64 protein-coding genes, 1 tRNA gene and 1 pseudogene are annotated in these 54,459 nt (G+C 51.0%); 28 read left to right on the forward strand and 38 right to left on the reverse strand.

All coding sequences use genetic code 11. The features are described from left to right. Nucleotides 1-127: 127 nt before the first annotated feature. The 13 genes from queG to trmD all read right to left on the reverse strand — a co-directional run bounded on the left by queG (nt 128) and on the right by trmD (nt 14,387). Nucleotides 128-1,159, reverse strand: a complete 1,032-nt coding sequence (gene queG, locus IPL17_RS20030; RefSeq protein WP_345308856.1) for a tRNA epoxyqueuosine(34) reductase QueG — start codon at nt 1,157-1,159, stop codon at nt 128-130. 3 nt (nt 1,160-1,162) lie between these two features. Continuing rightward, nucleotides 1,163-1,783, reverse strand: a complete 621-nt coding sequence (locus IPL17_RS20035) for an NBR1-Ig-like domain-containing protein (RefSeq protein ID WP_345308857.1) — start codon at nt 1,781-1,783, stop codon at nt 1,163-1,165. Nucleotides 1,784-1,799: 16 nt separating this feature from the next. Further along, nucleotides 1,800-2,522: an NBR1-Ig-like domain-containing protein gene (locus IPL17_RS20040; RefSeq protein WP_345308858.1), complete on the reverse strand. Its 723-nt coding sequence runs from the start codon at nt 2,520-2,522 to the stop codon at nt 1,800-1,802. A 39-nt stretch (nt 2,523-2,561) separates the two neighbouring features. Further along, complete coding sequence (locus tag IPL17_RS20045; protein WP_345308859.1) at nt 2,562-3,815, reverse strand: NBR1-Ig-like domain-containing protein; 1,254 nt, start codon at nt 3,813-3,815, stop codon at nt 2,562-2,564. A gap of 122 nt (nt 3,816-3,937) precedes the next feature. Next, entirely contained in the window at nt 3,938-4,885 is a 948-nt protein-coding gene (locus IPL17_RS20050; RefSeq protein ID WP_345308860.1) for an NBR1-Ig-like domain-containing protein, read from the reverse strand. A 95-nt stretch (nt 4,886-4,980) separates the two neighbouring features. Beyond that, a complete protein-coding gene (locus IPL17_RS20055) occupies nt 4,981-5,937 on the reverse strand; it encodes an NBR1-Ig-like domain-containing protein (RefSeq protein WP_345308861.1) in 957 nt (318 codons plus the stop codon). 145 nt (nt 5,938-6,082) lie between these two features. Further along, entirely contained in the window at nt 6,083-7,615 is a 1,533-nt protein-coding gene (locus IPL17_RS20060; RefSeq protein WP_345308862.1) for an ABC transporter ATP-binding protein, read from the reverse strand. 9 nt (nt 7,616-7,624) lie between these two features. Beyond that, nucleotides 7,625-8,737 (reverse strand): ABC transporter permease, encoded by a 1,113-nt coding sequence (locus IPL17_RS20065; protein WP_345308863.1) that lies wholly within the window; start codon nt 8,735-8,737, stop codon nt 7,625-7,627. Between the two features lie 9 nt (nt 8,738-8,746). Next, entirely contained in the window at nt 8,747-9,874 is a 1,128-nt protein-coding gene (locus tag IPL17_RS20070; RefSeq protein WP_345308864.1) for an ABC transporter permease, read from the reverse strand. A gap of 162 nt (nt 9,875-10,036) precedes the next feature. Beyond that, nucleotides 10,037-11,107, reverse strand: coding sequence for a BMP family ABC transporter substrate-binding protein (locus tag IPL17_RS20075; RefSeq protein ID WP_345308865.1), 1,071 nt, complete (start codon nt 11,105-11,107; stop codon nt 10,037-10,039). Between the two features lie 110 nt (nt 11,108-11,217). After that, the gene (locus IPL17_RS20080) at nt 11,218-12,231 is read right to left on the reverse strand and encodes a BMP family ABC transporter substrate-binding protein (RefSeq protein ID WP_345308866.1); all 1,014 of its coding nucleotides are present in this window, start codon (nt 12,229-12,231) and stop codon (nt 11,218-11,220) included. A 47-nt stretch (nt 12,232-12,278) separates the two neighbouring features. Then, entirely contained in the window at nt 12,279-13,553 is a 1,275-nt protein-coding gene (locus IPL17_RS20085; protein WP_345308867.1) for an MFS transporter, read from the reverse strand. Nucleotides 13,554-13,619: 66 nt separating this feature from the next. After that, the gene (trmD, locus tag IPL17_RS20090) at nt 13,620-14,387 is read right to left on the reverse strand and encodes a tRNA (guanosine(37)-N1)-methyltransferase TrmD (protein WP_345308868.1); all 768 of its coding nucleotides are present in this window, start codon (nt 14,385-14,387) and stop codon (nt 13,620-13,622) included. 133 nt (nt 14,388-14,520) lie between these two features. Here trmD and IPL17_RS20095 point away from each other — a divergent pair, with 133 nt between their 5' ends. From IPL17_RS20095 to IPL17_RS20120, 6 genes are all read left to right on the forward strand, one after another. Next, nucleotides 14,521-15,786: a tetratricopeptide repeat protein gene (locus IPL17_RS20095; protein WP_345308869.1), complete on the forward strand. Its 1,266-nt coding sequence runs from the start codon at nt 14,521-14,523 to the stop codon at nt 15,784-15,786. After that, nucleotides 15,783-17,234 (forward strand): tetratricopeptide repeat protein, encoded by a 1,452-nt coding sequence (locus IPL17_RS20100; RefSeq protein WP_345308870.1) that lies wholly within the window; start codon nt 15,783-15,785, stop codon nt 17,232-17,234. Before IPL17_RS20095 ends, IPL17_RS20100 begins: the two co-directional genes overlap by 4 nt. Nucleotides 17,235-17,439: 205 nt before the next feature. Next, nucleotides 17,440-17,736, forward strand: coding sequence for a co-chaperone GroES (groES, locus tag IPL17_RS20105; RefSeq protein WP_345308871.1), 297 nt, complete (start codon nt 17,440-17,442; stop codon nt 17,734-17,736). Between the two features lie 32 nt (nt 17,737-17,768). Then, on the forward strand, nt 17,769-19,433 hold the full coding sequence (groL, locus tag IPL17_RS20110; protein WP_345308872.1) for a chaperonin GroEL: 1,665 nt from the start codon (nt 17,769-17,771) through the stop codon (nt 19,431-19,433). A 140-nt stretch (nt 19,434-19,573) separates the two neighbouring features. Continuing rightward, nucleotides 19,574-20,431 (forward strand): SurA N-terminal domain-containing protein, encoded by an 858-nt coding sequence (locus tag IPL17_RS20115; protein WP_345308873.1) that lies wholly within the window; start codon nt 19,574-19,576, stop codon nt 20,429-20,431. Between the two features lie 38 nt (nt 20,432-20,469). Further along, nucleotides 20,470-21,207: a hypothetical protein gene (locus IPL17_RS20120; RefSeq protein ID WP_345308874.1), complete on the forward strand. Its 738-nt coding sequence runs from the start codon at nt 20,470-20,472 to the stop codon at nt 21,205-21,207. A gap of 69 nt (nt 21,208-21,276) precedes the next feature. Here IPL17_RS20120 and IPL17_RS20125 read toward each other — a convergent pair whose 3' ends face one another. Continuing rightward, nucleotides 21,277-22,194 carry a branched-chain amino acid transaminase gene (locus IPL17_RS20125; protein ID WP_345308875.1) on the reverse strand — a complete coding sequence of 306 codons (918 nt, stop codon included), beginning with the start codon at nt 22,192-22,194 and terminating at the stop codon, nt 21,277-21,279. A gap of 175 nt (nt 22,195-22,369) precedes the next feature. Between IPL17_RS20125 and IPL17_RS20130 the strand changes: the two genes are divergently transcribed. Together IPL17_RS20130 and IPL17_RS20135 are read left to right on the forward strand one after the other, a co-directional pair. Further along, nucleotides 22,370-22,927 (forward strand): DUF2087 domain-containing protein, encoded by a 558-nt coding sequence (locus IPL17_RS20130; RefSeq protein WP_345308876.1) that lies wholly within the window; start codon nt 22,370-22,372, stop codon nt 22,925-22,927. Next, nucleotides 22,924-23,478: a metalloregulator ArsR/SmtB family transcription factor gene (locus IPL17_RS20135; protein WP_345308877.1), complete on the forward strand. Its 555-nt coding sequence runs from the start codon at nt 22,924-22,926 to the stop codon at nt 23,476-23,478. The genes IPL17_RS20130 and IPL17_RS20135 overlap by 4 nt, the downstream gene beginning before the upstream one ends. Nucleotides 23,479-23,494: 16 nt before the next feature. Here the strand turns inward: IPL17_RS20135 and IPL17_RS20140 are convergent, their stop codons facing one another. The 7 genes from IPL17_RS20140 to trxA all read right to left on the reverse strand — a co-directional run bounded on the left by IPL17_RS20140 (nt 23,495) and on the right by trxA (nt 28,052). Next, complete coding sequence (locus tag IPL17_RS20140; RefSeq protein ID WP_345308878.1) at nt 23,495-24,712, reverse strand: DUF711 family protein; 1,218 nt, start codon at nt 24,710-24,712, stop codon at nt 23,495-23,497. Nucleotides 24,713-24,736: 24 nt separating this feature from the next. Continuing rightward, nucleotides 24,737-25,513 carry an RNA methyltransferase gene (locus IPL17_RS20145; RefSeq protein ID WP_345308879.1) on the reverse strand — a complete coding sequence of 259 codons (777 nt, stop codon included), beginning with the start codon at nt 25,511-25,513 and terminating at the stop codon, nt 24,737-24,739. 43 nt (nt 25,514-25,556) lie between these two features. Further along, on the reverse strand, nt 25,557-26,111 hold the full coding sequence (locus IPL17_RS20150; protein WP_345308880.1) for a macro domain-containing protein: 555 nt from the start codon (nt 26,109-26,111) through the stop codon (nt 25,557-25,559). A 57-nt stretch (nt 26,112-26,168) separates the two neighbouring features. Next, nucleotides 26,169-26,510, reverse strand: a complete 342-nt coding sequence (gene rplT / locus IPL17_RS20155; RefSeq protein ID WP_345308881.1) for a 50S ribosomal protein L20 — start codon at nt 26,508-26,510, stop codon at nt 26,169-26,171. Between the two features lie 95 nt (nt 26,511-26,605). Beyond that, a complete protein-coding gene (locus tag IPL17_RS20160) occupies nt 26,606-26,836 on the reverse strand; it encodes a bL35 family ribosomal protein (RefSeq protein WP_345308882.1) in 231 nt (76 codons plus the stop codon). A gap of 81 nt (nt 26,837-26,917) precedes the next feature. Beyond that, nucleotides 26,918-27,559: a translation initiation factor IF-3 gene (infC, locus tag IPL17_RS20165; protein WP_345308918.1), complete on the reverse strand. Its 642-nt coding sequence runs from the start codon at nt 27,557-27,559 to the stop codon at nt 26,918-26,920. Beyond that, nucleotides 27,543-28,052 carry a thioredoxin gene (gene trxA, locus IPL17_RS20170; protein WP_345308919.1) on the reverse strand — a complete coding sequence of 170 codons (510 nt, stop codon included), beginning with the start codon at nt 28,050-28,052 and terminating at the stop codon, nt 27,543-27,545. The genes infC and trxA overlap by 17 nt, the downstream gene beginning before the upstream one ends. Here trxA and IPL17_RS20175 point away from each other — a divergent pair. Then, nucleotides 28,037-28,108, forward strand: a tRNA-Lys gene (locus tag IPL17_RS20175). The genes trxA and IPL17_RS20175 overlap by 16 nt on opposite strands. Nucleotides 28,109-28,190: 82 nt before the next feature. On the opposite strand, the gene IPL17_RS20180 is transcribed toward IPL17_RS20175, so the two are convergent. The 9 genes from IPL17_RS20180 to IPL17_RS20220 all read right to left on the reverse strand — a co-directional run bounded on the left by IPL17_RS20180 (nt 28,191) and on the right by IPL17_RS20220 (nt 37,126). Then, complete coding sequence (locus IPL17_RS20180) at nt 28,191-29,213, reverse strand: HEAT repeat domain-containing protein (RefSeq protein WP_345308883.1); 1,023 nt, start codon at nt 29,211-29,213, stop codon at nt 28,191-28,193. Nucleotides 29,214-29,216: 3 nt separating this feature from the next. Next, on the reverse strand, nt 29,217-30,335 hold the full coding sequence (locus IPL17_RS20185; RefSeq protein WP_345308884.1) for a M50 family metallopeptidase: 1,119 nt from the start codon (nt 30,333-30,335) through the stop codon (nt 29,217-29,219). A 77-nt stretch (nt 30,336-30,412) separates the two neighbouring features. Beyond that, entirely contained in the window at nt 30,413-31,447 is a 1,035-nt protein-coding gene (gene mvaD, locus IPL17_RS20190; RefSeq protein WP_345308885.1) for a diphosphomevalonate decarboxylase, read from the reverse strand. Further along, nucleotides 31,336-31,878 (reverse strand): hypothetical protein, encoded by a 543-nt coding sequence (locus IPL17_RS20195; protein WP_345308886.1) that lies wholly within the window; start codon nt 31,876-31,878, stop codon nt 31,336-31,338. Before IPL17_RS20195 ends, mvaD begins: the two co-directional genes overlap by 112 nt. 70 nt (nt 31,879-31,948) lie before the next feature. Further along, nucleotides 31,949-33,004, reverse strand: a complete 1,056-nt coding sequence (locus IPL17_RS20200) for a recombinase family protein (RefSeq protein WP_345308887.1) — start codon at nt 33,002-33,004, stop codon at nt 31,949-31,951. 274 nt (nt 33,005-33,278) lie between these two features. Next, the gene (locus tag IPL17_RS20205) at nt 33,279-34,031 is read right to left on the reverse strand and encodes a hypothetical protein (RefSeq protein ID WP_345308888.1); all 753 of its coding nucleotides are present in this window, start codon (nt 34,029-34,031) and stop codon (nt 33,279-33,281) included. After that, the gene (locus tag IPL17_RS20210; RefSeq protein WP_345308889.1) at nt 34,028-34,381 is read right to left on the reverse strand and encodes a hypothetical protein; all 354 of its coding nucleotides are present in this window, start codon (nt 34,379-34,381) and stop codon (nt 34,028-34,030) included. The genes IPL17_RS20205 and IPL17_RS20210 overlap by 4 nt, the downstream gene beginning before the upstream one ends. A 509-nt stretch (nt 34,382-34,890) precedes the next feature. Further along, entirely contained in the window at nt 34,891-35,796 is a 906-nt protein-coding gene (locus IPL17_RS20215; protein ID WP_345308890.1) for an AAA family ATPase, read from the reverse strand. A 211-nt stretch (nt 35,797-36,007) separates the two neighbouring features. Beyond that, complete coding sequence (locus tag IPL17_RS20220) at nt 36,008-37,126, reverse strand: ATP-binding protein (protein ID WP_345308891.1); 1,119 nt, start codon at nt 37,124-37,126, stop codon at nt 36,008-36,010. A gap of 417 nt (nt 37,127-37,543) precedes the next feature. On the opposite strand from IPL17_RS20220, the gene IPL17_RS20225 reads away from it, so the two are divergent. Next, the gene (locus tag IPL17_RS20225; protein ID WP_345308892.1) at nt 37,544-38,617 is read left to right on the forward strand and encodes an acyl-CoA thioester hydrolase/BAAT C-terminal domain-containing protein; all 1,074 of its coding nucleotides are present in this window, start codon (nt 37,544-37,546) and stop codon (nt 38,615-38,617) included. Between the two features lie 43 nt (nt 38,618-38,660). Here the strand turns inward: IPL17_RS20225 and IPL17_RS20230 are convergent, their stop codons facing one another. Further along, the gene (locus IPL17_RS20230) at nt 38,661-39,362 is read right to left on the reverse strand and encodes a nucleotidyltransferase family protein (protein WP_345308893.1); all 702 of its coding nucleotides are present in this window, start codon (nt 39,360-39,362) and stop codon (nt 38,661-38,663) included. Next, the gene (locus IPL17_RS20235; RefSeq protein ID WP_345308894.1) at nt 39,359-40,429 is read right to left on the reverse strand and encodes a galactokinase family protein; all 1,071 of its coding nucleotides are present in this window, start codon (nt 40,427-40,429) and stop codon (nt 39,359-39,361) included. Before IPL17_RS20235 ends, IPL17_RS20230 begins: the two co-directional genes overlap by 4 nt. A 402-nt stretch (nt 40,430-40,831) precedes the next feature. Here IPL17_RS20235 and IPL17_RS20240 point away from each other — a divergent pair, with 402 nt between their 5' ends. Then, on the forward strand, nt 40,832-41,014 hold the full coding sequence (locus IPL17_RS20240; protein WP_345308895.1) for a hypothetical protein: 183 nt from the start codon (nt 40,832-40,834) through the stop codon (nt 41,012-41,014). A 298-nt stretch (nt 41,015-41,312) separates the two neighbouring features. Here IPL17_RS20240 and IPL17_RS20245 read toward each other — a convergent pair whose 3' ends face one another. From IPL17_RS20245 to IPL17_RS20255, 3 genes are all read right to left on the reverse strand, one after another. Then, nucleotides 41,313-43,658, reverse strand: a complete 2,346-nt coding sequence (locus IPL17_RS20245; protein WP_345308896.1) for a diguanylate cyclase — start codon at nt 43,656-43,658, stop codon at nt 41,313-41,315. 91 nt (nt 43,659-43,749) lie between these two features. Then, entirely contained in the window at nt 43,750-44,448 is a 699-nt protein-coding gene (locus tag IPL17_RS20250; protein ID WP_345308897.1) for a response regulator transcription factor, read from the reverse strand. 304 nt (nt 44,449-44,752) lie between these two features. Next, nucleotides 44,753-45,304 (reverse strand): polyprenyl synthetase family protein, encoded by a 552-nt coding sequence (locus IPL17_RS20255; protein WP_345308898.1) that lies wholly within the window; start codon nt 45,302-45,304, stop codon nt 44,753-44,755. 263 nt (nt 45,305-45,567) lie between these two features. On the opposite strand from IPL17_RS20255, the gene IPL17_RS20260 reads away from it, so the two are divergent. From IPL17_RS20260 to IPL17_RS20270, 3 genes are all read left to right on the forward strand, one after another. Next, nucleotides 45,568-45,816, forward strand: a complete 249-nt coding sequence (locus tag IPL17_RS20260; protein ID WP_345308899.1) for a hypothetical protein — start codon at nt 45,568-45,570, stop codon at nt 45,814-45,816. A 494-nt stretch (nt 45,817-46,310) separates the two neighbouring features. Continuing rightward, on the forward strand, nt 46,311-46,661 hold the full coding sequence (locus IPL17_RS20265; protein ID WP_345308900.1) for a hypothetical protein: 351 nt from the start codon (nt 46,311-46,313) through the stop codon (nt 46,659-46,661). 91 nt (nt 46,662-46,752) lie between these two features. Next, a complete protein-coding gene (locus IPL17_RS20270; RefSeq protein ID WP_345308901.1) occupies nt 46,753-47,025 on the forward strand; it encodes a hypothetical protein in 273 nt (90 codons plus the stop codon). A gap of 111 nt (nt 47,026-47,136) precedes the next feature. Here the strand turns inward: IPL17_RS20270 and IPL17_RS20275 are convergent, their stop codons facing one another. Further along, the gene (locus IPL17_RS20275; RefSeq protein WP_345308902.1) at nt 47,137-47,424 is read right to left on the reverse strand and encodes a hypothetical protein; all 288 of its coding nucleotides are present in this window, start codon (nt 47,422-47,424) and stop codon (nt 47,137-47,139) included. A gap of 48 nt (nt 47,425-47,472) precedes the next feature. Here IPL17_RS20275 and IPL17_RS20280 point away from each other — a divergent pair, with 48 nt between their 5' ends. From IPL17_RS20280 to hisG (IPL17_RS20315), 8 genes and pseudogenes are all read left to right on the forward strand, one after another. Then, nucleotides 47,473-47,844, forward strand: a complete 372-nt coding sequence (locus tag IPL17_RS20280; RefSeq protein WP_345308903.1) for a hypothetical protein — start codon at nt 47,473-47,475, stop codon at nt 47,842-47,844. Further along, the gene (locus tag IPL17_RS20285; RefSeq protein WP_345308904.1) at nt 47,783-48,238 is read left to right on the forward strand and encodes a hypothetical protein; all 456 of its coding nucleotides are present in this window, start codon (nt 47,783-47,785) and stop codon (nt 48,236-48,238) included. The genes IPL17_RS20280 and IPL17_RS20285 overlap by 62 nt, the downstream gene beginning before the upstream one ends. Continuing rightward, nucleotides 48,193-48,556, forward strand: a pseudogene (locus IPL17_RS20290) (SNF2-related protein). Before IPL17_RS20285 ends, IPL17_RS20290 begins: the two are co-directional and overlap by 46 nt. After that, nucleotides 48,466-48,894 (forward strand): SNF2-related protein, encoded by a 429-nt coding sequence (locus IPL17_RS20295; protein ID WP_345308905.1) that lies wholly within the window; start codon nt 48,466-48,468, stop codon nt 48,892-48,894. Before IPL17_RS20290 ends, IPL17_RS20295 begins: the two are co-directional and overlap by 91 nt. Before the next feature lie 125 nt (nt 48,895-49,019). Continuing rightward, on the forward strand, nt 49,020-49,265 hold the full coding sequence (locus tag IPL17_RS20300; RefSeq protein WP_345308906.1) for a C-terminal helicase domain-containing protein: 246 nt from the start codon (nt 49,020-49,022) through the stop codon (nt 49,263-49,265). Nucleotides 49,266-49,933: 668 nt separating this feature from the next. Next, nucleotides 49,934-50,161: a hypothetical protein gene (locus IPL17_RS20305; protein WP_345308907.1), complete on the forward strand. Its 228-nt coding sequence runs from the start codon at nt 49,934-49,936 to the stop codon at nt 50,159-50,161. Then, entirely contained in the window at nt 50,107-50,580 is a 474-nt protein-coding gene (hisG, locus tag IPL17_RS20310; RefSeq protein WP_345308908.1) for an ATP phosphoribosyltransferase, read from the forward strand. The genes IPL17_RS20305 and hisG (IPL17_RS20310) overlap by 55 nt, the downstream gene beginning before the upstream one ends. Nucleotides 50,581-50,607: 27 nt before the next feature. Then, complete coding sequence (hisG, locus tag IPL17_RS20315) at nt 50,608-50,928, forward strand: ATP phosphoribosyltransferase (RefSeq protein WP_345308909.1); 321 nt, start codon at nt 50,608-50,610, stop codon at nt 50,926-50,928. Nucleotides 50,929-51,070: 142 nt separating this feature from the next. On the opposite strand, the gene IPL17_RS20320 is transcribed toward hisG (IPL17_RS20315), so the two are convergent. Further along, nucleotides 51,071-51,265, reverse strand: a complete 195-nt coding sequence (locus tag IPL17_RS20320) for a hypothetical protein (protein ID WP_345308910.1) — start codon at nt 51,263-51,265, stop codon at nt 51,071-51,073. An 18-nt stretch (nt 51,266-51,283) separates the two neighbouring features. Further along, nucleotides 51,284-51,574 (reverse strand): hypothetical protein, encoded by a 291-nt coding sequence (locus IPL17_RS20325; protein ID WP_345308911.1) that lies wholly within the window; start codon nt 51,572-51,574, stop codon nt 51,284-51,286. Nucleotides 51,575-52,052: 478 nt separating this feature from the next. Here IPL17_RS20325 and IPL17_RS20330 point away from each other — a divergent pair, with 478 nt between their 5' ends. The 6 genes from IPL17_RS20330 (at nt 52,053) to IPL17_RS20355 (ending at nt 54,375) form a co-directional block, all read left to right on the forward strand. Then, nucleotides 52,053-52,247: a histidinol dehydrogenase gene (locus tag IPL17_RS20330; RefSeq protein ID WP_345308912.1), complete on the forward strand. Its 195-nt coding sequence runs from the start codon at nt 52,053-52,055 to the stop codon at nt 52,245-52,247. An 87-nt stretch (nt 52,248-52,334) separates the two neighbouring features. Then, the gene (locus tag IPL17_RS20335; protein WP_345308913.1) at nt 52,335-52,484 is read left to right on the forward strand and encodes a hypothetical protein; all 150 of its coding nucleotides are present in this window, start codon (nt 52,335-52,337) and stop codon (nt 52,482-52,484) included. A 76-nt stretch (nt 52,485-52,560) separates the two neighbouring features. Continuing rightward, nucleotides 52,561-52,827: a hypothetical protein gene (locus tag IPL17_RS20340; protein WP_345308914.1), complete on the forward strand. Its 267-nt coding sequence runs from the start codon at nt 52,561-52,563 to the stop codon at nt 52,825-52,827. A gap of 667 nt (nt 52,828-53,494) precedes the next feature. Then, complete coding sequence (locus tag IPL17_RS20345) at nt 53,495-53,584, forward strand: hypothetical protein (RefSeq protein WP_345308915.1); 90 nt, start codon at nt 53,495-53,497, stop codon at nt 53,582-53,584. A gap of 82 nt (nt 53,585-53,666) precedes the next feature. Beyond that, a complete protein-coding gene (locus IPL17_RS20350; protein WP_345308916.1) occupies nt 53,667-53,903 on the forward strand; it encodes a hypothetical protein in 237 nt (78 codons plus the stop codon). A 220-nt stretch (nt 53,904-54,123) separates the two neighbouring features. Continuing rightward, on the forward strand, nt 54,124-54,375 hold the full coding sequence (locus tag IPL17_RS20355) for a hypothetical protein (RefSeq protein WP_345308917.1): 252 nt from the start codon (nt 54,124-54,126) through the stop codon (nt 54,373-54,375). Nucleotides 54,376-54,459: the final 84 nt, after the last annotated feature.

A 54,459-nucleotide genomic window follows, 5' to 3' on the forward strand; every position in this document is an offset into this window, starting at 1 on the left:
AGCCCTGTATCTTTTAGCAGTTCCTGTAAATTCTTTAACTTTGCCTTTGTTGTTGGTTGCAATCAGTAGTTTTTTCATTTTTAATTTTCCCGGAGCGCAGACTTCGGTCTGCGTTTGTTGAGGCGGATTAAAATCCGCGGTCCAATTTTTCTTTTGCCCATTTTGCATGCGCGCTGACCAATGGCTCATCATCTTTTACTGCCTGCTCCAAAATGGGAATATCATCTTTGTTTCCCATGTTCCCAACAGCCACTGCCAGATTGCGTAAGTATCCGCGCCGCTTGGCGCGTTTGAGCGGACTCTTCTTGAAGCGCTGATTAAACTCAACGGATGTCAGAGTCAGGTCCGAGGTTAAGACCGGAAGCGGGATTTTCGGCTCGAAGGCAGGAGTCGCCCTTTTGGGAGAATCGATCCACGGGCAGACCTGCTGACAGACGTCGCATCCGAAAATCCAATCCTGTGTAAGCGCTCTTAATTCATCCGGGATTTCTTCTTTGAGTTCGATGGTGAGGTAGGAGATGCAGCGGCGCGCGTCGAGGGTACGGTTGGGCAGGATGCATTGCGTGGGACAGGCCTGGATACAGCGCGTGCATGTGCCGCAATGGTCAGTGATGAGCGTTTCATCGGGTTCGAGCTCGATGCCGAGCAGGATCTCAGCCAGAAAAAAAGTCGAGCCTGCCCTGGGGTTGATCAGCATGGAGTTTTTTCCGATCCAGCCAAGACCTGCGCGTTGGGCAAGTTCGCGTTCGAGGATGGGACCAGTGTCTGTGTAATAGCGGTTGGGGATGGGGTGACCGAGCTGTTCTTCGATGAACTCAACAATCAATTTCAGGCGCGTGGGAATAACATCATGATAATCTTCGCCCAGTGCATAAGATGCAATTTGAAATTCTGCCTTCTGCCTTCTGCCTTCTGCCTTTGTATAGGGCATTGCCAGCACCAGAATGGATTTACATTCGGGGAGGATTTGTTTGGGGTCGGCGCGGCGGATGCGGCTGCGTTCTTCGGCAAGATAATTCATCGTGCCGTGTTTGTTTTGATCGAGCCATTCTTCAAAAATATTGTAGTGCGCGGGCGGCTCGAAAGAAGTAACGCCAGCTAGGATGAATCCCAGCTGGCGCGCTTTTTGCTTGATTGCCTGTTTTAGTGCGGCAGTCACTCTTTACTTGACGATGATCTTTACAAAAATGGCTTTGCCGAATGGGATGCCTTTGGCGTTCGCCATTTGCCATGCGCTGGTGTATTCGCCGACTTTGATCGGCGCTTTGAAGTTAACCGAGACTTCGACTTCCTGTCCGACTTCGACCAACGTGCCCAGCGGAACCGGCTGTCCATCCATTTTTTCCGCGTAGCCGGCATAGATCAATCCGTAGCCATCACCCCATGAGCAGATCCCTGTATTCTTGATCTTCCAGGTCTTTACGAACTCCTGGCCCGGGGTCATTTGTGTGCCGTCAAGAATGGTGACATCCACAGTGGCGTTGTCAAAGGAAGTGTCGTCGCATAACTGGCCCGGTGTGCCGAGCGCAATCTGGGTCGGATCCGTTGTAAAGGCGGCCGTTGGGGTTTCTGTTGCCAGCGGTTCAGGTATTGGCGTTTCTGTCGGCGGAAGCGGGGTGGGAGTAAATGCCGCAGCTGTAAGTGTCAACTCTGCCACTACCGTGGACGCCGCGGATGTGCGTATCGCGGAAACATCCGGAGTCGGCTCGATTGGTGTGGCTGGAGCACAGGCTGAGAGAATTAATAGACAAGCTGCTGTGAGGATAGCTAGTTTGGTTTTCATTATTACCTCTCTTTTGTTATTGGACAACGAACCAGACGTATACGAGCGGGCCAAAGAAGGCTCCTGCTTCATCCGTCATCTTCCAATACCCCTTGTATTCTCCCGGGGTCTTTGGCGCAGTTAATTTTACAATGAATGTCTGGCTGTGTTGAGGCGCAGTATAGTCTTCAGGAGCATTGGCTTTGAGGACAATGTTATAGCCCTTCACCTCCGGGCTGGAAAGAGCAGGCATAAAGGTAAAGGAGTAGCCCTCATCCCATGTGCATGTACCTGTATTGAAGAGCGTCCAGCCTTTGGAGAAGTTCTTTTCGGCTGCCACCACCGCCTTGTCCAGCGGAGCTGTTTCTCCCATGTATGTCGCGTCATTACAGCCATTTTTTGTGGTGACCGTTGAAACGATACCCAGTGTGGGAATCGGGGAGGCCAGTGGAGTGAAACCAGGGGGCTGCGTGTTGAAAGGAGCCGGTGTGCCAAAACCGCCTACAGGCGCAAATGTAGGGAGTACTCCCAATGTCGGGGAAGGCAGGGGCGCAAGGGTATTTGTTGGCAGGGGAGAGGGAACTGCCAGCGCTGTTTGGGTCTGTTGCATGGCGACCTGGGTTAGTACGATACTGTATGCCTGGGTTTGGATCGCCCCAACATCTTCTGTCGGTGCAGGGGTTGCGCCCAGTGTGCATGAGCTTAAAATAACTGCCAGCATTAGCGTGCTTACCAGCCAACGTGACTTACTGAATTTCATGGTAGTACCTCCGAAAATAGTTACTTTATTATAACGCACCTACGGAACTGACGTATTGGTTGGTGTGGCGGTCTGCGTCGGGGTGGCCGTGACCGTATTCGTAGGTGTGGCTGAGAAAGTTGGGGTAACGGTGGGTGTAAAGGTGGGGGTAAACGTAGGCGGCGGGGTCCCCTGACGTAGAATTAGCGGGTTTAGCCAGATGGCGTTGTCATTATTATTTCCGCCGTTCGCTTCCATAGCCAGGATGAACTTCACGGTCTGTCCTGCCAGTGCATTCAAGTCAAGGTCAATGGCGTAGAAATTGCCCTCGTACACTTCGTGCCAGCTTCCAAGTGTTTTCGTCTGCCCATCCACCTTGTAATCGAGGCGGAAGACCACGTCGCATTTCTTTGAATTGTACTGACAACCTGCCAGCGCTCGGAATCGATCGCCCGCCTGAACTGTGAAGGCGGGGTACTGCCCGCTGATGACGCCATTTCTCTTGTCTTGTGGAGACATCAGCAGACCGGGGTCACTCTGCTTTACGCCATTTTCCATGACAGGCTGGTTGAGTTTGAGGACAAAGCCGTTGATATCACCGTCTGTTCCAGGGCATCCCAGCGCGTCGCTGCCATTTGCCCAACCGGCGCTGCAATAATTCGCGGCAAAGTCATAAGCAATGTGGGCGGATCCGCTGGCTACCTTTACATCCACCCAAAACGCTGTGTCAGCCTGACTGCCGATGCCGAACAATACGCCCGCAGCGTTACGCAACTTCCAGTAGCCGCGATACTTCCCATCCTTATTGGGCGCCGTCAGAGTTACCTGAATTTCCACAGTGTCTCCGGGGTTTACATTACCGGGCAGCGTTGCCACGGCCGGTCCGCTCATCTGATCGCCGCTGGTAAAGACTAGCGCGTAGGAAGGAGTCCATGAGCAGGTGCCGATATTTTGAATACGCCATACTTTGGTGAATGTATTGTTCCGTGTGACCAGACTGCCGTCCGGGAATGTTACGTCGCTGACGAATTTCGCCGCATCACACCTGGACAAGGGGACTGCTGTCTGCGAAACAGGTATTTTCGTTGCTGAGGCAGATCCGCTCATTGAGGCGGTTGGCTGAGGCAATCCGGGAGTGGCTGTGACAACCGGTTGGGTGCCGGCGGCTTCAAGTGTTTGGGCAGATGCGGTATAAAGTCCGTTTAATGTGGCAAATGTATCCGGCGTTGCTGAGTTTGATGGAACATTGCAAGCCATTTGAGCCAGAAAGATAATAAAAAGTGAAAGATTTATGGTTAATTTTCGAGATAACATGGTTCCTCCGTTCGTGTGTTCCAGTAATTAAAGACGAGCGGAGGGCGGGAATGGTTCCATTGAATCAAAAGAGAGGCGGGCCTTAGCCAACCTCTCTTTATGCTGGATTCTGGGGGAATACGCTACTTACACTCGAAAACAAAATCCTGACGTTGTTCCATTTGTGTGGGACTTGTGACTATAAAGGAGATCCACTTCGGACCCTGGGTGTTTGTGCGCCCAAATTTCCATTCACGGGCGAAGGTCTGCGTCGTTGCAGACGCGATGGAAACTTTTTTCTGATTCGAACCGTTGCCATCGCTTTGCTCCCAATAGTACGTAAACTCCACCGGACCGTTGGTTTTCACGGTGGCGTACACGGTTACCAGGATGTTGGCAGGCTGACAACCGCTTAATGGATCACGGGTAACGCTGGAGACGATCGATGTGACTGAGTATGCGGGCTTTTCCGCGGACGAGACGACGATCTTTGTATAGAACGGTGAATTATAGGGTCCGACACCGAACATATAATCATCGGGTGTTTGCAGCTTCCATTCGGAAGTATATTCTCCGTCGGTTGCGGGGGCGGTTAATACCAGTTCAATGGGCACTGTTTGTCCGGGTCCTGTAACGCGCGGGAGATTGTAAACATATCCGCCGCCCAACAGGTCACCGGAAAAGAATACGATCTTATAGTTTGTATCCCAAACGCAGGTGCTTGTATTGGTGATCTGCCAGGTCTTTGTGAATTGCACGCCCGGCTTGAAAATGGTTCCATCCACGACAGTCTCGCTTGTCAAGCTCGCTTTTCCGCATTCGAAGCTTGCGGCATTATTCAGCGGCTGTGTCGCGGTCGCAACCCCGGCCAGCGGCGTCGGGGAGGACTGTGCGGGCGTTGGGACAGCAGGCTCTGTCGGCGCGGGGGGTGTTTCTGTGTTCTGGATCTGTCCTGCGTTTTGTGCCGCGACTGTTTGCGCAACCGCAGTCTGAATGGTTGCTTCCTGGGTGCTTTCCGCTCCACAGGCTGTCAGGAGCAGTGCTGAGATTACGATCGAGGTGAAGAATATGTATTTTATATTTTTGAACATTTTTTTCCTTTCATATTATGTAAATGATTATACTGTTAAAGGGAAGCGCCCGGAAAACCCGGGCGCTCTCTATTAATGGATACTAATTTAATAAATTATGGGACTGTACAGGCTATTGTAAAGTCTAATTTTCCAAAATCTTGATTGTTGGGGGTGTTAACATAGATCCCTACAAAACTAGCCGTTCCATTCCAGACTGATCCCAGCGCCCAATCGTAATTAATGGACTGGGTGCCTGCTGCTGCAAAGGATAAGTTCGCGGGAGAATTGGTACCGCTTGAAGTTTTCCATGTATAGTTGACAGTGCCGGCCGCGTTAGTCGTGATGTTGGCTGTAACCCGGGGACAGTTGGTGTGGCCTGCATCGTTCCATGTGCTGAGTACGTAGGTGACACTGGTAACCGTGAACGCAGGCGCGGAGGTATTTGTCGCGGTCGCCGGACTCTGTACTTTTATATCCACATAGAAAGTTTTACCCCCGCTGCCGTTGACGATCGGGACGAGGACGCTCCCATTGGTTACGATGCGCCAATATCCGCGATAGTTGCCGGCTGTCGCGGGCGCGGTAAGGGCAACTTCAAGGTCCACTTCCTGACCCGGGTTTAAGGCGCTGATCGGTTTTGTGGCGGGGCCGCTCATCGCGTCGCCGCTGTCAAATACCAGCGAGAAACCATTCCAGACACAGGATCCAATATTCTTGATGCGCCATTTTTTGGTGAAAGCCTGGCTGGGCGTCATGACGGTCCCGTCAGGGATGGTAACATCTGTAATGAACTGAGCCACGTTGCAGTTGGTTGTAGGGGTCGCGGCTGGGGTGTTTGTATTGATAACCACCGGGATCGGGGTAAGTGTCGGAATTGAGGGGAGCGGTGTGACGCTCGGGATCGGGGCAGCTCCGCCCGCAGGTGTGGCGCTTAACAGCGCCTCGACGGTTTGCGCAACAGCGGTCTGACTCATTTGTTCTTCTTGATCTATTTTTGCTGGCAAATTACACGCACTCAGAAATAAAGCAATAATGATCAACAGGTTAAAAAGGCGTAATTTTGATTTCATGATTTTCTTCTCCTTCGTAGTGAAAGTATTTTACCGCAGGTCAGGGTTCAAGCGATCCCCCGCTTTTCTTAGGAAATAAAAACAGGAACTGCGAGAGTTCCTGTTTGAGTCGGGTTGGTTTTGAGTTGAGAGCGAGGGGTATCTGTTATTGCGCCGTTTCCACGTGCGCGCCAGCCATCCATAAGCCGAGTTGTTCGCGGGTGGTTTTCTTCGCTTCGACAACCGCCACGATCTGACCGCGGTACATGACTGCGATGCGGTCTGAGAGCGCCATGATCTCGTCCAGTTCAGCGGAGATGAGCAGGACTGCCACGCCGCGGTCGCGCATTTTGATGATCTCGCTGTGGATGTATTCGATCGAGCCGACGTCCAGACCGCGGGTGGGCTGGTTCGCGATGACAAGTTTTACATTTCCGCGGCTGAGTTCGCGCGCCACGATCACCTTTTGCTGGTTGCCGCCGGAGAGTTTGCCGGCATTTACGAACGGAGAGGGTGTGCGCACATCGAAGGCGCTGATCAATTTACGCGCATTTTCATCGAGGGCTTTGGGTTGAATGACTCCGCGTGAACTGAATGGTGCGCGGTAATAATCACACAATGCCATATTATCCGCGACGCTGTAGGAGAGCACCAGTCCGTGCCGCTGGCGGTCTTCTGGGATGTGCCCGAGACCGGCTTCGGTAATGACCCGCGGCGGTTTACCGGTCAGGTCTTTCCCGTCAATGGTTACTTTTCCAGCGGTGGGGGAACGCAGGCCGGTTAATGCCTCTGAAAGTTCGGTCTGTCCGTTGCCCTGCACGCCCGCGATCCCAAGCACTTCGCCGCCGCGCACTGTGAACGAGACATTGTGTACTGTTTCCAGGTCGCGTTGGTCTCGGACGGATAGACCTTCTACTTTCAGGATCTCAGTCGCCGCTTCGTGATCTTCCTTGTCCACGGTCAGAATGACCTGACGACCTACCATCATGTTGGCTAATTGAGCTGAATCGGTCTCAGCGGGGTTGACTGTGTTGATCACACGTCCCGCGCGCATGACCGTGATGCGGTCTGCCACAGCAAGAACTTCTTTTAATTTGTGTGTGATGAAGATGATCGAAACGCCGCGCGCGGTCAAGTCACGCATAATGCGGAAGAGGTCTTCAGCTTCCTGCGGAGTCAGCACTGCGGTCGGCTCATCCAGGATGACGATCTCTGCATTGCGATACAGGGTTTTTACGATCTCAACGCGTTGTTGAATGCCGACTGGCAGGGGACCCACCAGGGCGTTCGGGTCGACATCGAGTCCGTATTGCTTGGATATTTCATTTATTTTCGCCGCGACAGTCGCGCGGTCAAGAGAACCGTTTTTGACAGTTTCATCGCCGAGCATGACATTTTCCGCAACGGTAAAGACCGGGATGAGCATGAAGTGCTGATGCACCATGCCGATGCCAAGTGCGATCGAGTCGTTTGGCGAAAGGATCGTGGCAGTCTTTCCGTTGACTTTGATCTCGCCTTTATCGGGATTGTGCAGTCCGTACAACAGATTCATCAATGTGCTTTTGCCGGCTCCGTTCTCTCCGAGCAAGGCATGGATCTCGCCTTTGCGAAGATCGAAGTTAACGTTGTCGTTGGCGAGCACGCCGGGAAATTGTTTGGTGATGCCTTTGGCTTCAAGGACGATATTGGGTTCAGTCATGGCGGTCTCCTATTTCTCGTATGGAACGCCATCTGCGGCGGGCGGGGTGGTCTTGCCGATAATGCCCGTTAGGATGAACATGGTAAGGATATAGGGAGTGAGCCCGACGATATAGGATTCCTGCAGGAATGCCCAGTTTGGCGGAATGACATCGCGATATATCTGCATATTGATCAGCAGGGCTTGTGATGCGCCAAATACAAGCGCGGCCGCCCATGCGCCAATGGGAGTCCAGTTACCGAAGATCATCGCGGCGAGTGAAATAAAACCGCGTCCGTTCGTCAGCAAAGGCTCAAAGGATGGGACAGACTCGATCGTGAAGTATGCGCCTGCCAGCCCGGCGAACATGCCGCCGATGACTACGTTGGCGTAACGCATTTTCGAAACATTGATACCGACTGTGTCTGCGGCTTTGGGGTGTTCACCGACCGCCCGAGTGCGCAGACCCCAGCGTGTGTTGAATAAAATGTAGTGGGAGAGGAATACCAGCAGGATGGCGCCCATCGCGATCGGCTTTTGATCAAAGACACGATTGATCGCCTGCACATTTTGTAAACACACTTCAGAAGATCCGCAGATCGAGGTGAATAATTCTGTAATGGGAATGTGAATGGTCGGTAAAACGCCCGGGGAACTGGGAACGCTCCCGCCAAAGACGCTGCCTTTTCCAAAGAATAATTGTCGATTTAAAAAGCCTGTTAAGCCGATGGCAAGAATATTAATGACTGTACCGCCGATGATCTGGTCCACTTTAAAAGTAATGGAGAGCATCGCGTGCAGCAGTGCCATCAATCCGCCGGTGATGATCGCAAAAAACACGCCGAGCGCGATACTGATGCCTGCCGCAAAACCGAAGATATGGAACATATAGATCGCGCCCAGCCAGCCAAAGAAGGCTGCGGTCAGCATCATGCCTTCAATGCCAATGTTGACGACGCCGGCGCGTTCACAATATACGCCGGAAAGTGCGCCAAGGGTCAATGGTGTTGCCACGGCAATGGTTGTAGCCAGCATGCTGGTGATGATCAACAAGGGCGGTTGTTTTACCTGTCCGACCATGACAACCACACCAAAGAGAACGGTAATAATCAGTGCAATAAAACCAAATCGTTTCCAGTCCATGTCTGTCTCCTAGCCTCCCCAGCCGCGGGTGAGTACGACGCGTTCGCCCTTGGATTTGATGCGGTAGATGTACCGCACAATGGCATCTGCCGCTACAAAGAGCAGGATCAGCGCCTGGATCATGGAGATCAAGTCCACTGGCATTTGGGTCAGGAATTGCATGCGGGTCGCGCCGTTGCGCATGGCTGCAAAAAGGAAGGAAGCCAGCACAATTCCCAGCGGATGCGATTTGCCGAGCAGGGCAATTGCAATGGCGTCAAAACCATATCCGACTGAAAAACCGAGTTCGTGACGATAATTCAAACCTGTTACTTCGATCGATCCCGCCAAACCCGCCAGCATGCCTGAAAGCAGCATGGTAATGATGATCGTACGCTTGACGTTAATGCCTGCGTATTGCGCCGCGTCCGGGTTCAATCCCACGGTGCGGATCTCAAAGCCGAGTGTCGTTTTGTTAAGCAGCCACCAGATGAGGAACGCCACCAGCAGCGCCAGCACAAAACCCCAGTGGATGCGCAGCCCGTCGAAGATGGCTGGCAGGCGCGCGCTCTCTGCGATCAGCGGGGTGCGGGCGATCACATTGGTGGGACTCCTGTCTTTCATCACGCCGTTCAGCAGGAACGATGTCGTGTTCAAAGCGATGTAATTCATCATGATCGTGTTGATGACTTCATGCCCGCCCGTATATGCTTTTAACGCCCCGACAATCGCCGCCCAAATTCCACCGGTCAACATGCCAACGAAGATGGCCAATGGCAGATGAATAAAGATCGGCAGATCAAAGCCCAGCCACTCCGGCAGGGCGTAGCCGATCAATGCTGAAAAAACAGCGCCAACCGCCAATTGCCCTTCCGCTCCAATGTTGAACAATCCGCCTTTAAATGCCAGCGCTACTGCCAATCCTGCAAAAATATACGGAGTTGCCCACACGGCTGTTTCGCTCAAGGCTTTTGTCGAACCAAACGAACCCTGGAGCAAACCCTTATAGGCTAAAAATGGATCTCCGCCTACAAAGCTGATGATAAGGCCGCCAAGTACTACAGCGGTCAGAATGGCAAGAAATGGAACAAGACTTGCATCTGAAATGGACTGTAATATTTTTTTGATCGGCGAATTTGACTGCTTTTCTGATTGCATCCTTCGCTCCAGTGGAACTTGTGAATTGTAGTGCGATTATATCAAACAAGTCCTTTGTTCCATGTGAAAGTCGTTGGCGAAAATTCTGGTTGATATTGGATTAAATCAAAAAGGGAAAGAGACGCAAGTCTCTTTCCCTTTAATATCATGCGAAGTTGAAAATTAAGGCTTCACAGGAGGAACATTGGTCTTGATGGAACCATCGAGCAGACCAGCGTTGATCTTTTCCATTTCAGCTTTGACATCGGCAGGAACTTTGCTGTCAAGATCGTGGAAAGGAGCATAACCAGCTGAACCAAAAGCGTTGCCGCCCTTGATGGAGCCGTCTTTGGCTTTGACGATCAGATCGGCAACACCGGGGGTGATCATCTTCATCGCGCTGGAGAGCATGCGGGGAGCAGCTTCGGTCAATGTCAGATATTGGTCGGTGTCCACGCCGATGCCATAAGCACCAGCCTGGGCGGCGGCGGTGACTGCACCGTTACCGGTCAAACCACCACAACCGAAGATCGAATCCGCACCCTGATCCATCATGGACTTGGCGGTCTGAGCGCCCCATTCCGGATCGGTGAAGGTCTTGTCGAAGCCCACATCGCTGTGGTACACAACGAATACTTCAGTGGTTGTGCCTTTGACGCCATCTGCATAAGCGGCGCCGGCTTTGTAGCCTTCACCAAAGCGCCAAACTGGAGGAACGACATCGGTACCGCAAACGGCGCCGATCTTGCCGCTCTCAGACATCATCGCGGCGAGAGCGCCCACGAGGAAGCCGGCGTTATCTTCGGGGAAGTTAAGGCCGGTGTGGTTGGCAACATCGTTGGCCGCATCGGTATCGTATTCCCAGGCAAGGAACTGATCTACGCCAATGAACTTAATATTGGGGTAGGCCAGAGCCGCTGCGCCGGTTGCTTCACCAAGACCAAAACCAACGGTCACGATCGCATCGTAGCCGGCGTCAGCAAAGGTGCTGATGTTCTTGGCATAATCCTTGGCATCGGCGGTCTCAATGAATTGGACCACATCCGCCACGCCGTCGGTATTGGACTTCTGAACGCCTTCCCATGCAGACTGGTTGAAGGACTTGTCATTGATCTTGCCTACATCGGTTACGAGACCTACGCAGAAGACTTCTGCCTTTGTGCAGTCTTCTGCAGTGGGTGCGCTGGCACCGCAAGCTGTGAGGACCATCGAAGCGACGATCAACAAAGCCATAACAAAATACAGTTTTTTCATTTTCTTCTCCTAGAAGAGTAAGGGTTTTACGGCTGCTGCCATTTTCGGCAGGAACCTTACGACTTTGCAAGTATAAATCCTTAATTTTTATTGTGCAAGTCCGCACATTGTTAAGGCTTGGAAATGGTTACATTCGTCATGATTTCCCCATTTAAAAGCGCCAAAAGCAAAGCGTCCAATTCCTGCGCCAAACTTTGCGGGAATTTCTGATCAAGGGGCATGTACTTAATTTGACCTGGTCTCAACTCATTGATATTCCCGTCCCTCAGCAAGCGGATCATATTCTGCGCTTCGAAGCTGTTACTGCCCAAAACAGAGGTGACTACACTTGATCTTGAGTTCCCAAAAAACTCAGCCTGGTCACGCTCTGTTCCAATGGCATGCACGTCCGCTTCAACCGCCGCCCTCAGCGCGCCCTGACCCGTTGTTCCGCCGGCAGCAAATATCACATCCGCGCCGCGTTGAATTAATGTCTGCCCGGTTTCAAATCCCCAGGCTTCATCAATGAATAATTTTTCACTATCCCCATTCTCGTTATAGATAACCTGTGCTTTGATATTTTTGTCTGCGTATTTCACGCCCGCGCGGAAGCCTTCGCAGTATCTCCACATTGAATCTATGCCGGAAGTTTCGCACACCGCCCCGACGATCTGCGTTTGTGTAATGCGCGCCGCCAATACTCCCGCTAGAAATCCCATTTGATCTTCAGCATATGTGACAGGGATGAGGTTTGGGCGGGTTTCTTCCTGGGGTTGATTCATGCCAACAAAAACCGAATCCGCATAACGGTCAGCGGAACGCAGCGTTTCATCGCGCAGGCCGACCCCTGTGGTGAAGATCACGTCGAATCCTCTTTCAGCAAAGTAACTGATATTCTTTTCGTAATCGCGTGTGTCTACAGATTCTATATATTCGATCTGGTCAACGAGTCCATTTGCTTTGGATTCTTCCATTCCAGCCCATGTATCTTGATTGACGCCGTGGTCTTCAATGCCAAGCGTGTCTGTCACCAGCGCCGCGCAGAAAACTTCTTCACTAAAACAATCTGACGATCGCATGCAGGCGGAAACGCCTGACAATGCAATCGCCAGAAGAATAAGTACAGACCTGACAGGTTTTTTCATTTTGACTTGAATCGTTTGACGTCTCATTGAAAACCTGTCAGGTCTTATTAATGTGTTGCCTCACCGCGTTTCACACCGAGCATCAACCATAACGAGATGAGCATGAATACAGGCGCGATCAACATGATGACGTTGTAGTTGTTGTTCGTAAGTTGGATCGCAAAACCATTCAGGTTCGGACCGACGATGGCAGAGAAGGTGGAAAACAAATAATACAACCCGGTGAACGTGCCGATACGTGCGGCGCTGGTCAGGTCCACGATCATGGGCAGGGAATTGATGTTGACAAATGCCCAGGCAATGCCCGCGAAGATAAGCATCACACCCGCGAGTGTCAACATGCGCGGACCGCCTTCGACGAGCGGAATACCCACCAAGGGCAGCGGCGCGATCTTCATCAACAAGGCGCTGGCTGGCGTGATGTATAACAAGACCAGTATGACGGTGATCATTCCCAGCCCGATCGAGATGGTGAGACGCCGCCCAATTTTGCCTGCAACATATCCGGACGGGATTGCGAACAATACAAAGAATAATGGAAGCACGGATAATAATGTAGCTCCATCCCCTTCAGGTAATCCCAGATGGTTTTTCGCGTAGAGTGTGAAGAAGGTGTCCACAGCAGAGAAGCCGATGAACCAGAAGAAGATCGCCATCAGAATGCGGATACCGCTTTTTTCCTGACTGTTGATCAATTCGCGCAGGCTTGCCCAAACGCCGGGCTGCACTTCGGTTTCTGAATAATTCTGTGGTTCCTTCACAAAGAAAAATACAACCAATGCCGCCGCGATGACAAGTCCCGAGCCAAGCCAGAATGGGAAATTCGGATTGATCTTATATAACACCCCGCCTGTTTGCAGGGCTATGATCGTGCCAATGCCGCCCATAAAGTTGATGATGCCGTTGGCTTGTGAACGATTTTCAGAGGGCGTGATGTCGGGCATGAGCGCTACAACCGGCGTGCGCCATAGCGCGGCGCTCAACAGCATGGTGCTGGTACATGCCACGAAGATGGGAAGCACCGAAGCGATCGGGATCAGCCCAAATGCGAAGGCGGTGATCGGCGCGCCAACGAGGAGAAATGGGATACGCCGCCCAATGGGTGTGCGTAACCGGTCCGACCAGGCTCCGACGGGCGGCTGGATGAATAACGCCGCGATATTATCGAGGGTCATAAAGAAGCCGATCAGGATCGGGGAGAGGTGAAATTTATCCGCGAGAAAAATGGGAACGAACGCGTTGTACACGCCCCAGATCATACTTGCGCCAAAAAATCCAAAGCCGAGCAGGAAGATCTTTCCGTAGCTGAATTTTGTTGCCATATTTCCTCCGCGTTTAATGTGTTGAAGGTCAAAGTTCAAAAAAAGTCAAAAGTCGAATTTCAAAGGTTATTCGACTTTTGACTTTAGACTTTCGATAAACTTTCTGTCTTGTTTATTCAATTCTACTTTCTCGAGCATGTCTGGTCTTTTGTTAAATGTTCTTAATAGCGATTGTTCTCGGCGCCACCTGTCTATTTTTGCATGGTCGCCTGTCAGTAGTATGTCGGGTGTTTTCCAGCCGCGGAATTCCGGCGGGCGTGTGTAGTGCGGGTATTCCAGCAAGCCCGTGGCGTGTGAGTCATCCTGCGCGCCGGTCGGGTCGCCCAGTACATCGGGCAGGAGTCTCGCGATGGCGTCGATCAGGATCAGCGCGGGAAGTTCTCCGCCTGTCAGCACATAATCTCCAATGGAGATCTCGTCTGTAACGAGATGTTCGCGGATGCGTTCGTCAATGCCTTCGTAGCGTCCGCATACCAGGGCGATGTGCGGATGCTGAGAAAATTCCTGGGCGATGCTTTGGTTGAAGACGCGTCCCTGCGGGGTGAGCAGAATGATCGGGATGTTCGATGCAGTCGGCGAAGTCCCCGTAGGGGAATCGGGGTTTAATCCTAAAACAGTTTCTAGGGCTTCGAAGACCGGCTCGGGCTTCATCACCATCCCGCCGCCGCCGCCGTAGGGAGTATCGTCAGTGGTGTGATGTTTGTCGTGTGTGTAATCGCGGATATTGTGGACGCGCACATGGATCAGGTCCCTTTCACGGGCGCGTTTGATAATGCTGGTTTCAAGGTAGGAGGGGAAAACTTCAGGCAAAAGGGTGAAGACATCAAATTGCATGGATGGATTTTAGCATAAAAAATTTTGAACATATTGATGTGAGAGGCAAATGAGAGATCGAAAGCCTTGCTTGACTGTGTTTTCCAAAAAATGGTAATATGATTACATGTATTTAAAAGGCAGTAAATGGAGTATGAACCGCAGGCGCAAGCGCCCCAACTGGTTCCGGATTATCATCTTAAGTTTGTTGGTGCTTGGCGGGGCGTATCTAAATCGATTTGTCATTCCGAACCAGCCGCAATTTGGTGTTCCCTCACCGACGCCCACGCGCGCGCCGGAATCGTTCATCACCGAGGCGCAGGAATATTTCAAACAGGGCAAATTGATCCCTGCGATCGCATCCTATAACCAGGCGATTGTGTCCAATCCGAACGACCCGGCCGTGTATGTGGCGCTGGCGCGGGTACAGGTTTTTGCTGGTCAATATAAAGAGGCGCAAGCCAGCGCGGAAAGCGCCTTGTTGTTGAATAACGATAATTCCATGGCGCATGCCGTCCTGGCATGGGCGCTGGATTTTCAGGGAAAATATACTGAGGCTTTATCCAGTATTACCCGCGCTCTCGAATTGGATCCGAACAACGCCATTGCCCATGCGTATTACGTCGAGATCCTTGTAGATGCTTCTTCTAACGATGTCGGTCCCGTTGATGCGGTTGAAAAAGCCATTGAAGAATCAAATGTCGCCATTGCGTTGGATCCCAATGCGTTGGAAACGCGCCGCGCACGCGGGTATATTTTGGAAAATACCGGCAATTATGAAGAAGCCATTCGCGAATACGAAGAGGCGTTAAAAGTAAACGGTAAGATCGCCGATCTTTATCTCGCGCTTGGACGCAATTATCGTATTCTTGGTATTTATGATGAGGCGATTTCAGCTTTCACAGATGCCAATGCGCTTAATCCGGAAGATCCCATGCCGGATCTCTTGCTCTCGCGCACTTATGCTACGATCGGTAAATATGCCCAGGCCATGCAGCATGCCGAGTCCGCTGTCAGCGATAACCCGTCGGATACAAACCTGCGCGGTAATCTTGGCGTCATGTACTATCACAATGCCTACTTTGAGGAATCTGTCGCAGAATTAGGCTATGTCGTTAATGGCGGCTTGACTGAAGAAGGCCTGCAATTGGACGCGATCAACCTTGCTCCCAACTCTCCGCGTGTTGTGGAATATTATTCCATATATGGTTTCTCACTCTCGCGTTTGAATCGATGCGGCGAAGCTTTGCAGATCGCGCAGACCTTACTCGGGCGGATTCCTGACAATGAAGTGACCGCGGAAAATGCCAATGCGATCATCACCCGGTGTCAGGAAAATCTTATCCAAACTCCCGAGCCGCTTCCAGTGTCGCCCGAGCCTGTTCTTACAGCGACGGGTACTCCCACCCCCGCACCATGAACATTTATCAGAAACGCAGTTTGTTCCGCCGTCGTGACGAGTTCAATGTGTATCGCATGTTCTTCTGGATCGTTTTGATCCTTGGCGGGATATGGTTGATCCGCTCTGTACAGATGGGGGACGTAAAACCGTTATTCCTGCCGACCGCCACGCCCACACGCTTTGCGGAATCCTATGCGTTGGAAGGTGATGCTCAATTTACATCGGGTCAATTGGAAGACATAAAAGATGAAAATGGAGTTGTTATCTCAACCGGCGCCATCAGTGCTTATCTTCAAGCCGTAAAGGTCGATCCTAATAATGCACAGGTCTGGGCGCAGCTTGCGCGTGTGCAAACGTATTCCTCAGCCATGCTTGTAAATCTTGAAGAAAGAAAAGCGCGTCTTGCTGAAGCGCTTGAATCTGCTCAAAAGGCAGTTGCGCTTGCTCCTGATGACAGTTATGCGCATGCCATCCATGCGTTTGCGTTGGATTGGAATGCCAATTCGATTCTGGTTACAGATCCGCGCGCCATTCAAAAATTATTGGCTGAGGCGGAGAATGAGGCTGCGCGCGCTTTGCAGTTGGATAACTCCAACACCCTTGCACTGGCATTCTCGGCTGAGATTTTGGTTGATCAGCAAAAATGGACACAGGCGCAGCAAAATATTGAGAAAGCCCTCGCCAATGATGCTTCATTGATGGATGTGCATCGTGTTAATGCGTATGTGATGGAGTCTTTGGGCGAGTACGCGCTTGCAATTGAAGCCTATGACCGAGCCATTGAAATTGCGCCAAACCTGACATTTCTTCATCTTTACGCCGGAGCCAATTACCGCCGCCTTGCATTTGACAGTCCCAATGAAGAAGTTCAGACCCAGCTATATGAAAAGTCGCTTGAATATTTTTCGCAGGCAGCGCGTATCAATACACAATTGAATATCAAAGACCCTGTTCCATATATTTCGATCGCAAAAACGTATTCGCAGATGGGGCAGTTTTTTATTGCCATTCGTAATGTGCAAAGAACGATCGAATTCCAGCCCGATAAAGCCGAGTTTTATGGCGAGTTGGGTGTGCTGTATCACAAGAACCGCAATTATGAAACTGGCATCCTGGCGCTTGAGTGCGCTGTGCGCGGGTGTAGTGCGGAAAAATCCTGCCCTGCGCGTGGAGATTGCGGCCCGAATGATGTCAAGGCAGATGTGGTGGGGCTTCCGCTCAACGGGGTTACGGTCTATTATTATGATATTTATGCCTCTGAATTGGCAGCGTTGAGCACTCCCAAGAAAAACTATTGCGAAGAAGCGTTGGCTGTCGCTGCCGAGATCGAAGCCTCGGAATATGACAACGACCCCAATATTGCCGCGGATATCGTTGTCGTACGCAATATTTGCAGCGATATTGAAGCGCCAGCAGCCACGGGTGACCCAGCAGCGACGGGCGGTACACCAACGGCTGCTCCATAGTGTAGATTGTACAGATGGGGGAACGTAAATCTCACCAGGCCAGGTTCATTTCTTTCCAAACGCATCAGAGTTTTGTAAGAATTTATACAATCCCCTTGACGCTGCCTGTAGAAGTAGGTAATATTGAATTAGCACTCGGGCTTGTTGAGTGCTAAAAACGTGATTATTAAAAAAATAACCCCAAATCCATTATAGGAGACAAGAAATGGCAAAAACATCATTCAAACCTTTGGGCGCTCGTGTGCTCATCGAGACAGTTGAACAGGAAGAGATTACCGCTGGTGGAATCGTCCTGCCCGAAACCGCAAAAGAAAAACCCCAGCAGGGTAAAGTATTGGCCGCCGGCCCTGGTGACCGCAATGACAAGGGCGAACGCGTTGCCATGGATGTGAAAGTTGGCGATATCGTACTCTTCGCCAAATACTCTGGCACCGAAGTCAAAATGGATGGCAAGAAATTGCTCATCATGCGCGAGAGTGATCTTCTCGGTATTGTCGGTTAATCCCAAACTACACAAATTAAGGAAGTATTACTATGGCTGCTAAACAAATTATATTTTCAGAAGATGCCCGCCGCAAGCTTAAGAACGGCATGACTGTTGTTGCGAATGCTGTTTCCGCAACCCTTGGACCGAAAGGCCGCAATGTTGCAATCGACCGCAAGTTCGGCTCCCCCACCATCACTCACGACGGTGTTTCCGTCGCGAAAGAAATTGAACTCGAAGATCCGTTTGAGAACATGGGCGCTCAGCTACTTAAGGAAGCCGCCCAGAAGACCAATGATATCGCCGGTGATGGTACAACCACCTCCACCGTTTTGGCTTATGCCATCGTCACCGAAGGTTTAAAGGCTCTCGAAGCCGGTTACAACCCAATGCTCCTCAAGAAGGGTATTGAGCTTGCCACCGAAACCATCGTGATCGAACTCAAGAAGAATTCCACAAAGATCGATACCCGCGAAGAAATTGCCTCCGTGGCAACCAACTCCGCTGCTGATGTTGAAGTTGGCGAATTGATCGCAGACGTGATGGACAAGGTCGGCAAAGACGGCGTCATCACCGTTGAAGAATCCAAGACCATGCAGTTCGAAACCGAATTCGTCGAAGGTATGCAGTTCGACCGCGGTTACATCTCGCCCTACTTCATCACCAACGGCGACCAGATGGAAGCCCAGATCAACGACGCCTATGTCCTGGTCTATGACAAGAAGATTTCCGCCGCACAGGACATCGTTCCTTTGCTCGAGAAACTCGTCCAGCTCGGCAAGCGCGAACTCGTCATCATCGCTGAAGATATTGACGGCGAAGCGATTGCCACCCTCATCCTGAACAAGATCCGCGGCATGCTCAATGTGCTCGCCATCAAAGCCCCTGGCTTTGGTGATCGCCGCAAGGCCATGCTTCAGGACATCGCCGCCCTGACCGGTGGACAGGTCATCTCGGAAGAGACCGGCCGCAAGCTCGAAACCGCCACCGTGCAGGATCTCGGCCGCGCTGAGAAGGTTGTCTCTGACAAAGAGAACACCACCATTATCGGCGGCAAAGGCAAGAAGGGTGATATCGAAGCCCGCATCAAGGAAATCCGCATCGAGATCGACAAGAGCACCAGCGATTACGACAAGGAAAAACTTCAGGAACGTCTTGCCAAGCTCAGCGGTGGTGTTGCCATCATCCGCGTAGGCGCCGCGACCGAAACTGAAATGAAAGAGAAGAAGCACCGCGTTGAAGATGCCCTCTCAGCCGCCCGCGCCGCTGTCGAAGAAGGCATCGTCCCTGGTGGCGAAATCTCCCTCATCAATGCTGCCAACAAACTTGACAAACTCGCCAAGGCACACGCCGAAGACGAGAACGAAGAAATCAAGGTCGGCATCAACATTGTCAAGAAAGCGCTCGAAGCCCCGATCCGCAAACTGGCTTCAAATGCTGGACAGGATGGCTCGGTCATCATTGACACCGTCCGCCGCACTGCGGCCGAGAAGAAGAACACAAACATCGGCTACAACGTGCTCACTGGCGAATACACCGACATGATCAAAGCTGGCGTCATCGACCCGGTCAAGGTTGTGCGTGGCGCTCTTGAGAACGCTGCTTCCATCGCCGCGATGATCCTCACCACTGATGTGTTGATCACCGACGTGCCTGCGAAGGAAAACGCTCCTGCCATGCCTCCTGGTGGTGGTATGGGCGGTATGGATTACTAAATCCTCCTACCAAAAGTATTTGTTCGAGGCAGGTCTCAGACCTGCCTCGAATATTTTAAGTTGGTATAATTTCGACGATGTTTTCACACACCTATTTAAAAAAGACTTCGGATGTCATAAGACACCTCCGAAGTCTTCTGATGATATTTATTCTTGCTTTGGGGGTAAGCGCCTGCGCTTCCTCCCTGGCCTCGAGTACGCCCACTCTCCAGCCTCCGACTGCTACCCCTTTACCTCCTACTGCCACTCCCGTGCCTTCAGTTGCGACTGTAAATGGAGTCGATATTACCGTAGCAGAATTTCAAGCTGAACTCGACCGTTATAAATCGGCGCAAACTGCGCTTGGAATTACGATCACGGATGAAGAAGCGAATAAAGTTGTGCTCGAAGATATGATCGCCCAGGTCTTGTTGGCGCAAGCCGCAAGGGAAGCAAATTTCAATTTGACAGAATCAGACCTGCAGTCAAGAGTGGATGCGCTTGCGGCGGATATTGGCGGGACGGAGGCTTTATCGGCGTGGCAGTCCTCTCATGGGTATGACGATGTTTCCTTCCGCATTGCGTTGAAACGCGCGGCCGAAGCGGCATGGATGCGTGACAAAATCATTGCGGATGTGCCAACATCCATGGAACAAATTCACCTGCGCCAGATTTTGACCTATAATGAGGCGGATGCGCGCAACGCATTGGAACAATTAAACAATGGCGCCGATTTTAATGAACTTGCCGCGTTCTATGATTCCATTACACTTGGTGAGTTAGGCTGGGTACCGCGCGGTTATTTGCTGGATGCAAAGGCTGAGGAAGCGGTCTTTGCCTTGCAGACGGGCTTGTATAGTGACGTGATCGCAACTGATGCCGGCTTTCATATTTTCAAGGCTCTTGACCGTGCCGAACATGTGCTTACCCCCGATGCATTGTTGATCGTCCAGGAGATGGCAGTCAAAAACTGGCTTGTTGACAAACGTTTGCAAGGCGATATTATTTTGACCCCGTAGGAAATTAATTAATATCAGTGATTGTTTGGAGTTTCATAATGAGCAAATATGATTACAACTACGAAGAAAAATCCGCCCCAAAGAAAAGATCCAGGCTTGAGCTGTGGGATGTGTTGAGTATTGTCACACTTCTGATTACGGTTGGTATTGGTATATATTTTGTGTGGCTATTCCTCTTTCCCACCTCCCGTTTAAATCCATTTCCTCCGCTGGATGTATTTGATCCGAATGTGATTCCAACAGAAACGATCACCCCCATAGTTTTGGAACCAACCTGGACGCCAACTCTTGAGGATGTGACTGAGACACCGACTCTGCTGCCGACCTTCACTTTGGAGCCTTCGCCCACACCTTTCTCTCTTGTTCCTCCGACAAAGACTCCCACGATAACACCCACACCGAAAGCTCCCTTCTCCGCTACCGTGACTTACATCGATAGTACCATTATCCACCCGGATTCAGCTTGTAACTGGCAAGGGATCGGGGGAACGATTGTAGACTCTAATAATGCGGATATGCTAAGAATGACGATCCGTCTGGTGGGTGTCTACAACCGAAAAGCAAAGAATGAATTGACGGTCAGCAGTATCGCTCCCGCTTACGGCAAATCTGGTTTTGAATTCTTCCTGGGTACGGTTCCGATCTCCTCCACAGGCGAACTATATATTCAGATCCTCGATCAGGCTGGACTGCCTTTATCCAATAATATTTATATTGACACCTTTAACGATTGTTCCAAGAATTTGGTGCTGGTGCGTTTCAAGAAGAATCCGTGAGTTTAAAAAAATGAGATATAAAAAATCCGACGCAATGTGCGTCGGATTTTTTTGTTTTCCCAGCGTGTCTTAAACTTCCAGGTTCCAATCTTTATATTTCGGATGTTTTGCGCGGACAACATCGTCGAACAACGCGCGTAATTTTTCTGTGACCGGTCCCATCATGCCGCTGCCGATGGGGCGGTAGTCCACTTTGGTCGCGGCGACAATTTGGGCGGCTGTGCCGGTCATGAATAATTCTTCCGCGATGAACACCTCGGTTCGGTCGATCGAACGCTCCACCACTTCAATCCCGAGTTCATTACGAGCCAGTTCCATGACACTGCGGCGGGTGATGCCTTCAAGGATGTTATCCGTGGAAGGCGGTGTGACCAAAACCCCGTCACGCATCATAAAGATATTCATTGCCGAGCCTTCAGACACATGCCCGTTGCTGTCAAGCACAATCGCTTCGTCAAAGCCTGCGCGGTTCGCATCTGTTTTTATTAAGGCTGAGTTTGCATAAGCCCCGGCTATCTTGCCGCGCGCAGGGATGACGTTGTCATCAATACGCCGCCAGGATGAAAAGGTCAGGTGCGCGCCCGCGTCGTTCTTTACATATTTCTCAAAAGCCATCACGAACATCGAAAATTCATCGCGCAGATCATGCAGTCGGACGCCAATGCCCATGTCCGCTTTGTAGATGGTGGGGCGCAGGTAGATATCCTCCTGCCAATTGTCTGTCCGCAAAAGATCGAGTGTGATCTGGATCAACCCTGCTTCATCATACGGGATGTTCATTGCCATCATGCGCGCCGAATTTAAAAGGCGGTGATAATGATCGTAGGGACGAAAAACAAAGAGTCGGCCCTTTTCTTCGTTCCAGTATGCGCGCATTCCGCTGAACACAGCAGTCCCGTATAAAAAGCCATGTGTGGCTATATTAATTTTCGCTTCGCTTAAAGGGACAATCTTTCCCTCAAAGAAGGCGTGCTTAGAAAGATCCACTTGCACCTCCGGCAGGATAAATGGTGAATCGCTTGCTCGGAAATTATACCCGATTGACCGTGCCCCATTTTTTGCCCCCGGCTGGCGCTGTTCCCAAACATATCCTTGACATTTGACGGATTCCCTCTTAAAATCTAATTCGATGTTTATCAAATTAGATTTACGGAAGTGAAATATGGATGCAAGCCCTGAAATGCTCGATTATATAAAAGCCATGTCCAACCCGGACCGATTGCGGATCATTGGCCTGTTATCGCAGGAACGCGCCACCCGCGCAGAGATAGCCGCGCGGCTGAACCTGTCGGTGAAGGATTCGTTGACCCACCTGGGATTTCTTGAATTCGTAGGCGCTGTCAGCCAGACGGACGGCGTCTACATGTTGAACAACGACAAACTTGAATTGCTTGCGCGTGAAAAACTGGGAGAGGAGCACCCTTCCTTTATTCCGTCCGAAGGATTGGATGAGCGAGCCAAAAAAATATTGAAAGCCCATCTCAACCCGGATGGAAGCATCAGGCAAATTCCTGCTCCGCCGAAACTGCAGGTGGTCCTGAATTACCTGGTCCAGTTCTTTGAGTTCAACACAAATTACACCGAGAAGGAAGTCAATGCCATTTTGAAACGCTTTAACGAAGATACAGCAGGCCTGCGCCGTGACCTGGTGGATGCGAATCTACTGGCCCGCATTAGTGACGGCTCACGCTACTGGCGTGTGAATGAGGATTCCAAATGAGCGATGAGGTCATCAGCTTCTTCAAGGTCTTTGCGGATGCGAACCGTTTGAAGATCGTTGGTCTGCTCGCCCAGCAGCCTTATAGCGTGGAGGAACTCGCCGCGCTGCTTGATCTAAAACCATCCACAGTGTCACATCACCTTTCGAAGCTGGCGCAGATCGGGCTGGTCAGTGCCAGGACGGAGAGTTACTACAACGTCTATCAACTGGATGAGAAAGCGCTGGAACTTAAATCGCGCGATCTTTTCTCACAGGAGAATCTGGCCGCTTCTGTCGCGGATGTGGATGCGGGTGCTTATGACAATAAAGTCGTCAAGGATTTTGTCCGCAAGGATGGAAGCCTGAAAACGATTCCCGCCCAGCGAAAAAAACTGGAGGCTGTTTTGCGTCACGTGGTAAAGGCATTTGAGTTGAATAAAAGATATAGCGAGAAAAAGGTCAACGAGATATTAAGCCGGTATCATGAAGATACCGCCAGCCTAAGGCGCGAACTGGTCGGCTATGGATTGATGAAACGCGAAGGCGGGGGCGGGGAGTACTGGCGTGAGTAATAAAACGTTCCAACGTTCAAACGTTGGAACGTTTTTCTTTAAGCGAGAAACTTTCATCTCCGCTCAAAGGCATGTTCAATGGCGCAGAGTCCAACGACATCACTTTGCTGTTGGAAAAGAAACCGAAATCGAAATTCGTGGAGTCGCCCGCCTGTTTGCCGGGGACAGGCATCAGCCGCGCGGTGAGCGGTTTGTCGAGCCGCATCGCCAGCGCGGAGAGATCCAACAAAAGCGGGGCGATCTGTTCGGCAGTGGTATCGCCCGCTAATGGAACTGTATCCAATCCCGTTCCGCACACCGCGGAATACAGCAGGGCATCCTTGATGGTCAGCGTGCCTTCGGCGGCGCGTTTCGCAAGGACAGAATCTTCCAGGATCGGCTGCATAAATCCGCTGAAGCCAGTGTGGGGAAAATCTGCGCGGTCTATGGCTTCGGTCAGGATTGCGGCGGCCGCCAGAGAGCCATGTAAACCGATCTTTGATATGCCCATATTTTCCACAGCCTGACCCAGTGAATGTGCGTCATCAGGGAAAGGCGCGAGCGAAAAATCAATGCCAAGGAATTTGATCTTGGATAATACCGTCGAGGCGATCTGCGCGATGGCTTGACCATGCCTTTCTACATCCGCGATCAGGTCTCCTCGTCCTTCATCCAATGTTTTTTTGCTGTTAAATGCCTTTACCGCCAGATCAGCGGATTCGGTCGCGATCGCGAAGGCGGGTTCATCCTTATCGTGATAGGCGGCGGGGAAGAAGGGCGCGCCTGCCTTGACGTTTGCCAGCGCGGCGAAGCGCAAATTGGCAAATCCGTCCGGCGTGATCGTGGACGCCTGCTGAATGATCTTCGCGCAGGCTTGTATGGCTTTCAGCGAAATCCCATTTTTCCGGTCTGCCATGACCCCGCTGAAGAAGATGTTTTTGCTCGCGGCGATCGCTTCGGGAATGACCTCATAGCTTTCAGGGAATTCAATTAACGCGGGACCCAGTGACGCATACGCTACATTGATCTGCGGCAATAGCTCTTCCAGTTGCTGAGCCAGCCGGGCTAGTTCGTTCACTTTGCCGTGCAATAATCTGGTAAATGGAATGGCTGCCAGGCGGGTGGTTTGAACTTCATATCCAGCCGCTTCATACGTGGATTTTGCCTGTACTAAAAATTCCCCCGCTTTTTCCAGCGCTTTCCCGTCGAGCGGGTATTGGGGATTAAGGAAATAGGTGATGGAACGGATTTTCATAAGGACTCGTTGAAGGTTGGAATTTTACAGGTTTGAGCGTTGTCGTACCACTTCGAACATCAGCACTGACCCAGCTGCGCCTGCATTTAAAGATTCGATATTTGTATTCATCGGGATCGTGATTTTTGCTTTCGCCAATTTTCTTGCGGAGTCGCTTGCGCCTTTGGCTTCACTGCCGATGATCAACGCGACCGGTTGACGCAAGTCGGTTTGCCAGCAGGGTTGACCATCCATATCCGCCAGGAGAACCTGTATCCCCGCCAGGTTTACAAGTTGATCGATCTCATCCCAACTCATCGAGCGGATCGGCAAATGGAAATGCGCGCCCATTCCAGAACGCAGGACTTTTGGCGAGAACGCATCAGTCGTTTCGGGCGGAAGGAGGACAGCCTGCACGCCTGCCGCCGCTGCGCTCCGCAATAGAGTACCAAGGTTGCCCGGGTCGCGGATCTTATCCGGGATGAGCAGAAAATTTGGGGATTCAGGGATCGGCAATTGGGCGAATTCGAGAACCGCCAGAATTCCCTGCGGTGTTTCGGTTTCGCTTAAAGATTTCATTAAGAGGGTTGAAACTTCTTCAACATCCACACCCTGCGACCGTAGACCTTCGACCTGCGACCTTCCTCTTTCACTTAAAGCCTCATCATACAGAGCGAATCGAAATCCCCAATTACTGACCGCCGCTTCTTCGATCAGCCGCACACCGTCAACAACGAACGCGCCAGCTTCGCGGCGTTCCTTTGCGCGTCCCTGCAATGCGCGGACCAGTTTTAGCTTGGGGTTATGGGTGGATGTGATCATGGGAAAGGATGAAAGATAAAGGATAAAGAATATACGATGAAGATTAGCCGCCCCAAACTTTCAAAAATGGCTGAATGGTTGCGTTGTCAAACAAAACAATACGGACTATTTTCAAGAATGAGTCTTTTGAGCTTGAAAAATATTTATTGATGGATTTAAAAATGATCTCCGCCGCGCGGTCTTTTGGGAAGCCGAATATCCCGGTTGAAATGGCGGGCATGGAAATGGACGAACACTTTAATTCATCGGCAACTCTTAAGGAACCAGTGACTGCGTCTGCAAGTTTGGTATCTTCTTCGCCGTCGCCCCAGACGGGACCCACAGCGTGGATCACGTATTTCGCAGGCAGCGCCCCGCCCGAAGTCCAGGCGGGATGCGTGTGTGAGACCGGTCCATGCTGACGGATCCATTGATCGCTTTCTTCCTGAATGATCTCCCCGCCGCGCCGCACGATCGCCCAAGCCACGCCGCCGCCATGCTGTAACTGGTCATTGGCGGCGTTGACAATCGCATCCACTTCTTCAACGGTGATGTCGCCTTGAACGATCTGCAGGGTCTGCCCTGTGGAAAGATTTTTTTCAACTAAAGTGGAATTCACACTTTTATTTTACCCCGTTAAAAAAACTGGTCGGGATGAAAATCCCGACCAGTTTTTTTATTTCGTTTTTGCAACTACCGCGGCGAATGCCTGGGGATTGCGGATCGCGATGTCAGCCAGCATCTTGCGGTTGAGATCGATGTTCGCCTTCTTGAGCGCAGACACCAATTTGCTGTAGGTGGTGCCGTTCAAGCGGGCAGCCGCGTTGATGCGGGCGATCCATAACTTGCGCAGATCGCGTTTGCGTACGCGGCGGTCACGGGTGGCGTACCACAGGCTCTTGAGCATGGCTTCGTTCGCACGTTTGAACAATGTGCTCTTCGAGCCGCGCTGGCCCTTCGTGATCTTCAAAATTTTCTTGTGACGTAGATGCCCTTGCGGGCCTCCTTTTACGCGCATTTCTTATACCTCCTGCAAACTCGCGGGCGTCGGTGGGTTACACCAGTTGCGTACACCCGAAAGCCGCAAATAAAAAATTGACAACGGCCGGAATACTATTCCATGTTTGGTGCAAGACGCTTGATGCGTTTGATGAACTTACGACCCTTCACTACGATCATTTCGCTCAATAACGCCTTGGTGCGGTCCGATGTGCGGCGTCGTAAATGGCTCTTGCCGCCTTTGGTTCGCACCAGTACGCCGGAGCCCGTTAAACGAAATCTTTTGGATGTCGCCTTGTGGGTCTTCAGCTTTAATTTGCCTGACTTCTTTGGTTTGCGAGGCATTGCTTTTCGCTCCTTTCAAAAAATTAACCGCGGATTCACTTGCTCCCGCAGACTATCAACATGGGTAGGATATTGCGCTCGTTAGGCAGTCGCTTCAGACTTCGCGTCGGTCTGCTCGGTCTTTTCCTTCTTTTTCGCTGCGCCCTTGGCGGGGACCAGCACCACGAGCATGGTGCGGCCTTCCATTTGCGGCGGTACTTCAACCACGGCGACATCGATCAGGTCCTGGACGATCTCGCGCAGATCTTCGAGCGCGATCTCAGGGTAGTCCATTTCGCGTCCGCGGAACTTGATGGTGACGCGCACCTTGTGTCCCTGGTTGAGCCAGCGGCGGGCATCGTCCACTTTGAAACCGCGGTGCGCTCCGTTGGTCTTGGGGCGCAGGCGGATCTCTTTGATCTCGATCTTGGTCTGGGCCTTCTTGGCTTCGCGTTCCTTCTTGGCCTTTTCGTAGATGAACTTGCCAAAATCCATGACGCGGCAAACGGGCGGAGTGGCTCCGGGCGAGACTTCCACCAGATCCATCTCTGCATCGCGGGCAATTTGTAATGCCTGGCGGATCGGGACGACGCCGACGTTGCCGCCATCGGGACCGATCAGGCGGACTTCGTTGACGCGGATGCCTTCATTTACTCTAAATTCGTTGGCGCTGATATGCTGCTCCTTGTTAATTATGAAACAAATCCAGCCAATTACGGCTGGTTTTTTAGCGGGGCGAATGATACCATAAAGGCGCGTGACTCGTCAAACAAAAGAGCCGATTATGGCCGGCTCTTTTTGTTTTAAACATGCGGGGTGACTTTTGCCGACAGCTTTCTTTGGGCTGGAAGCCTGTCATGCGTTCCTTGATCTGGCCGCCCTTGAAGAGCATCAGGGTCGGGATGCCCATGACGCCGTATTGCATCATGATATTCGGGTTCTGGTCGGCGTCGAGCTTGACCACCTTGACCTTGCCTTCCCATTCGCCCGCGAGCTGCTTGACGATCGGTTCGATCATTTTGCAGGGCTGGCACCAGGTGGCGGTGAAATCCACCAGCACGGGCAGGTCAGCGCCGATCACTTCTTCCTGGAAATTTTCTTCTGTTACATAATTTACATCTGTCATATTTGCCTCCGTTCGTCTTGATGCGCTGTGAACTGTGATTATTACGTTGACGTCCTGATTTTCACGTGATAGAATGCAATCCGCTTTACAGTTATGGGCTCGTAGCTCAATGGCAGAGCAGTGGCCTTTTAAGCCATTTGTTGAGAGTTCGACCCTCTCCGAGCTCACAAAAAAGCCTTCCGTTTTGGAAGGCTTTTTTGTTTTAATACGCATGTTGTTGCAAGAGTGTTTCAGAAATTATGATATGTGTTACTTTTCGTCTTCATCCAGATCGTCAAGCTCATCCATTTCTTCAAGATCGATCTCTTCCACATCATCTTCATCCAGGTCCAGGGCGAGCAGATCGAACTTGTTCAACTCTTCGTGGAATTCCAGATTTTCCAGCGCGTCTTCAAGGTACTCGACCAGGTCTTCATCTTCGGTCTGTTCAATTAAATTGACCAGATAAATGCGCGCATCCTCGCCGCCGATCTGTGAGAGTGACCATATGGCTGCGGTGATGACATTGTCGTCCACATCTTCATCTTCGAGCAGTTTCAATAGAATGGGGCCGGCCTCTTCAATGGAAAGTTCACCCGCAGCTTGCGCGGCGGCGGCCTGGATCAGCGGTTCTTCATCCAATAACATGCTGATCACATCACTGTTCCAGCGTTCATCGTGGGAGCGTCCCATGGCCAGCAGGGCAGTGGCGACCCAGGTCGGGTCTTCGCGTTGAAAGGCGGCTTCGATCAAATTGACGATCTCGGTCCGCGAGGAATACCCCAGCGCTTCAAGGCAGGCTTTGCGCAGAGAGGGATCTTCGCTGCTTCTGATGATCTGGATCAACGCGTCTTCGGCGAGGCGCTGCAGCTCCGCTTTGATCGCTTCCAGCTCGCCCAACAGGATGAACTCTCCGATCAGGAACGCGGCTTCCAAACGCGGAGCGAGATCAAAATCGTTCAGGAGAATATCGGTTAATTTTTCAACCAGCTTCGGATCTTGTGATTCGGCGAGCAGACGGATGGCGCGCGCGCGCACTTCTCCATCCAGGTCATTTAATAACGCGCGCCCGAGCGCTTCGTAGGAGACGATGTTGTCCGATTCAAATTGAGATAAAAGCCCGTCGAGCAGGAGCAGTTTTCGGGCGGGTTTGACGCTCGACCATACATCCATGAAAAGGCGCAATGACTTCGGGTCGAGATCTGAATATAGTTTCAGGTGGGTCTGCGGAATATCCTTCTTGGAATCCAGCAGGTGATCGAGGACGGATTGAAAGGTTAAGGTTTCTGCCATAAGTTAAGGGGTCGGGATCTGAACGGGGTTGACGAAATCCATCACGTTGACGAAGAGCATCAGACCGATCAGCAGCAGCATGGCGATGCCATTGACCGTGTTTTCCCAATTGGCCGGGATGCGTTTGCGGAAGAGGATCTCCGGAAGCGTAAACAGAATGCGTCCGCCGTCGAGCGCGGGGATGGGGAAGAGGTTCATGACGCCCAGCGAAATGCTCAACACGCCGATCAAATTAAGCGTCCAGTTGGTGGGTCTTGGCGCCGGCATCGTCGCGTCGGCCGGGATGGAGGCGGCTTCCTGGCGGGTGGATACATCTTCCTTTACCGCGACGTTGAACATATCAAAGATGCCTTTAAATCCAATAAAGCGCGCGTCTTCAGGCGCGATCGCGCCGCGGATCAACGCCACGGGCAGATACACAATGGTCGCGGCTTGAATCCCCGTTACTGTGAAGCCGCCTGAAACGCTCTCTATGAATGTGGCTGGTCTGGTCGGATAGCCCAATCCAACGCCAAGAGCGCCTTCAGATGCTTTTCGTGTTGAGAGGGGGGTGGCTGTCAGGGTGACCTGCTCACCGCTGCGGTCGAATATCATTTCAACGGGCTGGTCGAGATTCTCTTTAATCAGGGCGATCGCAGGTTCGATCTCGGTCACGCTTTGACCGTTGATGGAAAGTAGAATATCTCCGGCTTGAATATTGGCTTGCTCAGCGGGAGAGTTGGCAGCGACCGAGTCGATCTTGATCGACCCGGGCAGCGGCACGCCTTCAGAGCCGATCAGGAAGGAGAACACCACGATGGCGGTCAGCAAATTCATCAACGGACCGGCGAACAACACCACCAGGCGTTTCCACGGGTTGGCAGAGGCGAGTCCCCCCGGCACATTCGGGTCATTCTCACCTTTGGGGCGGATGAAACCGCCAAGCAGCAAGGCGTGGATCGTGAATTCAGTTCCCTGCCATTTAAATAGGGTTGCCAGCTTATAGGAAGGCAGTCCCAGGCCGAACTCTTCCACTTCGATCCCTGCCCAGCGCGCGGCAATAAAGTGACCGAGTTCATGTACAAATATCATCCCGCCCAGTGCGAGCAGGAATATGATCAACGAAACAAAATCAGGTACCATTATTTAATCCTTTCCCACACAATTTGTGCAGTAGAGGGATTATATCTTCAAATGGATTGGGCTAAGTTAAAGTTTGATTAGATGAATCCAGCGCTTCCCGCCCGCTGAAAGCTGATTGATCCGCAGTTTGACAGATTACACGATCTTCGCCGCTCCGCCAGAACTCCCGCTATAAGCACATTGCTCACGCCGGGCATTTCACGCAAACGCTTCTCGACTTCCCGGGCATGATCTCCCAAACACAGTACATGGACATTCGCCCCGGCATCCACTGTGTACCCAACGGGCAGCCCGCTTGCGCGCCACTCGCGCACCGCATGAAAAATCCCGACCGTCGCGGCTTGCCAGTACATTAATGGCGGATTGGATGTCATCATCACGGAATGCATGATATCCGAATCAAGTTCGATGATGTTCGCGAAGGTTTCAAAGTCTTTGTTCAGGATTGCGCTGCGGCAGATGTCCAGCCTGCGCGGTGTGTCTTCGAGGCGCGCGTTTTGCAGCGGGCTGGTCCCTGCGATGGCGTGACCTTCCGTGGAACCGGTCTTTTTGTGCGCCGCGTTAACAACCGCGACGCAGTCCACCAGATTCCAATGTTCGGGAGGCGCAATGGATTCCGCAATAGAATCGTCATCGCCCGTGCCCATCTTCCATTCGACAAATCCCGGCGGGATCGAACGTGATGCTGAACCAGATCCGCGCCGCGCGAGCCGCGAGAGCTGCGCTTCGGTCAGTGTCAAGCCGACGGCGCGGGACGCAGCGAGCGCGAGTGCCGAGAACGCCGCCGCCGAAGAGGCGATCCCGGCGCCGGCGGGAAAATTATTCTCGCTCATCACTTCCGCGTTCAAATTAATTCCAGCCGTTTCTCGCACGAGATCGAGGATATAGGAGACGCGGCTCAAGCCCTTTCCTGTCACCTCGCGCCCGTTGATGATCAACTCGTCAAATGGAAGCGATGGCTGAAAGCTGACAGTTGTGCGTGTGAACAACCCATCCAAATTCATTGAGATGGAACCATTTGAAGGGAGGCGCAATTCGTTGTTGCGGTTCCCCCAATATTTAATGAATGCGATATTGGCACAGGAAAGCGCTGTTGCTGTGAGATTAGACATTTTAGATATAGTACCTTTTCGTTATTTTCAAAGGCAATCTTGCCGCGTACATCTAGTAGTTCAATGATTTGCCGTTTGGTATTGAAGTCGGCTTGCTCTAAGCCATTCTTGATTTTAGCGCAAAACGCTTCGATATAAGATAATTGGTCATCTGTCATGGTTACTTTGCGAACATGCCCCGCAAGGTCATTTTGTTCTTTGCTTAAGTTTGTAAGCATTTGCTCTAAACGGCTTTTGCGTTCGGTTAACATCTCTTTGGGGAATTCGCCGCCAAGATACAAATCAAGCAGTTTATCTAATTGCTTTTGGTGTTCTTGAATTTGGACATCTATGAAAGCCAATCGGTCAAGTAGGGCTTGATTTGTTTGCTGTAATTCGTTTTGAACATTATCCAAACCAACGCGCAAATTCTCTGGGTTCTCAATAATCATCTTTACCCATTCCCCATACAATCGCGTCAACCCAATCACCACGCAAACTTGGCATATCACAAAACGGCAACTACCTGTCGTTTGCCGTTGCAATGGTAGTATTGATTCCCGCTTCGCATTTTTGCCCTCCGGCGGCATAACCGCATTTTGTACAAGTCAACCGCCCTTTCATTAGATATCTGGTTTTATGCCCACTCAAAAGCCTTTTGTTATATTCCTTGCGTTTTTGGGCAAGGTCAAAGGTCTCACGGTCAATAATGGCAGGCACGTTGACGGGTATCCATTCCTCTTGCGCCCTTGCAACCTGCTTGCCATAGCCGCGCTTATCTTTATGCTCTCTTTGCCTGCCGTCATCTATCATCTTTGTTTTGCCAAAGTACCAAACGCCTGTATAAGTTTCATTGGTTAGGATGTGAATAATCATAGCCCTTTGCCATACGCCCCGCCCAAATTTTTTAGCAAAATGGCTTTGCTTATCGCCGCGCGTGAGTATGCCTAACTTGGTCAATCGCTTGGCAATTGAATTTGCCGACATAGGCGCACCCTTTTCATCGCCGTGTAAATACCAACCATAAACCATTCGCACTATTGCCGCTTCGCTTTCATCAATTTCAAGCCACGCTTTATGTGCCTCTGATTTGACAGTGTAGCCATAGGGCGGGCGCGCACCTGTCAAAACAAAGCCGCTCTTTGCCTTGCCCCGTTTGCCGCGTTTACTTCGTTCTAGTATCTTTGCCTTTTCGTATTCGGCAATTACACCCTTAATTTGCTTTTGTAACCGCCCTTCATCTGTATCCTCATATTGGCCCATGACAAACTCAATCACTACACCCGCCCGCTTAAATTCTTCCTCAATCAAATACTGGTAGGCACTCTTGCGCGCCAAGCGGTCAATATCGTAAACGATCACAACGTCAATCGGATTGCGCGCCATGAAATCACGCAGCTTATTCAACTCAGGGCGATCTATTGCAGCGCCTGTGAAATCATCTGAAAAAGTTGCGGTCACTGTGTATCCGCGTTCTTTGGCGTATGAATGGCAAGCCTCAATTTGTGAGGAAAGGCTATATCCCTTTGCTTGTTCGTCTGTGCTTACTCTTGAATAAATTGCCGCGTTCTTGGTCATGTTCTTATATTCCTTTCCCCTGCCCGCCATAGTCACCCATGACGGGCAGGCTAAAACATCAGTTACGCTTGCGTCGATTTCTCTGTTATCGTTGTGTTACCTTTACCAATGGCAGGGGTAACAATGTTCCTGTTACGCCATGCCGCCTGCTTGCATGCCTTGTTGCAGTATTGCCGCCTGCCGTGCCTGCCCGCGCTAATCCGCTTGCCGCAAGCAGGGTTGTTGCAATAGGTATCAGGGCGGGGCGTCTTAGTCTTGGGGGCAGGCTTTATGGTTATTTGCTGCCCTCCTTTGTTTCTGCTAAAGGGCTTGTCACCGTGTTTTGATAAATTACAGGGCCGGCTTTATCTGCCTTACGCGCCGCTTGATAGCCTTGCAACCATTCGCGCCAATCCAACCATTCGGGCAATTCATCATCTTGTTTTTCTTGATTTGCAGATAAACCCAATGCATTAGCGTTACCAAACCGCGCCTTAAATTCTTCAAGATATTGATCTGCAAGTTCTGGGGCTTTGGCGTCAACGATTGCGCGCCCTTGCCTTTCAATAGCCGCCATGACTTTCAACTCTAACAAGCCTTCCATAACAGCCTCGCTGATGCGCTTTTGTGTCTCACTATCGGCAAGGTGGTATAGGACGGTTGCGATCACATTTGCACCAATCAAACCATTCAGGGCAAGAATTACGGTCTTAACTTCTTCGGGTTGCAAAGTTGTAATCATGCCGCTTTGCCCGGCCCGTAACAAACTATCAAATGTAAACAAGGCGATTGCGCCAGCTAAGTCTACAAGAGTCATAATTCCCGCTGTGACATATTGTCCAATAGAACGGGCGGCATACATGAATACAAGCAACCAAACAAGCATGCCGATCTCAGTACCCGCAAGCCCAAAATATCCATTGGCTTTTTGACCTTCGGGCAATGTGCTTTGAATAAAATCAAGCCCTCTGCCCGCACTCCAGGCAATTAACATTACAGCTAGGACAAAGAAGAAAACCTTTGCCGCGTATTTAAGAATCGTTGTCATTTTGTCACCTTACAATTTATATATTTTGAATTCACCCATCCTTGCAAACCGCTTGCGGTCTTTACTGCAAGCCAGCCATTGACGGCTTGAGCTTGGGTCTGGGTCAATGTTTCGCCCTCATGCAATATTGTTGCAATAAGGCAATGAATACCGCCGCAAGTTCGTAAGTTCAATGCGCCCGCGCCGACACCTGTTCTAACTTGGCATATGGTTGGGGCAGGGGGCGGGTTTGCGTGGTTTGTTTGCTTTGACATGGGCAGGGGTATTGCCGCGCCGCTTTGCGGGGCGGTCATTGAACAAGCCAATACAAGCAAGGGCAAGGTGTAAAGTAGTATTTTTGTTTTGGTCATAAGCCTCCATTTGATCTAATTCCCCATGCCAAAACAAAAACCGCTTGGGCGATTGCCGCAAGCGGGTAACAGGTGAGACATGATAGAATCTGTCCCAGCCCTTGCGCCGCTCTCTGGCGTGGGGGTCAGGGCGTGTATCGCGCTTCCAACGCTTTACTCGCCCGTTATAACGGGGTGTGATGTCGTATGTTACGACATGCAGATTATACTACTTTTCATGGGGCTTTCGGTGTGGCTTTTTCTGGGTCTCTATATATGCTAAAAGAGAATCACGGTTGACCTGCCAGACAATGCTAAATTTTTTTGCTTTTATTTTGCCTTGTCTAATTAGCCGCGTGATATGTTCGGGGTTATAGCCACTTATGTTAACCGCTTCCTTTACGGTTAACCATTCGCCATTGGTCACCATGATTTGCACTCCATGAATGGGATTATACACGCCCGCGTAACTGATACACGTTTGCAAATATTCAATTGTAAAAGTTCTATTTTTGTATCCAGATAAATTTTTATTCGGGGTGGCCGGCAATCTTCAAAATTTTTGCAGCAAGTTCAGGGGGTAATGTTTCAAGCCATTCTTGAAAAGTTCTCTCTTTGCCGTCTTTGCATAAAAACATGCCACGCTTACGAGCATCCCTGAAACGGCGAATAAGATCTCCGTTTTTATTTGTTTCTTGCCTTTTCTTTGCGATCACAGTCAAGTGGTTTATGCGGCTAGTTGCTGCCATCTTGTAACATCCTTTCCAACTCTGCAAGGCGGGTGTCAATGCGGCTATGTTTTCGGCGGAAAGATTCAACCCCATGACCTGATTGAGAAAATCAGCGGCTTCGTTTTCTGTAAAGCGTAATTCTGCAGCGCGGATCTCCGTTAACTGATTTTGGGCACGCAAGCGGGCGAGGGGCAGACGAAGGTCTTCGCGGGTGGTGATGACCAAATGCATGGATGGCGGCATGTGCTCCACCAGAAATGTGAGCAATTCATCCACATCTTTGGAATCTATCGCTTGATAATCATCAAGGACGAGAATGAAGTCGTCTTCCGTTGAGGATAATTCATTGAGCAGGGTGGTCAGCAAGTCTTTGGCAGAACTGGGCTGTGACGATTGAAGTGCCGCCAAAACACCTTCCCCGACACCAGTGATCAGGGTTTGCAGAGCCGCTATCAGGTAGGTCAAGAAGCGGGAAGTGTTGTCATCGCTTTCATCCAATGCAATCCACGCGGCAGGGACTTCCCCAGAAGTGATCCATTCGCTCACAAGGGTAGTCTTGCCAAACCCAGCAGGTGCGGAGATAAACGTCAGCTTATGCCCCTGCTTGATCCCATCTAGTAACAGGGTGAGGAGCCTTTTGCGTGAAACCAGGTTACGCCGAAGCGCAGGCGCGTTGATCTTCGTATGGATGAGTATGTTGGGCATAAAGAGGTTTTTCCAAAGCGATCTTCCCGATTGTAGTCAACGATCCTTGAATATACGTTTCGGAATCCGACTGGTTGTTAGTGAGGAAGCTCTGACTTCAGGCAAAGCCAGCCTCGCAGTCACTATATACTGTATTCCCTTGAGATTACATCGCCAATGCGATGTTTGGTTGGGCGAGGGCGGTTGCGGTGTGTAAATTCATTTTTTCTCCCTATGGCATATTTAAGAAGTTAACAGATGCCGAATCCGCGAGAAGATTTATCGGCAATGCCGAGATTTTCTCTGCAATCGGATAAGCCAACGGGCCGGGGTAAACAACAAAAAGCCGATCTAGTTCAAGATCTTGCATCGCTGTACGCATGGATGATGTCAGACGTGGAGCGTCCACCCTTTTACATTCCACGCCAATGCGATGCCCATCTTTGAGAAGCAACAAATCCAGTTCGGCCCCGCCATGTGTCGCCCAAAAATATGCTTCATCGGGGGCGGTGGTTTTCAAAATTTCTTCTATTGCATACCCTTCCCAGGATGCTCCACTTTTAGGGTGAGTGTGCAAATCCAGTTCAGAACGAATTCCTAGCAAGTAGTGAAGCAGTCCGGTATCGCGGAAATAAATTTTTGGCGCTTTAACCTGCCGCTTTTTCAGGTTTGCATGCCAAGGTTGCAAAACGCGCATCATGAAAACCCCTTCAAGGATATCCAAATAATTACGCACAGTCGGTTCACTGACTCCGAGAGATCGTGCAGGCTCTGCGTTATTCCAAATTTGGCCGTGATAGTGCGCGAGCATCGTCCAAAAGCGTAAGAGCGATGCGGCCGGGATGCGAATCCCCCATTGTGGCAAATCCCGCTCCAATAGCATTTGAATAAAATTCTTTCGCCAGGCAAGGCTGTCCACTTCCGAATTTGCCAAAAATGAAAGCGGAAAACCGCCTCGCAACCAGTGCTTTGGCTGAGATGCGGCACCCACTTCCGCAAGGCTAAAACCATTAACCGGAATGGTTTCCACTCTCCCAGCCAGGGATTCTGAAGATGAACGAAGCACCTCAGGAGATGCGCTACCAAGAATAAGAAATTTGGCAGGCAAGGGATTGCGGTCTGAGAGAACTCGTAAAATAGGGAAAAGATCCGGACGACGTTGGATTTCATCGATAACAACAATTCCGTGCAGGTCACGCAGGGCTGTCATCGGTTCTTGCAGGCGAGCTATGCTGGTTAAATCTTCCAGGTCAAAATAGTTGGATGAATCTGGAGAGACAAACTGACGGGCAAGCGTAGTCTTTCCTGATTGACGAGGGCCAATCAAGGCTGTCACCCGGCTGCGCTGCAAGGCAGTTTGAATGGTCTGTAAATAAGCGCTACGTTGTATCATGAATAAATATTACCACGAAAAAGGAAAGTGCGCCTTGTCTTTTTCCTGGCTAATTAATCAAGTACAGTGCCCCCACTTTCAGGTCGTGTTTTAATGATCCCGCTTACACACCTATATTAGTTAAAGTCATTTTTTCTCAAAAACCAGCCGTCCCGTCAGGGTAATGGAGTTTATTTCGTTACTACTTGATGAAGGCAATATTTGGATGGGCAATGGCGGTGGCTGTCATCATAAGGCGATGATACCACCACTAGATGAAAACGCTGGTTGTATAATCTCTTGAAATTGCTTCCTGGCTTTATTCCGCACAAATACGAATTCATTTGAAATTATTTTCCGCAATTAAAGTAATGAAATTGCATAAGGAGAAAATTTATGTTTGAACATTATCAGCATCTTGGTGTTTTCAGCGACTGGGTTGATGCGGCACGCCGGCAACAATCCATTTATCCAATCGCTGTCCCTGGACCGCAAACTCGATCATTAATATTTGATGTGTTGGGATTTTGTCACGAGGAGGAAAACCCACTGGAAGTAAAGATTGAAAGCAAGTGGGAGAAGGATGGGATTGTCGGAGAAGAGGTTTCCTGGTCAGTTGGGTATGGGCCGCGCACTCATGCCTATGTACTTAAACCAGCGAACGCAAAAGGATCAATTCCTGGGATCGTTGCTCTGCACGATCATAGTGATTTCAAATTTTATGGAAAAGAAAAAATCGCCGATGGCCCCGAAAAGACCCTGTCCACATTAATTGACTTCCGCCAAATCCCATACAGTGGGCGAGCTTATGCCAATGCGCTGGCGCGCGAAGGATTTGTAGTACTGGTTCATGATGTATTCCTATGGGGCAGCCGCCGATTCCCTTTGGAGACCATGATGGAAACGATGGGCAGCAAAACAGCCGACCTGTTGCGAACGAGCCAAATATCAGATGAAGTTGAGCTTTATAACACCGCCGCCTATTTTCACGAGCATTGGGTTTCGAAGTATTGTAATATTCTTGGCACCAACATGGCCGGAGTCGTTTCCTTCGAAGATCGCGTTGCCTTGAATTACCTGCGCTCACGCGCGGACGTGAATTCAAAAAGCATTGGATGCATTGGTTTATCGGGGGGAGGAAATCGGGCGGCTTTGTTAAATGCCACACATGAAAGTATTCGAGCCGCGGTCATTATTGGTTTGATGACCACATACCCAGCATTGCTCGACCATAACATGTCACACACATGGATGTTATTTCCCTTTGGTTGGTCACGGCATGGTGACTGGCCCGATATCGCCGCTTCCCGTGCTCCATCCCCCCTGCTGGTTCAATATAATATACAAGATGAGCTGTTTACAGAGGATGGGATGAGGGAAGCGCACATGCGTTTACAAAATCATTATTGGAATGTTGGAAAGCCTGATGCATATGTTGGGCAGTTCTACCCCCGGTCCGCACAAATTTGACCTCGAGATGCAGTCGGCCGCAATTGAGTGGTTAAAGAAACAATTAAAATAAAGGCGGTCGCCACTCTTCTGGCGCTGACTGCAATACCCCAACTGCTTTAAATCCATCCCGGATCATCCTGTCAATTGCGACTTGCATTTCGATCTCGCCGCGCTCCGAAGGCATGACCTGCGTCAGGTATTCCCAAATTTGCGGCGGCAGGATAAATAAAATCGAAGCTGCGTATGGACTCATGATCTCTTCCCATTTTGGTTTCTCGATAATTCGTTTCACGCGCCAAGCTGAGTCGACGTCCACGCTGGAGCGGGAGGCGAGTTCTTCAACTGGACATTCCTTCAGGCTCATTACGATCTCTGCCTGATGCTTCTCCTGTGCCTGTACAAGCTCAAGCAAAGATCCTTCCTTCAAAATGTAATCCGTTGCCACGACCATAACGGCTTCATCCTGGATCCAACCCTCAGGCACGGACATCAATGCATCCCCATTGCCTTTCAGTTCAGATTGATGCGCAAAGCTCACGGAAAGATTCCATTTCGAGCCATCGCCAACATACTCAAAGATTTTTTCTTCCAAATGATTTGTCACAATGCAAACCCGCTCCACGCCAGCCTTTGCCACCGCGCACAATACAAAATTCAATGTGGGGCGTCCATTCACTTCGAGCAAAGGCTTGGGTGTGATATCGGTATGCGGGCGTTGACGTTTGCCGCGCCCTGCCGCGAGTAAAACCGCGGAGCGAATCATTGCAAACCATCTCCCGTTTCTGCGACAAAAACTTGTGATGGCAGCTCAGGATGAATGGCAGAAAACGTCTCCGCGATCTTCTTGCAGGCAGTTTCTGCCAGGTCTCGTTCTGCCAGCGCGACCACGCACCCGCCATAGCCACCGCCGCTGAAGCGACTGCCATAGACGCCGCTTGTACTGCTGATAATTTCATGTAATTGGATTAATACATCACTGCCTGATTCGTAATTCCTGATGGACGACGCGCAAGATTGATTCATCAACTGACCAAAACGCGCCGCATCTGACTCCGCCCAAGCCTGTCTGCCTAGGTGGACACGTTCAACTTCGCTGAAAAAGTGCTCCGCCCGTTTGCGGATATTTTCAGGCAGGGAAAATTTCTTCGCCTCGAAAATTTCATGCGGGACATCGCCCAGCTTCCAGGCACCTTTTTGCAAAGAGGCTGCCGCTTCGTGACATTCCGCCACACGGACATTAAATCCGCTTTTAGTGAGTTCGCGCGAGAGGCCTGAATATGCCACGACCCAGGCGGAGTCGCTCGAGGGTGGGTCAATGACCGGGAAAACAGAACCAGTTACCGTGTCCATGAAAAGAAGCGCATTCTTCTTCCCATAGACAATACTCATGGGATCAAGTAATCCATTTTGCAATCCGAGTTGGTCGTGTTCCAATTCAAAATCCAAATGAACGAGCTGCTCATTGGAAAGTTCAATATCATTCACATCAGCCAGCGCCCTGAGATATGCCAGCCCCACCGAAGCGGATGAACTCAGCCCCGAACCGATGAGCGAACCCGTCACATGCGCTTTCATGCCGCGTTTGGGATTCAGGACCCGCGCCGCCGCCTGGGCATAGCGTATCCAGTGAGTTTTATCAAGGGTACCAATGACGAATTTTGCTTTGCCAAATTGTTCGCTCGTAATGCGAATTTCTTTGGAGTCAAGCGGTTGATATTCGAGTGTGGTTCCAAGCTTAATGGTACGCCCCAAAACCTCACCGCCTTGATGGTCAATGTGCGCGCCGATGGGGCAGATTCGGTAAGGGGAAAAGAGGGTGTCTATTGACATAAGGCAGGGTTGGTAAGATTATTTTTTTTACATTCCACGAACTATTATTTTGTAACAACAAGCATCTTTATGCGTAAGCAAGGCATTAAACTTGTCCTGTTCTGACTCGCCTGGGATCTGTTACTAATCGGCATCCCCATATCAGCCGCGCCAATACCAAATATTGTGTTCCCTTGAGATTACATCGCCAGGGCGGTCTTGGGACGGCTGATGGCGGTATCAATGGACATTGATACATTACCTTATTGGTTTTTATTTTGGAGTCTGTTTGATTCCAGACCGTTCTTGATTTTAGCGCAAAATGCCTGGATATAATTTAATCGGGCGCCTTTCAAAACCGTTTATTGCCGGGAACGCGACCATAAAAGTATAATCAGATTGAAATTAGAAAAGGAAAAGATCATGAATCCAAAAGATAAATTGCCGCCGGAAAAGGTTGATAAAGAGAATCCAGTTGTAAAAAAACAAAGCGACATCAAATCGCAGGATGAACAACTGGCTCGAATCGTAACCAAATTGTCTGAAGAAGACCCTGCCATGATCGCTGAAGTCATTAAGAAATGGCTGGAGGAAAACAAAAAATAACTTAATAGCATTTCTTGTTTTCCTGCGGTATTGTTGCTAATAAACGCGAATAATGGATAAGCCAAAACCACCATCATGTCAACCTGAGGGAGCATTTGTCGGTGACGAAAGGTCTTGGATATGACTTGGTAGAGATGCTTCGGGACAGGAAAAACCGCACCTCAGCATGACATACTTTCGTTATCCATGATTGGCATTAACTATTTTGTATATGGAGAAGCGGGGCAGGCTTTATAACCTGCCCCGCTTCTCCATATACAACCCATACCACCGCTGGGTATTCCCCAAATTGACAGATTCAAGTTAGATCCTTTGACGGGTTGCTCAATTGATTGGCGGGGATCAATCCTTGCTGGCTGTCTCCGACTTCGGTACGATTACGTCCATTTTGCTTGGCTGTGTACATGGCATTGTCTGCGCGGCGAAATACATCTTCGACGGACTCGGACGGGCGTATTTCAACAATGCCAATGCTGAGTGTAATACGCACAATCCCGTTTGGCCTGGCCAGGGACAGTGCTGATACGTCTTCGCGGATGCGCTCCGCCAGCACGTATGCCTTTTCTGCCTTCGTCATTGGCATCAGGATGATGAATTCCTCACCGCCATAGCGTCCGATGACATCCGCGCTTCGCAGGCAATTACGGGTGATCGCTGTAAGCGCTTGAAGCATCTGGTCGCCGACCGCGTGGCCGAAGGCGTCATTGACCTTTTTAAAATGATCAATATCGAACATCAATACAGACAGGGGCTTCTGATAACGCGCGGCCACCTCGAACTCGTGTTCGGCACACTCAAACAGATGACGGCGATTCTTTATACCGGTGAGTTGATCAGTACGCGCCAATTCCTTCTCGCGGACAAGGGAAGTCTGCAAGGCAATGTTGAGCGATTGCAGCGATTGTTCCCCCTGCTTACGCTCGGTAATATCCTCATGAATAATGATCACACCCCGGCGCGGAGCATGCTGCGGAACCACCGTCATGCAGAACCAGCGCTGCTGGGTGGGGGAATCGCAAGGATACTCAGTGGTGAATTGAGAGCGCGTTCCGTTCAACACGGCGCGAATGCCCAGGTCCACCTGATCTGCGACCGAGTCGCCCTGCCGCATCGCAGGCTGGCAGACATTCAGATAATTGATTCCCAAATAATCAGTGGACTGCGGGCTGTTGTTCTCCCTCGCAAATTTCCTCCAGGCTTCATTAACCGCCACGATCACCCCTTTGTCATCCAGCACCGCGATATGGGCTGTGAGCGAGTCTAATATGCCTTTGACAAAATATTCACTGTCCCGCAGGGCGGCTTGCGCCTGAGCCCGTTCGGTAATGTCTTGAAATGTTCCATGGATATCGTTATTTTCAATATCCCGCCCGCCTATGATATGCACCCACTTGTGAGTTCCCTTGGCAGATATGAATTCCAATTCAAGGTCAAAAAACTCGTTATGTTCCACGGCGCTCTGAAAGGCTTTTTCAATGACAGGTCTGGAGGCGGGCGCAAAGAATTCGATCCCCTTTCCGACACTGGGATGATGGGATCCATCCACTTCAAGGGTCAGATAGATCTCTTCCGTCCATGTCTGTTCCATTGATCCCAGGTCAACTTTCCATGCACCGACCTTGGCTATGATCCCCATTTCTTTGAGCATGGCTTCACTTCTCTTGAGATGTTCTTCTGCCAGTTTACGCTCGGTGATATCGCGTACGACCGCCCACATCCCGCACGGGCCGCCATCCTCACCGCGCAGCAGAACGGTTTGTAATTCCACCGGAAAAAGCGTGCCGTCTTTTTTTCTGTATTCCTTTTGATAGACTGTGGAGTGTCCGCGCTTTAAGACCTGATTCTCTACAATATCTGCTTCAAGGGCGCGCCATTTTTCAGGTGTGATATCCATATAGGTCAGTTGAGACAACTCGGTCTCGGAGTATCCCAGCATGGTCCTGTATATCTCGTTGCTTTCCAGAATGCTGCCGTCCATCGTCACACTGCAAAATCCATCCCGCATGGTTTCATGCAGCGTGCGATATTTTCTTTCAGAAAGCGCGAGTTCATTTTCGGCATGCTTGCGCTGTGTAACTTCCCGCCGCGCCTGATCCAGCGAGTTCCGCGTATTGATTGCCAGCGTATCCACCGCAATTGCAGCCACCAGTAAAATAAAGGTGATGAGGATGAGGTAGATCCAGATGGATATTCCGCCTTCGAAGGGCTTGGGGAGGAACCTGCCATAGATTTCGCCCAGTGCCAGCCAGCAGACCGCCGCCAGGCTCAGGCTGATTGACAGCCAGTAAAAATTGCGGTTCAAAGCCTGACCCGCAAAAATAAAGACCAGCGGGAATGCGAGTATGGCAAGATCACGGATGCCCTGTCCAATGGTCGCAATGACGGTCACGGTCGCAATGGTGAATAATACAACGAGGACAGCGCTGGAGCGCAAACGCTGACGCTTGAGCAATTCCAATGGGATAAACAGCAGGGTGCTGCCAGCCAGAGTCGCAGCGGTCAACTTCCAGTCTTTGAAGCTCAGCGCGGTGGCGAGAACGACCAGGTACACGCCCCATGATATCCAGATAAGCATGGACAGGATGCCCGCCAGTTGTCTGTTTTCTTCATTTTCATATTCAGTTTGCGATGAACCCGGTTTCATAAATTTTCCCCATCCATTCAAATAATCACGATCTGATCGGGTAATATCTCTGCATGTACCAAAACGAAGACGATTTACTTCGCGGCTGGGATCAGTCCGCGCTTGGCGTGGGAGGCGCGAACGGGGTGATGATCCCAAGGCTGCGCGCCTTCGAAATGGCGGCCGTGCGTGTGCGAACATTTAGTTTGATATAGGCACCCGAGAGCAGGTTGCGGAAAGTGGAATTGGCGACGGCCATTTCCTTCGATAGTTCGGTTGTCAGCGCATCCGGGAAGGCCGCGCACAGTGAGAGCGCTTCCAACTGACGAAGGCTGAGCGTGTTCCCGGTCCGATTGAGCTGGTCGCTCAGAAAGAGTTGATGCGCCTTTTGGCTGAGATGGATTCCGCCGCCGGCGATGGTCAGCACCACGTTGGCGAGGTCCACCAGGGTACTGCGGTCGTCCTTGAGGATGTAGCCGTTCGCGCCGGCGTCCATGATGCCGCGGATCAGCCCGCGTTCGGCGAACATCGAGATGACCAGGATATTCATGTGCGGGTACAACTGCATCAGTTTGGGAATGACATACAGGATGGGATAGTCGTTTGAATTTTTGGCGGAGACCGGCACACTGATATCGAGCAGCAGCACATCGGTGGGGAATTTCGCGAGCGCGGGTTCCAGTTGATCGCCAAAATTGAGCGTGGCAACCACTTCGATCAGAGGGCTTTGGCTGAGGCGGTGGACATACCCGTCCACAATGCTTTGATGGTCGTCGAGGATGGCTACATTGATCTTTCGATTGGGCTGCATATGCATTTTCCTTACTGACAGCGTACCCGAAATGGGACGGGCGTTCAAGGCTTTTTCAGAAAAGAGTACAAATGTCTATGTTCTTTAACTTCCAGCCTATTCACCTGTACAGGTATTGAGATGATAATGACTGCGGTTAGTGAACGCTGATCACGGCGGATAAAACCGCTTCTCCGTTCAGGGGGGAAACCTGTGCAGTGCCAGCGGGGATACGCTGCCGAGAGGGTCTTCCTTAAATGCAAATACCGGGGTGGCAGCCTTGAAGGGGAACACCTGCCGCCGGGGAAGACCCTCAGCCTTTTATTCACGAAATCTCTAGATTGATTTTAAGTAATTTCCAAATTGGCGTAACGATATGATCAAACACTTGATCAAGAGGCTCTGAGTTAGGCAGGTTCAAATCAGCTAAAAACTGCTTCCCGATGTTATCCCGATGGACAATCTCATTCAAACAATAACTGACTGCACCGCAGCGCAATAAAATTCCCCGAGCTTCACGCACTTGATCAAGATTAGTGATATTTTCCAAAAGTGTCATAAACCTCATCTGTTCTGGATGATTCACAACCCGGGCAAACAAGATCGGCAGTGTAGATTTTCTTTGAAGCCAATCTGAACCGCAGTGATCAGCAAAACTATTACTTAAATCGTCATGGATTTGAACCATCTCGCCATATAAACGACCGAGCTTTAGAATAGCTTCGGCTGTATCCAGGGAAGCTCCACTCGCAAGTGCTCCCATATAAAATGCCAGTCCGAAAAACGGACAACTTTTTGCACGCGCAGCTCGCCAATATGTGGCTTCAGTATCAATAATCTGATCATCCAGATACTGACCGTATGCAGTCTCTAGCATCTTTTATTAATTTGATCGATGACCTCGATTTGCTTCTCATTTGTACTAAAGTTTTTGCAAATACAGTCGATACCTATAGCCTGAAAAACCATGGAAAGATTGGCTGTTTCTCCTACAGAGAGCCCTGGGGTTTCCCGCCTTCCGTCATTACCCAGCAAGATTGATGTTTGGAGCAGTCAGAGGAGGTTGCCGGGATTGCCCATATTTCATTCTCTTTGAAGGCTTGGCTGGAATGCTGCGTCAGCAATCAGTGTCGTGATAGGTTGGCAAAACGATATTCAATCAAAATTATTCTGAGCGGTGTTGCCAATGAAAGTGCGGTCAACCTGACCGTGAGCGACAACGGGATCGGCTTCGCGGCGGGGGTGTGGCTGGATATTTCGAGCCTGCTCGCAAACAAGCATTTTGGGGTGGCGGGCATGTTCGAGCGCGCCGCATTGATTGGCGCCGAGCTATCCATCAAATCTCAGCTCGGTATGGGCTGTCAGGTCAATATCAGGTGGAAAATATAATTCACATGATGGGACGTGTATGAGAATTGTAAGAATTTCATGAATACCCAGGCATGACCATTGCATAAAATAAAATAGATGATAAAATAATTTTGCAAACGTCAGGATGCCCCCCTCATCCTGGCGTTTGTACTTTAAATACACCATTTGATTCCAGAGCCAATTCATTCATTTGGGAAATTCGCACCCTGCAAAAGATCGCATAATTTTGTAAAAAATTTAATCCCTTCATTTTTTAAGGTACCAAAACCGGATTTTTCCTTGACGAAATAAAATACCTTCGATAAAATATGTTTGTAATCGCTCAGGATGCCCCCCTCATCCTGAGCGATTACATTTAACAAGGAGCAATCAACCTCAAATCGGGGCTTGTACCATAATTACCTGCCATGCCCAGTCTTTACCCCCGAACTCCTCGATAACTATCCTTATTACCAACAGGCGGACACTCAAACCATCCAGCGCGGATACACCTATCATGCAAGATCGGGCGTGTGCGTGACATCAGCCTGTTCAACAACAATCGCCGCGCCGTTTGCGAAGTGGAAGGCAACTCAGGCGATTACATTGTCGAGATCGAAGTCGATCAGAAAACGGGCAGGCTGCATTTTGACTGCGACTGTCCATACGCGGGCAATCATTTTTGCAAACACATGATCGCCGCCGCGATGGAATTAAGCGACTACTTGAGAGGTCATGCGGAGGAGGAAGATGATGATGTTTCACTTCAAAATTTACAGCCCGGTGGCAACTGGCAAAACATATTTAAAAGAAACGCTGTCGTTAATCCCCGCGCCGGGCGGCGGTCAGCACTCACAACCGCTATGTCGCGCTGGTATTACTGACTCGCTCGCAGTTCGGTAGTTATGGATATGGCAGCGCCTATCGTCCCTCCCATTCCTATTCTCTCGAACCCTTTATCATCAAAGCCAGCGAGTGGAATCTTCTCAGGGGCATGAGTTCCCGTCCGCGCAGGAGATCAATAAACCCCTAGACTCGACTCCAAAATGGATCAGAGTTTGGCGAAGTCATGCATCAGCAGATGAATCCTGCGTGGCTGTTCATATCTCGGATCTGACGGCATCTCCTTTCAATATTCTGCAGACCATCAGCCGCATGTATGGCGTGAACTTCGAGCGGCATGTCCACCTACCTGTCCATGCTGGCGAAAGTGGATGCCCGTTTTTCTTGGAAGTCTTTCCCCGATAAAGTTGAACGCCGTTTACACTTCCTGCCTCGGCCCGTGGATATAAAAATCGATCACGCAAAGCGACGCCAGCAAACTTGCGCTGCAGGCGGGTTTTGAAAACGACGGCGAGTTCACCCGGTCAAACAAAAATTGATGTGATCACGAACAACCCGACCTGGTCTTGATGGACGATCATGTCGCGCAATCAACAACGCGCAGGCGCTCTCCGTTCTTTCATCATTCCTAATCATGATCCCCGCCGCGCAGGTGGATGTCTTCCGTGAAAATATTTCGCGCAGATCGCGCAGGTGCTGCCCATCAAAAGCGACCTCGTTCACTGGCGGGATGTCAACACCGACCCTGCGCCGCGCCTGTACCTGCACGATGACAAGCGAAGCAGTCGCGGATAAGGACAACATTTACGCGCTGACCTGCGCTTCGGTTACGGCGACTATGAACTTCCGCTCATGCAGGATGAATCTGCTGTGGTCATGACCATTGCCGATACATGGGATCTGCGCATTCACCGTCAGCCCGCGCGAAGAGTATTTCTATCAACCGCTAACCGACCCGGGCTATCGTCTCAAACGCGCGAGTTCAGAACATCCCTATGGCATCGCTTGAACCAGAGCGCCCGCGCGCATCCATACGACTTTCTTTTACATTCCATTCCACAGCTCACCGAGGCGGGTTTTGAGATTTATGGCGAAGATAAACTCAAACTCGGCAAGATCAACCGCAGCACGCCCGTCCTGCGCGTCAGCATTACCTCAGGCATTGACTGGTTCGACCCTCAAGACCGTGGTAGAGTTTGGAGACCAGCAGATCTCATTTCATGAAGTCCGCAAGGCGCTCAAACGCAGCGAGCATTACATCAAACTTGCCGATGGCTCCGTCGGACAAATTCCCGAAGAATGGCTGGAGAAATACAAACACTTGTGGAATCTGGCGGAGGAAACCGAGGACGGATGCCGCGTCAGCGATTTTCACATCCCGCTGTTGGATAAACTGCTCGAAGAAGATGAAGCGCTTCACCCGCCCTCAGATTCAGATCAGCCGCGAACGTCTGCGCCTTTGAGCGGATCGCGCCAAAGCCGCCCCCAAAGGTCTTCGTCGGGAAACTGCGCCCCTACCAAAAGCACGGCTTCGACTGGCTGCACTTCCTGCGTGAATATAAATTCGGCGGCATCCTCGCCGACGACATGGGACTGGGCAAGACCGTCCAGGTGCTGACCTATCTGCCGTCATTGAAGAGCAATCCAAGGCTGAGTTTTATGGCGCTGCTGCTCGTACCAAAGTTTAATTGCCAACTGGCAAAGGGAATCAGAAAAGTTCACGCCCGGCCTGCGCTTTCTTGAATACATGGGCAACTTCCGCAACAAGGATATATCTGTATTCAATGACTACGATGTGGTGCTGACCACCTATGGCACGATGCTGCGCGATGTTGAAATTTTTGCATGGCTATCCGTTTCAGCGCGTCATCCTTTGATGAATCGCAGGCCATTAAAAATCCACTGGCAAAGAGCGCGAAGGCGGCACGTTTGTTGAAAGCGGATCACCGCCTTGTGATGACAGGCACGCCCGTTGAAAATAATACCTTCGAATTATGGTCGCAGTTCGCGTTCGTGAACCCCGGCTTGCTCGGCAATATGGATTATTTCAAGCACGCCTTCGCCACACCGATCGAAAGCGGCGGAGACGAGAAAGCCATGGCAACGCTGCGCAGTCTGGTGTATCCGTTCATCCTGCGCCGCACCAAGGAACAGGTCGCGCCAGAACTCCCGCCGCCGCGCACCGAGCGCATCGTCTACACCGATATGGAACCCGCGCAGAAAAGTTGTACACGCAGACCCGTGAAAAATACCGTGCCGAATTGCTTGGCCTGATCGAAAGAAGGCATGAACGATGCGCGCTTAAGATATTGAAGGTCCGCTGCGACTGAGGCAGATCGCCATTCATCCCGCGCTGGTGGATCTCATCCTATAAGGGCGAAGCGCCCAAGTTCGAGATATTGCTTGAAACTCTCGAAACCCTGCAAGCTGAAAATCATAAGGCGTTGATCTTCTCGCAGTTCGTGGAAACGCTCAGACTGATCCGCTTTGAACTGGATGAGCGCGGCATCAAATATGTTTATCTCGACGGGCGCACGCCCAATCGTCAGTCGCGTGTGGACTTGTTCCAGAACGACCCGTCCTTTCCTTTCTTCCTGATCAGCTTGAAGGCGGGCGGCGCGGGTTTGAACTCTGACTGCCGCTGACTACGTCATCCATCTTGACCCGTGGTGAATCCCGCCGTTGAAATAAGCCAGTGACTGCGCCCACCGCATCGGTCAAAAGAAACCTGTCTTTATCTATAAGATCATCGCGTGACACAGTCGAAGAAAAATATTGCAGTTACAGGAAAAGAAACGCGCCCTTGTAAAGAGCATCATCTCCAACGAATCCAGTTTCTTCAAGTCGCTCACAAAGGATGATATCAAGGCGTTGTTTAGTTAGCTCATGTCGCTGTGCGGTGCTCCTGGTTTTGCCGAAGCAGCCTTCTTTTATTAGGGGTTGCTCACCGCACTGTAACACACCTGCCCTGGCGGGCGGTGCCAGGGAACGCAGTGCGGTGCAAGTGTCGTCGGGGAGAGCACCCTCCTCGCAACGACATATTAACTTTCGCTTGCGAAATTCCAAACACGTTGGTATACTGCCACACATTATGAACAACCTGTCGGCGCATATTCATCACCATCATCACATCCAACCCCGCATGGTCGGGAGGTCAATGTGCGCGTGCCTGCTGGAAAATAACAGGCTCCCATCTTTTTGTTCATCAATCCCCGACCCATGGTCGGATTTTTGTTAATCCATCTTGCTTTTGAAATGGTCGGAAAACACCCGCCTCTATTCAAACACTAAAATAAACTGAAAAGGAAAACCCATGACCACGCACAACCAACTCGACCTCACTTCCTCCAAAGGCCGCCTGCAAGACGAGGCAATGGACTTCGCCGCGAGACGGGCCTGCCCGTGCAGAATTAAATCCGCGCCAATACCAGGCGAAGATGCCCGCCCTGCCCGAGCTGACCGTGCTATTTCAACGCCCAACCGATATTGTCGTCATGTCCGCCAGGGCAGTGTGATTTTGGCATCACGGGCGTTGATGTGATTGAAGAAAAACGCGGCGAGAATGGCGACATCATCATTTTGCATGACGGGCTTGGCTTTGGTCAGTGTTCTTTGCGATTGGCAGTCCCCGAAACCTGGAAGGACGTGACCGATATTCCGACGCTTAAGAAATTCGCCGCTACGCTCGATCATCCCCTGCGGGTGGCGACAAAATTCCCAGTGTTAACCGAACGTTTTCTCACTCAAAAGGATATTCCGCACACCCTGATCTATGCCGAAGGCACACTAGAAACTGCACCGACCATCGGGTATGCCGACATGATCTCTGACCTGGTTTCATCGGGACAAACCCTGCAGGATAACCGTCTGCGCGCACTGCCCGACGGACTTATTCAGGCTTTCGCAAGCCGCGCTGATCGCGAACCGCAAAAAACCTGCACACCAATCCGCAGGCCTTGAGATGGCTCTGTCGTTTGCTGGAATACATTGGAAGCACATCTGCGGGCGAAGGAAAATCTGCTTGTCATAGCGAACATGCGCGGGGACAGTCCCGAGGCGATCGCTCAAAAACTATTCACACAGACTTCAGTTGGCGGTCTGCAAGGACCGACCATCAGTCCCATCGTCACGCGCGAAGCGAATCAAGGCTGGCATTCGGTCACGGTCGTGGTGCGCCGCGATCACCTGACACAAGCCATTGCTGAACTAAGAGGCATCGGCGGCAGCGGCATCATCGTATCACCTGTCACTTATATTTTTGAAGACGAGCCGCCGCGTTACACAGCCATGCTTGCGGCGTTGAAATAGGAGACCCCATGTTAAAACAATACGACCTCAAACTGCAAGACAAACCATCCAGCGCGCACCGCCCGATGAATTTCCGATCAGTCAACGTGTGCTGATAACATTGCTATGCTCTTTGGCGAATTCTTAACAGCGGAACAGGCGGTCACAGCGCATTTTGAAGGATGTTCGCGCGGAATGGCGACCTCCGCGCTTCGTGAGTGGATCCTGCGCTTTGATGCATTTCGACCTCGCCTGCTCCCGTTTCGAAGGCAGCCATTACCAGTCTGCGTTGACCGCTGATCTCGCCCGTCCAGCGGGATGCGCTTGAAAAAGCGCGGCGCGCATTGAAACATTTCACCGCCAACAGCCGCCAACATCACGGTTCACGAACGAACCTGGCGGTACGCTCGGGCAGATCATCCGTCCCATTCAACGCGTCGGGTTGATGCCCGGCGGAACCGCCCCGTCTTCGACCGTATTGACGAGCGCCATTCGCGCGCGGCGGGGGCGTCAGCGATATCGTGGTGGTCACACCGCCCAACCGCTCTGTTGAAAAACAAGGAAACTGCCTGTCAACCCGATGATCCTGGGCCGCTTGTGCGATTGCAGGGTGGACGAGATTTATCTGCTCGGCGGAGCGCCAGTAACGCAGTCTCGCGTATGGCACGGAAACCATCCGCCCAGTGGATAAGATCTTTGACCCGGTAATTTACGTTAGTCACGCTCGCCAAACGCCAGGTCTATGGCGTGGTCGGCATTGACGGGTTAACAATGGTCCGACCGAAACGGTGGTCATTGCCGATGAATTTGCGACTCCTGAGGTTGAGTCGCTGCTGACCTGCTTGCTCAGGCTGAACACGACTTGCTTGCCTCGGCTATTTTATTAACCCCTTCACAGTCACTGATCGAGAAAGTTCAGACGAAGCTGCGAATCAATTTTGAACAGCGCGGACGCGCAGATATTATCACTGCATCACTGGTAATCGCGGCGGCGCAGTTTTGACGAATGACTTGACCATGAAGCCGTACAGCTTGCCAATGAATACGCGCCGGAACATCTTGCCCTTCACATGCGTGATCCCCGGAACTGTTGAAAAAGTAAATAATGCGGGTGGCGTCTCGTAAGTGAATATTCGTTTGAAGTGTTGGGAGATTATCTCGCGGGTCCGAGCCACGTCAAGGCTGACGGGCGGTTCTGCGCGTTTCGCATCCCTGCTCAATGTATGGGACTTGTAAAGATCGTCAGTCTCGTGGCGCTTGATGAAAAGACAGTACAAGCCATCAGCCCAATTGCCGCGACAATTGCCCAGGCAGAAGGGTTGGATGCGCATGCCAATTAGCGCTGGTCAGGGTGGAAAAGTGAAATGAAAATTCGAACACACTGGAATCTTTGCCCGCCTATACACCTATAGAACCGTTCGGAGGTCTTGTCCGCGCGCATCGGACGCGGTCCGGATCAGATCGTCAAGCTGGATGCGAACGGAGAATCCCTACGGTCCGCTGCCGGTGGTCCGTGCGGCACTGGGCAAATGGAATTCCCTCATATTTATCCTGATCCTGAAAGCCGAGCCCTGTGAAAATCACTTGCTAAATTCACCGGTGTTGATGAAGAATATCTGCTGGCGGGACAGGGCGCGGATGAATTGATCGACCTTGCTCATGCGCGTTTTCCTCGACCCGAATGACTGCATCCTTTCCTGTCCGCTCACCTTTGGCATGTACTCCTTCGATGCGGAACCCAACGCGGCAAGTTGTATTGAAGTCCGCGCCGCGCGGACTTTTTACACTCGATCGGAAGGCATCCGCAAGGCAGTGGAAACGCGCCAACCCAAACCATTCTTTACTCACATCGCCCAACAACCCGGATGGTTCTTTGATCGATACAAAACGATGGATGAGTTATTGTCCCTGCAGACCTGATCGTGCTGATGAAGCCTACATTGAATTTGCGGGTGATGATCTTGGCGCAAACCCAAGCGCATCCGCGAAGCGTTCCAATGCGTGAGAATTTGATCGTGCTACGCACTTTAGCAAATGGGCGGGGCTGGCCGGTCTGCGGATCGGCCATGTTGGTGTCTTTCCACTCTGGCTGATGCCCACTCTATGGAAATCCAAACAGCCATACAACGTCAATGTGGCGGCCAGTATCGCGTCACGGCGGTTTCATTGGAACACACGGATGATTTGAAGAAAGTCGTCGAACTCTTTGAAAGAAGAAAGAGCGAGACTATTCAAGGCATTGCAGGAAATCCCATACATAAAACCATATCCCACACAATCCAACTTCATTTTGTGTCAGGTGGTTGACGTGACGCTGCAGAACTCAAGGCCCGTCTGGCGCAGGAACATGGGGTCTTTATCCGCTACTTCAATAAACCCGGCTCAGGTGTGACCATATCCGCATCAGCGTGGGACGTCCGCAGGATACGGATGATGCGTTGGATGCTTTAGGCAAGAATATAACCCAAAGGAGAAACCATGCGAACGGCTGAAATATCACGACAAACAAATGAAACCCAAATCCAGATCCAATCGAACTGGATGAACAGGCAAAATGCGATTTCACAGGAGTTGATTTCTCGATCACATGCTCACGCATCTCGCGGTCCACGGATTATTTGACCTGACCATCAAAGCGACTGGCGATCTTGCAGCCGGATCTCTCATCATACTGTAGAAGATGTAGCTTTGGCATTGGGACTGGCCTTTGAGCTGCGCTTGGCGACCGCAAGGAATCGTCCCGCATGGGAGATTGTTTCGTGCCGATTGGATTTGAAACGCTGGCGCACGTCGCCATTGACTTGTCGGCGCGTCCTTATTCGGTCATTCAAGCGGAGTGGCACACGCCGTATGTCGGAACATTCCCGCCACTTTGTTCCCATTCCTTTGAGTCGTTCGCGGTCACTTCAGCCGCAACCTATATGCGCGTGTTCTGTATGGACGTGATGACCATCATCAGGCCGAAGCTTTGTTCAAAGCTCCGCGCGTGCGCTTGATGCTGCGACTCAAATCGATCAGCCCCGCGGGAGTGATCCCATCTACAAAAGGGGACCTTATAATCTGGAGTCCAGCAGCTTGTTGTTGGGATTGTCGAACAGCGAACTGTTCGACTCCAGAAAAAAGGATTAAACATGAAAATGATGCTTATGTACTTGCAGACGCTGGCACGGGCAATCTCCGCCTACAGTGTAAAAGTATTGGAGGCCGTTGACGCAAATGCTGCGCACAGATGACCCGGAAGAAAGTTGTTTCCAGGTGGGTGTTGTGCCGCCTGGTGTCGGTGCGTTCGGAGATTTTATGTCTGGTTCGCGGGCGCGCGGACTGGAGGAAGCGGTCAATGATACGGTGCAAGCGCGAATCCTTTGCTTGGAATCTGTGTTGGGATGCAGGCGTTGTTCGAAGTCGGCGAAGAGATGGGTGAACACAAGGCATGGGGTTACTGCAAGGCAAGGTCGTGAAGTTTGCTGATCTCTTCTTCGGTGAAGATTCCATCATTATGTGGTGGAATTCAGCTTGAGCGAAGAACGATGCGCGTCTTCTTTGATCAGGTCA

The organism is Candidatus Villigracilis saccharophilus (assembly GCF_016711665.1).

Excerpts from the sequence above, each read along its gene's own strand:
- IPL17_RS20035 (WP_345308857.1), bottom strand. The coding sequence starts at position 1,783 with ATGAAAACCAAACTAGCTATCCTCACAGCAGCTTGTCTATTAATTCTC.
- IPL17_RS20040 (WP_345308858.1), bottom strand. The coding sequence starts at position 2,522 with ATGAAATTCAGTAAGTCACGTTGGCTGGTAAGCACGCTAATGCTGGCA.
- IPL17_RS20045 (WP_345308859.1), bottom strand. The coding sequence starts at position 3,815 with ATGTTATCTCGAAAATTAACCATAAATCTTTCACTTTTTATTATCTTT.
- IPL17_RS20050 (WP_345308860.1), bottom strand. The coding sequence starts at position 4,885 with ATGTTCAAAAATATAAAATACATATTCTTCACCTCGATCGTAATCTCA.
- IPL17_RS20055 (WP_345308861.1), bottom strand. The coding sequence starts at position 5,937 with ATGAAATCAAAATTACGCCTTTTTAACCTGTTGATCATTATTGCTTTA.
- IPL17_RS20060 (WP_345308862.1), bottom strand. The coding sequence starts at position 7,615 with ATGACTGAACCCAATATCGTCCTTGAAGCCAAAGGCATCACCAAACAA.
- IPL17_RS20065 (WP_345308863.1), bottom strand. The coding sequence starts at position 8,737 with ATGGACTGGAAACGATTTGGTTTTATTGCACTGATTATTACCGTTCTC.
- IPL17_RS20070 (WP_345308864.1), bottom strand. The coding sequence starts at position 9,874 with ATGCAATCAGAAAAGCAGTCAAATTCGCCGATCAAAAAAATATTACAG.
- IPL17_RS20075 (WP_345308865.1), bottom strand. The coding sequence starts at position 11,107 with ATGAAAAAACTGTATTTTGTTATGGCTTTGTTGATCGTCGCTTCGATG.
- IPL17_RS20080 (WP_345308866.1), bottom strand. The coding sequence starts at position 12,231 with ATGAAAAAACCTGTCAGGTCTGTACTTATTCTTCTGGCGATTGCATTG.
- IPL17_RS20085 (WP_345308867.1), bottom strand. The coding sequence starts at position 13,553 with ATGGCAACAAAATTCAGCTACGGAAAGATCTTCCTGCTCGGCTTTGGA.
- trmD (WP_345308868.1), bottom strand. The coding sequence starts at position 14,387 with ATGCAATTTGATGTCTTCACCCTTTTGCCTGAAGTTTTCCCCTCCTAC.
- IPL17_RS20095 (WP_345308869.1), top strand. The coding sequence starts at position 14,521 with ATGAACCGCAGGCGCAAGCGCCCCAACTGGTTCCGGATTATCATCTTA.
- IPL17_RS20100 (WP_345308870.1), top strand. The coding sequence starts at position 15,783 with ATGAACATTTATCAGAAACGCAGTTTGTTCCGCCGTCGTGACGAGTTC.
- groES (WP_345308871.1), top strand. The coding sequence starts at position 17,440 with ATGGCAAAAACATCATTCAAACCTTTGGGCGCTCGTGTGCTCATCGAG.
- groL (WP_345308872.1), top strand. The coding sequence starts at position 17,769 with ATGGCTGCTAAACAAATTATATTTTCAGAAGATGCCCGCCGCAAGCTT.
- IPL17_RS20115 (WP_345308873.1), top strand. The coding sequence starts at position 19,574 with ATGATATTTATTCTTGCTTTGGGGGTAAGCGCCTGCGCTTCCTCCCTG.
- IPL17_RS20120 (WP_345308874.1), top strand. The coding sequence starts at position 20,470 with ATGAGCAAATATGATTACAACTACGAAGAAAAATCCGCCCCAAAGAAA.
- IPL17_RS20130 (WP_345308876.1), top strand. The coding sequence starts at position 22,370 with ATGGATGCAAGCCCTGAAATGCTCGATTATATAAAAGCCATGTCCAAC.
- IPL17_RS20135 (WP_345308877.1), top strand. The coding sequence starts at position 22,924 with ATGAGCGATGAGGTCATCAGCTTCTTCAAGGTCTTTGCGGATGCGAAC.
- IPL17_RS20140 (WP_345308878.1), bottom strand. The coding sequence starts at position 24,712 with ATGAAAATCCGTTCCATCACCTATTTCCTTAATCCCCAATACCCGCTC.
- IPL17_RS20145 (WP_345308879.1), bottom strand. The coding sequence starts at position 25,513 with ATGATCACATCCACCCATAACCCCAAGCTAAAACTGGTCCGCGCATTG.
- rplT (WP_345308881.1), bottom strand. The coding sequence starts at position 26,510 with ATGCGCGTAAAAGGAGGCCCGCAAGGGCATCTACGTCACAAGAAAATT.
- IPL17_RS20160 (WP_345308882.1), bottom strand. The coding sequence starts at position 26,836 with ATGCCTCGCAAACCAAAGAAGTCAGGCAAATTAAAGCTGAAGACCCAC.
- IPL17_RS20180 (WP_345308883.1), bottom strand. The coding sequence starts at position 29,213 with ATGGCAGAAACCTTAACCTTTCAATCCGTCCTCGATCACCTGCTGGAT.
- IPL17_RS20185 (WP_345308884.1), bottom strand. The coding sequence starts at position 30,335 with ATGGTACCTGATTTTGTTTCGTTGATCATATTCCTGCTCGCACTGGGC.
- mvaD (WP_345308885.1), bottom strand. The coding sequence starts at position 31,447 with ATGTCTAATCTCACAGCAACAGCGCTTTCCTGTGCCAATATCGCATTC.
- IPL17_RS20195 (WP_345308886.1), bottom strand. The coding sequence starts at position 31,878 with ATGATTATTGAGAACCCAGAGAATTTGCGCGTTGGTTTGGATAATGTT.
- IPL17_RS20200 (WP_345308887.1), bottom strand. The coding sequence starts at position 33,004 with ATGACCAAGAACGCGGCAATTTATTCAAGAGTAAGCACAGACGAACAA.
- IPL17_RS20205 (WP_345308888.1), bottom strand. The coding sequence starts at position 34,031 with ATGACAACGATTCTTAAATACGCGGCAAAGGTTTTCTTCTTTGTCCTA.
- IPL17_RS20210 (WP_345308889.1), bottom strand. The coding sequence starts at position 34,381 with ATGACCAAAACAAAAATACTACTTTACACCTTGCCCTTGCTTGTATTG.
- IPL17_RS20215 (WP_345308890.1), bottom strand. The coding sequence starts at position 35,796 with ATGCCCAACATACTCATCCATACGAAGATCAACGCGCCTGCGCTTCGG.
- IPL17_RS20225 (WP_345308892.1), top strand. The coding sequence starts at position 37,544 with ATGTTTGAACATTATCAGCATCTTGGTGTTTTCAGCGACTGGGTTGAT.
- IPL17_RS20230 (WP_345308893.1), bottom strand. The coding sequence starts at position 39,362 with ATGATTCGCTCCGCGGTTTTACTCGCGGCAGGGCGCGGCAAACGTCAA.
- IPL17_RS20235 (WP_345308894.1), bottom strand. The coding sequence starts at position 40,429 with ATGTCAATAGACACCCTCTTTTCCCCTTACCGAATCTGCCCCATCGGC.
- IPL17_RS20240 (WP_345308895.1), top strand. The coding sequence starts at position 40,832 with ATGAATCCAAAAGATAAATTGCCGCCGGAAAAGGTTGATAAAGAGAAT.
- IPL17_RS20245 (WP_345308896.1), bottom strand. The coding sequence starts at position 43,658 with ATGAAACCGGGTTCATCGCAAACTGAATATGAAAATGAAGAAAACAGA.
- IPL17_RS20250 (WP_345308897.1), bottom strand. The coding sequence starts at position 44,448 with ATGCAGCCCAATCGAAAGATCAATGTAGCCATCCTCGACGACCATCAA.
- IPL17_RS20255 (WP_345308898.1), bottom strand. The coding sequence starts at position 45,304 with ATGCTAGAGACTGCATACGGTCAGTATCTGGATGATCAGATTATTGAT.
- IPL17_RS20275 (WP_345308902.1), bottom strand. The coding sequence starts at position 47,424 with ATGTTGTCCTTATCCGCGACTGCTTCGCTTGTCATCGTGCAGGTACAG.
- IPL17_RS20280 (WP_345308903.1), top strand. The coding sequence starts at position 47,473 with ATGCAGGATGAATCTGCTGTGGTCATGACCATTGCCGATACATGGGAT.
- IPL17_RS20295 (WP_345308905.1), top strand. The coding sequence starts at position 48,466 with ATGGCTATCCGTTTCAGCGCGTCATCCTTTGATGAATCGCAGGCCATT.
- IPL17_RS20305 (WP_345308907.1), top strand. The coding sequence starts at position 49,934 with ATGACCACGCACAACCAACTCGACCTCACTTCCTCCAAAGGCCGCCTG.
- IPL17_RS20345 (WP_345308915.1), top strand. The coding sequence starts at position 53,495 with ATGCTCACGCATCTCGCGGTCCACGGATTATTTGACCTGACCATCAAA.
- IPL17_RS20355 (WP_345308917.1), top strand. The coding sequence starts at position 54,124 with ATGCTGCGCACAGATGACCCGGAAGAAAGTTGTTTCCAGGTGGGTGTT.